Source organism: Zoogloea dura (assembly GCF_012927165.1).
Taxonomy (GTDB): Bacteria; Pseudomonadota; Gammaproteobacteria; order Burkholderiales; family Rhodocyclaceae; genus Zoogloea; species Zoogloea dura.
This window is the reverse complement of record NZ_JABBGA010000008.1, coordinates 56,096-113,449: the sequence shown is the minus strand read 5'-3', so window position 1 is coordinate 113,449 and position 57,354 is coordinate 56,096. Positions and strand designations below refer to the sequence as shown.

The following is a 57,354-nucleotide window of genomic DNA, read 5'->3' as shown; positions in this document are numbered from 1 at the left end:
TTGCCGTTGTTGTCCCGCCCGGCAGCCTGCAGGGCACCGTCGCGCTTGCCACGATACAGCGTGAACACCGGGTTCTCGCTGACCGGCTGGGAGATCTCCAGGCGCATCAGGGGCGTGCCGGCCTCATCCCGGAGGGTCAGCGCCTCGAGGTGGAAGGCCGGGATGCCAGCAATCAGCCCGGTGTCCATCGGGTGGATGATGCGCAGGCGGACCCGGCCGGACATCGGCCCTTCGCTCCAGGCACGCGCCGTGACTTCGTTGAGGCGTCTCTGCCATTCGGTCGAGGTCGACCCGACAGAGGGCGCGGTGCAGCCGCCGCCGGCGGTATTCACCAGCGTGCCGCCCACATGCCACACGCCGTCGGCGGTTCTCGCCGCGGCCCGCAAGGGCGAGGACTGCTGCAGCTTGACCCGGAAGCCGAGGTAGGCGCTGGTGGCCTCCGGGTGGAAGCGCAGGATCTCGAGGATGGGGTTGAAGTCCGCAAAGACCAGCACCTCCTTCACATCGGGCAAGGCCGTGGCATCGACCGTGACCGGGACGAGCATGGGGTTTTCTGCGAGGTCGGGCGCCTCAACCTTCACCCGCGCATCGAACACATAAGCCTCGCCGGACAACAGGCTGCGCGCCATGTCCTCCCAGCGCGGCGAGCCCAGGGGGTCGGCGCCGCGCTCGGCGGCCCTGCCGGCCGGCACGGCCAGCACCGTCGCAGCGAGCACCGCCGCCATCATTGCTGCGACTCTCATCGCATCTCCTCCTTGGTCGTGGTAACGCCCCGCTATGGGTCTGGGGCCGGCGAAGAAATCGTCCGGCTTGCCGGGGCTGTCCTGACGCAGGAATATTATCTACTAGTTGGTAGGTTTGCAATGAAGCGAGGATGCGCAAGCGGTACGCAGAAAAGGCAGAAGCCCGGCGAAGTGCCGGGCTTCCGATATCGCGGGGGCTGCGCCGGGACGGGGAAAACCGCGCCCGGAGGCTTGGCTCAGGCCATCCCGCCCGAGGGCCCGAACATGGCCATCAGGGTCAGGTCTTCCTTGATGTCGAAGAAGGAATGCTCGGTGGTCGCGCTCACGAACAGCACCATGCCCGGCCCCACATCCTGTTCCTGGCCGTCGACGCGCAGGCGGGCGTGGCCTTCCAGGACCATGTAGAGCTCATCCTCGAAATGCGGCGCCTGCATGTCCCGGGCCCCGGCCGGCAGGCGGTAGAGTGCACAGGACATCTGCGAACTGCGCAGGAATTCGAAAATCGCCGGCTGACTGCCTGCGACCCGGTGCTTTAGCTCACTGAGGTTGAATACTTTCCACACGCTGAATGACCCCAAGGAGAATAGGTTTATCGGTTCCCCCGATAGTGCCAGAGGCGGAACTGCCGTCAAGCCTTTCCTGCCGCATTGCGTGCGAGGCTTTCCTACCTCGCACCCAGGCCGATCAACACGGCACAGTCCGATTTGCGGTATACCCCCTGTCGGCGTGGCGGGCGGCCACACTGGATCGGGAGACGAAATGCTTTCTGCAGTACTCAACGGCAAGCGCCGAGGCACCGGCCTTGCAGGCAAGCAACTGGTGCTCGGTGAGGCCGGCGGCGCCGAAGACGTGCTCACCGCCACCGTATTCGAGCGCCTGGCCTACCTGCCCGACCCGCTGCTCGAGACCTTCCTTGACCAGTTGCTGAACCTCGACGAGCCCCCCGGCCCACTGACGGAGATCCAGTTCTGGCCATCCTGGTACATGGCCGGCACACGTGTGGAACCGGACGTAGTGCTCCATGGCTGCGAACGCTGCCTGCTGGTGGAGGCCAAGCGCCACGATCACGGCCTGCAGCAGTACGCACAACAATTGGCCCGGGAGCTCATCGCCGGCACCTGCAGCGGGGAACTGCACCGCCCCGTGCTGCTCACCCTGGGCGGCCTGTCGGAGTACACCGAAGCCGCCGCAGGGCAACTGGGCGCGCAGATCGAAGCCGCGCTGGGCGACGCTGTCGTGGATTACGAACTGGTATGCCGCAGCTGGAACCAACTCTACCTGGCGCTCGAATCCACCATCTCCACCGCCCCGGCAGACAGCCAGCCCGGACTGCACCGCCTGCTCGAAGACATCGCCGCCACCTACGCCTGGCACGGGCTGCGCACCCACGCCCCGCGCTGGCTGGCCCAGCTTGGCGCGGCCGACATCCGGGTCACCACCTGCCCCCTCGGCAGCGTCTTCAGCGCCGCAGCCCCGAGCCCCCCGGTACTGAACCATTCCCTTGCTGGACTACCCGCCCCCGGCCTTGCCCGTGCCAGCTTTCCGCCCACCATCTGGAGCCTCCGCCCATGACAACCCCGCTCGACGCGGCCCTGCTCGATGTCCGCAAGGCCTATCGCCTGCTGGCCGACTACCAGCAGCGCATCCTCGAACTGCTCGCCTTCATCCGCACCGAGCTGGGTGCCGTCCACTATCACCAGCACTTCCGCAACAAACCACCACGCAGCCTGAACGGCCTGGAGCTGGACAATTCCGGGGGTGCGCGTCTGCTGCCCTTCAATGACGTATCGGTACTGTGGCTGCGTTACAACGGCCAGGACGACCCGGCCAACCAGCACCGCGCAGGCGACCTGCTCATCGACGTCTGGGTGTGCAGCGACAGCGGCAATGGCGTGGATGAGAAACCGATACTCAGCCCCGAGCAAAGCCACAGCGAATTACGCATCTATTTCTTCCTGTGCGACGGGGACGCGCAGGAAAACACCAACTGGTACTACCAGGTGTGGAATGGAACAGGCTATCCCCCCTTCGGATCCGTGGCGCCATGCGACAGCAACCCGGGCTACCGGGTCTACGGGGAAGCGCTGGAGCTGACGGATCTGTCCGGCGAAACAGCCGCGCGCGAAGCCATCAAGGCGCTGCGAGCCCGCGCATCCGCACAACTGGGGTACACGATCTGAGCCGACCTCCTGGAAAGGCACTCCGGAGTGCCGATGGCAACACTCCACCCGGCCCTCCGGAACACCTCGTCCAGGATTACTTCAGATCAAAACGATCCAGGTTCATGACCTTGTTCCAGGCTGCCACAAAGTCACGTACGAACTTCTCCTTGGCGTCGTCCTGGGCATAGACCTCGGCCAGGGCACGCAACTGGGAGTTGGAACCAAAGATCAGATCGACCCGGGAAGCGGTCCAGCGGACTTCACCGGTCTTGCGATCGCGCCCTTCGAAGCTGTCCCCGACCTCCGAGGTTGGCACCCAGCTCGTCCCCATGTCGATCAGGTTCACGAAGAAGTCATTGCTCAAAGTCTGGGGCCGCGAGGTAAACACACCCTTCGGCGAGCCACCCGCATTGGCGCCGAGCACGCGCAGACCACCGACGAGCACCGTCATCTCGGGAGCGCTGAGGGTCAGGAGCTGGGCCTTGTCCACCAGCATTTCCTCTGCCGACACGGAGTAAGCCTGCTTCTGGTAGTTGCGGAAGCCATCTGCCTCGGGCTCCAGCGCCGCGAACGATTCAACGTCGGTCTGCGCCTCGGTGGCATCACCACGACCCGGAGCGAAAGGCACGTCGACCGCGTGGCCTGCCGCCTTGGCTGCAGCCTCCACCGCGGCACAGCCGCCCAGCACGATCAGGTCGGCCATCGAGACCTTCTTGCCCCCCGTCTGTGCCGCGTTGAAGGACTGCCGGATGCCCTCCAGCGTGGCCAGAACCCTGGCCAGCTGCGCCGGCTGGTTGGCCTCCCAATCCTTCTGCGGGGCCAGCCGGATGCGGGCGCCATTGGCACCACCCCGCTTGTCGGAGCCCCGGAAGGTTGAGGCCGAAGCCCAGGCGGTGGACACCAGCTCTGCAATCGACAGGCCCGCGGTGAGCACCCTGGTCTTGAGATCGGCGATGTCCCGGGCATCGATCAGCAGATGATCGACCGCAGGAATCGGATCCTGCCAGATCAGGTCTTCAGCCGGCACTTCGGGGCCGAGGTAGAGGATCTTGGGCCCCATGTCCCGGTGGGTCAGTTTGAACCAGGCGCGGGCGAAGGCGTCGGCGAAGGCCTGCGGATCCTGGTGGAAGCGGCGCGCGATCGGCTCGTAGATCGGATCGAAGCGCAGCGACAGGTCGGCCGTGGTCATCATCGGCGGGTGCTTCTTCGACGGATCGTGGGCGTCAGGGATCAGGTGTTCCGGCTTGACGTCCTTCGCCACCCACTGCTTGGCCCCGGCAGGGCTCCTGGTGAGCTCCCATTCATAGCCGAACAGGGTGTCGAAATAGCCGTTGTCCCAGGTCGTGGGATTCGGCTTCCAGGCGCCTTCGATGCCGCTGGTGGTGGTGTGCACGCCCTTGCCGGAGCCGAGCTGGTTGATCCAGCCCAGGCCCTGCGTCTCGATCGGCGCGGCTTCCGGCTCGGGCCCCACCAGGGCCGGGTCGCCCGCCCCGTGAGCCTTGCCGAAGGTGTGGCCGCCAGCGACGAGTGCGACGGTCTCTTCGTCGTCCATGGCCATGCGGGCAAAGGTTTCGCGCACATCACGGCCCGAGGCCACCGGATCGGGATTGCCATCCGGACCTTCCGGATTGACGTAGATCAGCCCCATCTGCACGGCGGCCAGGGGATTCGCAAGCTGCCGGTCGCCGGAATAGCGGCTCATCGGCTTGTCGCTGGTGGCCAGCCATTCGGCCTCGCCCCCCCAGTAGACGTCCTCCTCGGGTTGCCAGATGTCGGCGCGGCCGCCACCAAAGCCGAAGGTCTTGAAGCCCATCGACTCCATCGCCACGTTGCCGGCCAGGATCATCAGGTCAGCCCAGGAGATCTGGTTGCCGTATTTCTGCTTGATCGGCCAAAGCAGGCGGCGGGCCTTGTCCAGGTTGCCGTTGTCGGGCCAGCTGTTGATGGGCGCAAAGCGCTGGTTGCCAGTGCCGGCACCACCCCGGCCGTCAGCGGTACGGTAAGTCCCGGCGCTGTGCCAGGCCATGCGGATGAACAAACCGCCATAGTGCCCCCAGTCGGCGGGCCACCAGTCCTGCGAAACGGTCATCAGGGCCTGCAGGTCCTTCTTCAGCGCGGCGAAGTCCAGCCGCTTGAAAGCCTCTGCATAATCGAAGCCCGGATCCATCGGGCTGGAAGCGGGCGCATGCTGGTGCAGGATGGCCAGGTTCAACTGCTTGGGCCACCAGTCGCGGTTCGACCGGACTCCCACGGTGGAACGGGCACCCCCACTGAACGGGCATTTTCCTTCGTTGCTCATGACTGTCTCCCTCTGTATCCATGGTGATCGGCGTATTGCTCGATCCGAAGCTTAGCCATGCCCCATCCTTACTTCTATTGAATTCATCCAATGACGATGATGGGGCTCTGCTATCGCCACCGCGTGGAGCCTGCCCGGCCATGGTTGCCATACCGATCGAAACCATTCAGCATGATCAGCCCTCAAGACGAAAGGAAGCCCGATGAACCGCGCCCCGTCGATCACCCTTTATGGAACCCCACCTTCGGGCCATGCCCACCGGGTAGAGGTGCTGCTCAAACTGCTGGGCCTGCCCTACAACTACGTTACGGCCACGGTTGACGTGCGCCGGACACCCGAGTTCCTGGCCCTGAACCCCCTGGGGCAGATTCCGGTGCTGCAGGACGAAGACACGGTGATCTGCGACAGCACCGCAATCCTCATCTACCTGGTGGAAAAATACGCGCCGGACAGCCCCTGGCTGCCCCGCGATCCGAGGACCCGCGCGGAAGTACAGCGCTGGCTGTCGATCGCATCGGCGGAAGTGCGTTTCGGTCCGGCCACGGCCAGGGCGGTGAGCCAATGGAACATGGCCGGCAATCTGGACAGCGCCAAGGCCATTGCGGCCCGGCTGTTCAATTTCATGGAAGGCCATCTGGCCGGGCGCCTTTTCCTCGCGGCCCCCCACCCTACCCTGGCAGACCTGGCCTGCCATGCCTACATCGCCCATGCGCCAGAAGGAGGGATCGATCTCTCGCCCTATCCGCACATCCAGGCCTGGCTGGGTCGCGTGGCGGCAATCCCCGGCTTCACGGACATGGCCCCGCTGCCGCTGCCACAGCAGTGACCCACCCCGTCCCGATGCCCCTGCGTCTTGCCAGAAGAGACTGAAACATGCCGATGACACCTGAAGAGGTCGCCGCCTTCTGCCGGGCGCTGCCCGGCGCCTGCGAATCCATCAAATGGGGCAACAACCGGGTCTTCTCGATCGCCGGCAACAAGATGTTCGCCATCGTGGATTTGATCGACAAGGGAAAGAGCAAGCTGGCCTTCAAGGTCGACGACGACCTCTTCCTGGGCTTCACCGACCGGCCCGGCATCCGCCCTGCCCCGTACCTAGCCCGGGCCCGCTGGGTCGCCATGGAGGCCCCCTATCCCATGAGCGGCGAGGAACTCCGGGCCGCCCTGGCACGCTCCCATCAACTGGTTGCGTTGCGCCTGCCGAAGTACCGGCAGGGGGAGTTCCTGATCGTCGCGGAGTAGCAGCCCAATCGGACCGGTGGAGCTACCACATCATGTCGTCAGGAACCTGGAACGCGGCATAGGGATCGTCCTCGTCGGTCGCGGCGCTGGTCTTGGTGACCCGCACGACCAGGGAGGGATTGCGCTCGGCGATCTTGTCGGCGATCACGCTCGGCACCAATTCGGTGGTCTCCCCCTGGCAGACGATGACCAGGTGCCCGGCCGCGATGTGTGACTGCACCTGAGCAGACACATAGACCCGTTTGATCTTGTTGTCGTGGGTGAAGTTGTAGGCAATGTCGCCCGAGCCCTTGCTCTGACGGCTTTGCTTGACCATCTGGACGATCTGCGCCGCGATTGCCTTCTGGGCGGCGGCGGCATCGCGCTGGGCGTTGAGTTCGCGGGAGCGCTCCGCATCCTTGCGCTGCGCCTCGAGCACCGCAAGGCGTACCTCATCGACGCTCTCGGTGCCGGTCCGGCGCTCGATCTTTTTCTGCTTGGCCTTTTCCTGGTTGGTCTGCTTGACCTTGTTTTTATTGACCAGGCCGGCTTTCAAAAACTGTTCCTGCAAAGAGGCCATCTGCCACTCCGTAAATGAGATCCACCTGCCCGGCGGCGTGCATTGGCTGGGCAAAGGCAGCAGCATAGCAAAAAGCCTCTGGCGGACAGCGCCCCGGATCAGTCGCCCGACGACGACGGGCTGATCTTGTCCGCTACCTTGTGCAGGACCTCGCTGGTGGCTTCGGCACCGCGCCGGATGCCGCGGCCGGTGGCTTCCACGCCACGCTTGATCCCATGGGCAGCGGCTTCCGCGCCACGCTTGATGCCGTGTCCCGCCGCATCAACACCCCGTTCGATGCGCTGAACAGCCGATTCGCTGGCGGGCTCGCCGGTCGATTCAGGCTTGCTGGTGGCGGCCTCGTCGGCCAGCGCAACGCCAAGCAGGCAGAAACCACAAATGAGGGCAAAAAGTGAACGTTTCATCTCCAGACTCCTTCCGTTGATACCTGTTCAACAAATAGCACTGATGAGCCGGAAGGTCTGTGGCATCGGGTAACGCATTGTTTCGTGGCGGAGTGGAAGCCTGAAAATGACGACGCCCGGCAAGCCGGGCGTCGATCTGGTGCATGCGTGTTGTGGACCGCAACAGGCCCACCAGCCCGCCTACTCCACCGTCACGCTCTTTGCCAGGTTCCGCGGCTTGTCCACGTCGGTGCCCTTGACCAGGGCGGCGTGGTAGCTGAGCAGCTGCAGCGGGATGACGTGGAGCACCGGGGACAGCAGCCCGTAGTGTTCGGGCATGTGCAGGATGTGCACGCCTTCCGTTTCGGGCATCTCGCTGCCGGCGTCGGCAAAGACGTAAAGCTCACCGCCGCGGGCGCGGACTTCCTGGAGGTTGCTCTTGAGCTTTTCGAGGAGTTCGTCGGCCGGCGCCACGGCGATGACCGGCATGTCCTTGTCCACCAGGGCCAGGGGGCCGTGCTTGAGCTCGCCGGCAGCGTAGCTTTCGGCGTGGATGTAGGAGATCTCCTTGAGCTTGAGGGCCCCTTCCATGGCGATGGGCCAGTGGCTGCCACGGCCCAGGAAGAGCGCGTGCTGCTTGCTGGCGAAGCGCTGGGCCCAGCGTTCGATCTCGGGTTCGAGGTCGAGAACCTTGCCCACCGCCACCGGCAGGTGGCGCAGCTGGGTGAGGTAGCCGCTTTCCTGCTCCGCGGAGAGGCGGCCATTGACCTTGGCCAGGGCCAGGGTCAGCAGGGCCAGGGCGGCGAGCTGGGTGGTGAAGGCCTTGGTCGAGGCAACGCCGATCTCGGGGCCGGCGCGGGTGATGAAGCGCAGGGCCGCTTCACGGACGATGGCGGACTCGGGCACGTTGCAGATGGCCAGGGTCTTGGTCATGCCCAGGCTCTTGGCGTGCTTGAGGGCGGCCAGGGTGTCGGCGGTTTCGCCGGACTGGGAGATGACCACGACCAGGGTGTCGGTCTCGGGTACGGACTCGCGGTAACGGTATTCGGAGGCGATCTCCACCGTGCATGGGATCTTCGCCACGGACTCGAGCCAGTAGCGGGCGGTGAAACCGGAGTGGTAGCTGGTGCCGCAGGCCAGGATGAGCACGCGCCGGGTGGCCTTGAGCACGTCCACGGCCTCGGCGCCGAAGATCTGCGGGCTGATGATGCCGGCGCCGGCGATGGGCTCGAGGGTGTTGGCCAGGGCCTGGGGCTGCTCGAAGATCTCCTTCTGCATGTAGTGGCGGTACTTGCCCAGCTCGACCGCATCGGCGGACAGGCTGGAGATGCTCACCGGACGGTCGACCGGGGTGCCGTCCTGCAGGGTGACGCGGTAGCTGTCGAGGCGCAGCTCGGCTACATCGCCGTCTTCGAGATAGACCACCTTGCGGGTGACCTGCAGCAGCGCGGCGGTGTCGGAGGCGGCGTAGTGGCCATCCTCGCCGATGCCGAGGAGCAGGGGCGAGCCCTTGCGGGCGACGATGGCGCGGCTGGGGTCGACCTCGGCGATCACGCCGATGGCGTAGGCGCCGACCAGCTCGGCGAGGGTGGCGCGCACCGCGTCGAAGAGGTCGGGGATGGTCTTGAGCTTGTCGTGCAGCAGGTGGGCGATGGCTTCGGTGTCGGTCTCGGAGGAGAAGACGTAGCCCTTGGCCTGGAGCTGGCTGCGCAGGGCCTCGAAGTTTTCGATGATGCCGTTATGCACCACGGCGAGGCCGCCGGAGATGTGCGGATGGGCGTTGCGCTCGGAGGGCACGCCGTGGGTGGCCCAGCGGGTGTGGGCAATGCCCAGCTCGGCAGTGAGCTGCACTTCGTCGGCCTGGGCGGTGAGTTCGGCCACGCGACCCACGGCACGCAGGCGCTGCAGCTTAGGCGTGGCTTCCGGCTTGAGGACGGCGAGACCGGCGGAGTCGTAGCCCCGGTATTCGAGCTTGCGCAGGCCTTCGAGCAGCACGGGGACGATGTTGCGACGGGCAATGGCGGTAACGATGCCACACATGTTCGTAGACCTCTTGTTAGGGCCCGGCCACGCTGGCCAGGCCGGACACAACAACGGAAATCAGGCTTTCTTGACCTTCACGGGGCGCTTCCAGCCGGCCAGGCTGAGCTGGCGGGCGCGGGATACGGTGAGCTGCTCGGCCGGTGCATCCTTGGTGAGCGTGGTGCCGGCGCCCAGCGTGGCACCACGGCCGACACGGACCGGGGCGACCAGCTGGGTGTCGGAGCCGATGAAGACATCGTCCTCGATGATGGTGCGGAACTTGTTGGCACCGTCGTAGTTGCAGGTGATGGTGCCCGCGCCCACGTTGACCCGCTGGCCGATGTCGGCATCGCCCACGTAGGCCAGGTGGTTGGCCTTGGAGTGGTCGGCGATGACACTGTTCTTCACTTCGACGAAGTTGCCCAGGTGCACGTCGGTACCGAGCACGGTGCCCGGGCGGGTGCGGGCGTAGGGGCCGATCACGCAGGCCTCGCCCATCACCGTGTCTTCGATCTGCGAAAAGGCGGCGATGCGCGTGCCGGCGCCGATCTTCGCGTTGCGGATGATGCAGTTGGCGCCGATGCGCACGCCGTCGCCCAGCTCCACGTCACCTTCGAAGATGCAGTTGATGTCGATTTCCACGTCATGCCCACACACCAGATTGCCGCGCACGTCGAGGCGTGCCGGGTCGATCACGGTGACGCCCTCGTCGGTGAGGCGGCGGGCTGTGTTGCGCTGGTGGATGCGCTCCAGCTCGGCGAGCTGCGTCTTGTTATTGACGCCAAGGGTTTCCTCGAAGGCGTCGGGCCGGGTGGTGATGACTTCCAGGCCGTCAGCCACCGCCATGGCGATGATGTCGGTGAGGTAGTACTCGCCCTGGGCGTTGTTGTTCTTGAGATTGGCAAGCCACTGGCGCAGGCGCGCCACCGGGGCAGCCAGGATGCCGGTGTTCACCTCGGTGACGCGGCGCTCCTCGGGCGTGGCGTCCTTCTCCTCGACGATGCGGGTGACCTTGCCGGCCGCGTCGCGCAGGATGCGGCCATAGCCGGTGGGGTCGGCCATCTCGACGGTGAGGAGCGCCAGGCTGCGGTCGCTCGCGGCGGCGCTGAGGCGGCGCAGGCTGGCCTGACCGATCAGGGGCACGTCGCCGTAGAGGATGAGGGCGATGTCGCCATCCTCCACCAGGGGCATCGCCTGTTGCACCGCATGACCGGTGCCCTGCGGCGGATCCTGGCGGGCCCAGGCGAGATCGGGCGCGGCGAGGGCTTCACGCACCACCTCGCCACCATGGCCATACACCACCACGATGCGGCGGGCGTCCAGGGCCCGTGCGGTATCCAGCACATGGGCCAGCATGGGCCTGGCGGCCAGGGGTTGCAGGACCTTCGGCAACACCGAACGCATGCGCTTGCCTTGTCCGGCGGCGAGGACGATCACTTCCATAGGAGCCCTTGAATGCGGTTTGAATTTTGACCGGGCCGATTCTAGCATGGGCATTTTTAGCGACTTGCGGCGAAGTTCTCGGATTACATCCCGCCACATTGATGTGGGACTGACGCAGCGCAACACGCCTTTGATCTAATACTAAAGTTGCAGGTTGCGCTTTCCGTAGAATGACGCATGCTGCAATGCAACCTCAGGACCCGACATGACAACCGACACAATGGATTTCATCCAGAACCGAACGTTTGACGAGATCGCCATCGGCGACTCTGCCCAATTGGTGCGGACACTCCGACCCGAGGACATTCACCTCTTCGCCGTCATGTCCGGGGACGTCAACCCGACCCACGTAGACCCCGAGTTCGCCCGTTCGAGCCAGTTCCGCGAGGTGGTGGGGCACTCCATGTGGGGCAGCGTGCTGATCTCCTCGATTCTCGGCACCGAGTTTCCGGGGCCGGGCACCGTGTATGTGGGCCAGACGCTCAAGTTCTGGCGCCCTGTCACGATCGGCGACACGCTCACCGTCACCATCACCTGTACCAAACGCTTCGAACACAATCATCACCTGCTGCTCGACTGCCTGTGCGTCAACCAGGATGGCCTGAAGGTCATCGACGGGACTGCCGAGGTGATGGCGCCCACCGAGAAGATCAAGCGTCTGCGCATGGCCTTGCCTGGCATCACCATCTCCGACCGGCAGCAGCGCTACCTGCATGTACTCGAGATGACCCGCGGCATGGAGCCGATCCCCATTGCGGTGGCCCACCCCTGCGACACCGAGTCCCTGCGCGGCCCCATCCAGGCCCGCGATGCCGGCCTGGTGATCCCGGTGCTGGTCGGTCCGGAGAACAAGATCCGCGAGGTCGCCGAGCGCGAGCACATCGATCTGCGCGGCGTGCGCATCGTCGACGTGCCCCACAGCCACGCCTCGGCCGAGACCGCCGTGCGCCTGGCGCGCTGCGGCGAGGTGGAAGCCCTGATGAAGGGCTCCCTGCACACCGACGAGCTGATGAGCGAGGTGGTCGCCAAAGACACCGGCCTGCGTACCTCCCGGCGCCTGTCCCATGTGTTCATGGCCGACGTGCCGACCTACCCGCACCCGCTGTTGATCACCGACGCGGCCATCAACATCGAGCCAAGCCTGGCCGACAAGGTGCACATCATCCAGAACGCCATCGAGCTGGCGATCATGATGGGCGTGCGCGAACCCAAGGTCGCCATCCTGTCCGCCGTGGAGACGGTCAACGAGAAGATCCGCTCCACCCTTGATGCCGCCGCCCTGTGCAAGATGGCCGACCGCGGCCAGATCACCGGCGGCCTGCTCGACGGCCCGTTGGCCTTCGACAACGCCGTGTCGCTGGTCGCCGCCAAGACCAAGGGCATCCGCTCCGCGGTGGCCGGCCAGGCCGACATCCTGGTGGTGCCCGACCTCGAGTCCGGCAACATGATGGCCAAGCAGCTCGAATACCTCGCCGACGCCCTGATGGCCGGCGTGGTGCTGGGTGCCCGCGTGCCCATCGTGCTCACCAGCCGCGCCGACACCGCCGAAACCCGTACCGCCTCCTGCGCCATTGCCCAGCTCATGGCCCACAACCGTCGTCTGGTGACCCGTCAATGAAAGCCGTCCTCATCCTCAACGCTGGCTCTTCCAGCCTCAAGTTCGCCCTCTTCCCCATGACCCCGCGGCTGGCCGACACGCCGCGCCTGTCCGGCCAGGTCGAAGGCATCGGCGCCGAGCCGCTGATGCACGCCAAGGACACCAACACCGGCGAGCGCTTCACCGAAGCCCTGAGCGTGCCCGAGGGCACCGACCAGAACGGCCAGCATCGGGTGGCCCTGGAGTTCATCTTCGAGTGGATCAACCGCCATAGCCCGGGCGTGGACATCGTCGCCGCCGGCCATCGCATCGTGCACGGCGGCGACCACTACGGCGCCCCGGTGGTGCTGACCCCGGAAGTGGTCGCCGAGCTGGAAACCCTGATCCCCCTGGCGCCCCTGCACCAGCCGCACAACCTGCGCGCCATCAAGCTGCTCTTCGGCCTGATGCCCGATGTGCGCCAGGTGGGATGCTTCGACACCGCCTTCCACCGCACCCGTCTGCCGGTGGCGCGCCACTTCCCGATCCCCCGCGCGCTGACCAACGAGGGCATCAAGCGCTACGGCTTCCACGGCCTGTCCTACGAGTTCGTGGCGCGCCAGTTGCCCGACCTGCTGGGCGAAGAGAAATCCCACGGGCCCATCGTCGTCGCCCACCTGGGCAACGGCGCCAGCATGTGTGCCCTGCGCGACGGCCAGTCCCGCGATACCAGCATGGGCTTTACTGCGGTGGATGGCCTGATGATGGGCACCCGCACCGGCAGCCTGGACCCCGGCGTGATCCTGCACCTGGTCGAACAGAAGGGCATGGACGCCAAGGCCCTGAGCAACCTGCTCTACAAGCAGTCGGGCCTGCTCGGCGTGTCCGGCATCAGCCAGGACATGCGCGCCCTGCTGGAATCCGACGAGGAGTCCGCAAAGGAAGCCATCGAACTGTTCTGCTACCGGGCGGCCTGCATGATCGGCCAGCTCAGCATGGCGGCCGGCGGTCTCGACGCACTGGTGTTCACCGGCGGCATCGGCGAGCACGCCGCGGCCGTGCGCGCCCGCATCGCCGAATGGCTGGCCTGGACCGGCCTGTCACTCTACCCCGCCGCCAACGAACGCCACGCCACCCGCATCCACGCCCGGGACAGCAAGATCGAAGTCTTGGTGGTCCCGACCAACGAGGAATGGATGATCGGCCACCACACGGTGAACCTGCTGGGGCTGTAAGGATAGAGGGCAGGGCGCGTGTAGGGGCGGCTTCAGCCGCCCACGCCCGTCCCCTCCTCTCCGAAAAACAAAAAAGCCCGCAATTGCGGGCTTCTTTGTGGAGCGGAGGAGGCTTCAGCGGGGCAGGACGGTGCTGCCCATCAGGAAGTTGTCCACCTCGCGGGCGGCCTGACGGCCTTCGCGGATGGCCCACACCACCAGGGACTGGCCGCGGCGGACGTCACCGGCGGCAAAGACCTTGGCCACGTTGGTGGCGTAGCAGCCTTCACCATCGGTAGTGGCCTTGGCATTGCCGCGACCATCCTTGTCGACGCCGAAGGCTTCGAGCAGGGACGCCACCGGGTTGGTGAAGCCCATCGCGAACAGGACCAGATCGGCCGGCAGCTCGCGCTCGGAACCGGCGACCTCGCTCGGCTTGCCGTCCTTCCATTCGAGCTCGACGGTGCGCAGGGCCTTGACCTTGCCGTTCTCGCCGATGAACTCCTTGGTGGACACCGCGAATTCGCGGCTGCAGCCTTCCTCGTGGGAGGACGAGGTGCGCATCTTGATCGGCCAGTAAGGCCAGGTCAGCGGACGATTCTCTTCCTTCGGCGGCTCGGGCATCACTTCGAACTGGGTCACGGACTTGGCGCCGTGACGGTTGGAGGTGCCCACGCAGTCGGAACCGGTGTCGCCGCCGCCGATCACGATGACGTGCTTGCCGGTGGCGGAGATGGGGTTCTTGTCGTCGCCGGCCACTTCCTTGTTCTGCGGAACCAGCAGCTCCAGCGCGAAGTGGATACCCGACAGTTCGCGGCCCGGGACGGGCAGGTCACGCGGCACTTCGGAACCGGCGGCGAGGATCACCGCGTCGAACTCGGACTTGAGCTGCTCGGCGGAGATCACCTCGACCGCATCGTCGTTGATGCCGGTGGCTGCCGGCTTGGCACCCACACACACCTTGGTGCGGAAGCTGACGCCTTCGGCCTGCATCTGCTCGACGCGACGATCGATGTGGGACTTCTCCATCTTGAAGTCGGGGATGCCATAGCGCAGCAGGCCGCCGATGCGGGAGCTCTTCTCGAACACCGTCACGTCGTGGCCGACGCGGGCCAGCTGCTGGGCAGCGGCCAGGCCGGCGGGGCCGGAACCGACCACGGCCACCTTCTTGCCGGTCTTGACGGCGGCGGGCTGGGGCTTGACCCAGCCGTTCTCCCAGGCCTTGTCGATGATGGCGTGCTCGATGGACTTGATGCCCACGGCTTCGGTGTTGATGTTGAGCGTGCACGCGGCTTCACAGGGGGCCGGGCAGATGCGGCCGGTGAAGTCAGGGAAGTTGTTGGTCGAGTGCAGAACCTCGATCGCTTCCTTCCAGGCGCCGCGATACACCAGGTCATTCCAGTCGGGAATGATGTTGTTCACCGGGCAGCCGCTGTTGCAGAAAGGCACGCCGCAATCCATGCAACGGGCGCCCTGCTTGGCCGCCTCGTCGTCGCTCAGGTGATCGACGAACTCCTTGTAGTGCTTGAGACGCTGTTCGACCGGGGCATAGGCCTCGGAGAGACGCTGGTACTCGAGAAATCCAGTTGGCTTGCCCATGTTACGCGGCCTCCAGTTCTTTCTGTTGTTGCGCGGCCATTTCGGCCAGCGCGCGACGGTATTCGTGCGGCATCACCTTGACGAACTTGGCGCGGTAGGTCGGCCAGTCGGCGAGGATGGCCTTGGCGCGTTCGCTGCCGGTGTAGTTGGCGTGACGTTCGACCAGCATCTTGAGCAGGGCTTCGTCGGCCATGCCCAGGTGACGAACGTCGACGCGGCCGTGGGACTCGAGCTCATCGCCCGACTCGGAACCCTTGCGGGCTTCGAGTTCGTCCTCGACCGGCTCCAGGGCCACCTGGGCCATGTTGCAGCGGCCTTCGAAGCTGCCGTCTTCGTCGAACACGTAGGCCACGCCACCGGACATGCCCGCGGCGAAGTTGCGGCCGGTCATGCCCAGCACAACCACGGTGCCGCCGGTCATGTACTCGCAACCGTGGTCGCCCACGCCTTCCACCACGGTGGTGGCGCCGGAGTTACGCACCGCGAAACGCTCGCCGCCCACGCCGGCGAAGTAGGCTTCGCCTTCGGTGGCGCCGTAGAGCACGGTGTTGCCGATGATGATGTTGCTCGGGGTGTCGCACTTGAAGCCGGGCGCCGGGCGCACGATGATGCGGCCACCGGAGAGGCCCTTGCCGACGTAGTCGTTGCCTTCACCCACCAGCTCGAGGGTCAGGCCGCGGGACAGGAAGGCCCCGAAGCTCTGGCCGGCGGTGCCGTTGAGCTTGATATGCACGGTGTCGTCGGGCAGGCCGGCGTGACCGTACTTGGCGGCAAACTGGCCGGACACCATGGCACCGACAGTACGGTTGATGTTGCGCACCGGCAGCTCGATGTTGACCTTGGCACCCGTCTCGAGGGCCGGTTTGGCCAGCTCGATGAGCTTGTTGTCGAGGGCCTTGGACAGGTTGTGATCCTGGATTTCGGTGTGCAGGCGCGGCACTTCGGCGGGGACGTTGGGCTGGTGGAAGATGCGGCTGTAGTCCAGGCCGCTGGCCTTCCAGTGCTCAATGCCGGCACGCATGTCGAGCAGGTCGGCACGGCCGATCAGCTCGTCGAACTTGCGGATACCCATCTGGGCCATCAGCTCGCGCACTTCCTCGGCAACGAAGAAGAAGAAGTTCACCACGTGCTCGGGTTGGCCGGAGAAGCGCTTGCGCAGGGTCGGATCCTGCGTGGCCACGCCCACCGGGCAGGTGTTGAGGTGGCACTTGCGCATCATGATGCAGCCTTCGACCACCAGCGGGGCGGTGGCGAAACCGAACTCGTCGGCACCCAGCAGGGCGCCGATGACCACATCGCGACCGGTCTTGATCTGGCCGTCAACCTGCACGCGAATACGGCTGCGCAGACGGTTCAGGACGAGGGTCTGCTGGGTTTCGGCCAGGCCGAGCTCCCACGGCGAACCTGCGTACTTGATGGAGGACCAGGGCGAGGCGCCGGTGCCGCCGTCATGGCCGGCGATCACCACGTGGTCGGCCTTGGCCTTGGCCACGCCGGCTGCGACGGTACCCACACCGACTTCGGACACCAGCTTGACGGAGATGTCGGCCACCGGGTTGGTGTTCTTCAGATCGTGGATCAGCTGGGCCAGATCCTCGATGGAGTAGATGTCGTGGTGCGGCGGGGGCGAGATCAGGCCGACGCCGGGCACGGAGTGGCGCAGGAAGCCGATGTACTCGGACACCTTGTGGCCGGGCAGCTGACCGCCTTCACCGGGCTTGGCGCCCTGGGCCATCTTGATCTGGATCTGGTCGGCATTGACCAGGTACTCGGTGGTCACGCCAAAGCGGCCGGAGGCGACCTGCTTGATCGAGGAACGCAGGCTGTCGCCGGCCTTCAGCTCGATGTCGCGCTCGATGCGGCTGGCACCGATGATCTCGGACAGCTTGGTGGGCTTGGCGATGGGAATGAAGCGCTTCGGATCCTCGCCGCCTTCGCCGGTGTTCGACTTGCCGCCGATCCGGTTCATGGCGATGGCCAGGGTGGTGTGGGCTTCGGTGGAGATGGAGCCCAGGGACATGGCGCCGGTGGCGAAGCGCTTGACGATCTCCTTGGCGGGCTCGACCTCTTCCAGCGGCACCGGAGCACCGACGGACTTGAGCTCGAACAGGCCGCGCAGGGTCATGTGACGCTTGCTCTGATCGTTGATGATCCGGGCGTATTCCTTGTAGGTGTCGAACTTGCCGGAGCGGGTGGAGTGCTGCAGCTTGGCAATCGCGTCCGGGGTCCACATGTGCTCGTCGCCGCGGATCCGGTAGGCGTACTCGCCGCCGGCGTCCAGGGCGTTGGCCAGCACCGGGTCGGCGCTGAAGGCGGCCTGGTGCAGGCGGATCGCCTCTTCCATGACCTCGAACACACCGATGCCCTCGACCTGGGAGGCCGTACCGGTGAAGTACTTTTCCACCAGGGTCTTCTTGAGACCGATGGCTTCGAAGATCTGCGCGCCGGTGTAGGACATGAAGGTGGAGATGCCCATCTTGGACATGACCTTCATGAGGCCCTTGCCGACCGCCTTGATGAAGTGCTTGACGTACTTGTCGGCGGTTTCCGCGTCGCCCTTGGCCAGTTCGGTCAGGGTCTCGAGGGCCAGGTAGGGGTGCACCGCCTCAGCGCCATAGCCGGCCAGCACGGCGAAGTGGTGGGTCTCACGGGCGGAGCCGGTTTCGACCACCAGGCCGGTGCGGGTGCGCAGGCCCTTGGTGACAAGGTGCTGGTGGATGGCCGAGGTGGCGAGCAGGGCCGGGATGGCAACCTGTTCGGCGCTGACCTTGCGGTCGGAGACGATCAGGATGTTGGAGCCGTCCAGCACTGCGTTCTCGGCTTCGGCACAGAGGGAGGCCAGGCGCGCTTCGACACCTTCCTTGCCCCAGGCCAGCGGGTAGCAGATGTCGAGTTCGGCGGAGCGGAACTTGTTCTCGGTGTAACGGGCGATCTCGCGCAGCTTCGCCATGTCGGCGAAGGTCAGCACCGGCTGGGTGACTTCCAGGCGGTACGGCGGGTTGATCTCGTTGATGCCGAGCAGGTTGGGGCGCGGACCGACGAAGGACACCAGGGACATGACCAGCTGTTCGCGGATCGGATCGATCGGCGGGTTGGTCACCTGGGCGAAGAGCTGCCGGAAGTAGGCGTAGATCGGCTTGGCGCGGGCGGACAGCACGGCCAGCGGGCTGTCGTTGCCCATGGAGCCGGTGCCTTCCTCGCCGCTCTTGGCCATCGGCTCGAGGATGAACTTGATGTCTTCCTGGGTGTAGCCGAAGGCCTGCTGACGATCGAGCACGGAGGCGGCGCACTCGGGCGCGGCCACGGACTCGGGCTCGGCACAGGTGTCGAGCTTGATGTTGATGCGGCGCAGCCATTCCTGATAGGGCTTGGCCGACGCGAGGGACTCCTTGAGTTCCTTGTCGTCGATGATGCGGCCCTGCTCCATGTCGATCAGGAACATCTTGCCCGGCTGCAGGCGCCACTTCTTGACGATCTTCTCGTCGGGGATGGGCAGCACGCCGGACTCGGAGGCCATGACGACGTAGTCGTCATCGGTGACCAGGTAGCGGGCGGGGCGCAGGCCGTTGCGGTCGAGGGTGGCGCCGATCTGGCGACCATCGGTGAAAGCCACCGCGGCGGGGCCGTCCCACGGCTCCATCATGGCTGCGTGGTATTCGTAGAAGGCGCGGCGCTTCTGGTCCATGAGAGTGTGGGATTCCCAGGCTTCGGGAATCATCATCATCATGGCGTGGGCCAGCGAGTAGCCGCTCATGACAAGCAGCTCGAGGGCGTTGTCGAAGGAGGCGGAGTCGGACTGGCCCGGGTAGATCAGCGGCCACAGCTTCTGCAGGTCATCGCCCAGCAGCGGAGAGTGGGTGCCCTTTTCGCGGGCACGCATCCAGTTGTAGTTGCCGCGGACGGTGTTGATCTCGCCGTTGTGGGCGATGTAGCGGAACGGGTGGGCGAGGTGCCAGGTCGGGAAGGTATTGGTCGAGAAGCGCTGGTGCACGAGGGCCAGCGCGGACACGCAACGGGGATCCTGGAGGTCGAGGTAATACTGACCCACCTGGTCGGCCAGCAGCAGACCCTTGTAGTTCACGGTCCGTGCCGACATGGACGGGGTGTAGAACTCCTTGGAGTGCTTCAGCTTGAGGCTGCCGATGGCGTTGGCGGCACGGCGGCGGATCACGTAAAGCTTGCGCTCGAGGGCATCGGTGACCATCACGTCGGGACCGCGACCGATGAAGATCTGGCGGATCACCGGCTCCTTGGCCTTGACGGTGGGCGACATCGGCATTGCCGGGTCGGTCGGCACGTCGCGCCAGCCGAGCACGACCTGGCCTTCGGAACGCACCGCGCGCTCGATCTCTTCCTCACAGGCGAGACGGGAGGCGTGCTCCTTCGGCAGGAAGACGATGCCCACGCCGTAGTCGCCGGCCTGCGGCAGGGTGACGCCCTGCTTGGCCATCTCTTCGCGATAAAGGGTGTCCGGAATCTGGATCAGGATGCCCGCACCGTCACCTTGCAGCGGATCGGCACCGACGGCGCCCCGGTGATCCAGGTTCTTCAGGATCTCAAGGCCCTGAAGAACCACATTGTGAGTTCGGTTGCCCTTGATATGTGCAATGAAGCCGACACCACAGGCGTCATGTTCGTTGGCGGGGTCGTAGAGACCCTGCTGCAGGGGAAGATCCATCTTGTTTTTCCTCGACACAACACAAACCCGGCACCTACATTCCTGTAGCACCGGACCTTCAAACTGCGGAAATCGCCCCGTCCGAACCGTGAAAAAGCCGGCGGCTTCCGGCCAGCCGGCTACCTTCGATCCCGACGAGGAGACCGTTCAAACACATTGGGCGAGGGTCGAATATACCGCTCCAGGCCTTGGTTCTTCAAGGTTTTTTTGCGCCGCCGCATGGAAGCGGGGCCCGTGGAGACCTGCAGGGAAACGGCAGGCAGGGGTTCAGTGGATCTCGCCGACGGCAAAAAGGCGGCGATGTTCCCGCATGGCGTACCGATCGGTCATCCCGGCGATGTAGTCGGCAATGGCCCGAGGGGTGTCAGACCTGGCCATGAGCTGGTACTGCGGTGGCAGCAGACGCGGGTCGTTCATGAAGGCCCCGAAGAGGTCGTGGATGATGCGCCGGGCCTTGTCGGTCATGCGCAGCACCTGGTAATGGTGATACAGGCTCTCCCGAAGAAAGACCTTGAGCGTTCTCAGCTCGGGGAGCATGGCTTCGCTGTAGGCCACCAGCCGGGGAGCCCGGTGCACGTCATCCAGGCTGTCGATCCCGCTGGCAGCGATGTTGCTGCGGGTCTGCTCGATCAGGTCCACGGCCATCAGGTTGATCATGCGCCTGATGGTCTCGTGGATGAGCTTGCGCCCCGAAATCCCGGGGTAGGCCGCCTCCACGACCCGCCGCTGGCGGGCGAAGACCGGCACCTCCTGCAACTGCTCAAGCGTGATGAGCCCGGAGCGCAGGCCGTCATCCACGTCATGGTTGTTGTAGGCGATCTCGTCAGCCAGGTTGGCCAGCTGGGCTTCCACGGAGGGCTGCCGGCCCTGCAGGAAGCGCTCGCCGACATCACCGAGAAGCTGCGCGTTCTTGGGCGAACAATGCTTGAGGATACCTTCGCGGGTCTCGTGCATCAGGTTGAGGCCGTTGAACTCGGCGTAACTCTCTTCCAGCAGGTCGACGATGCGCAGGGACTGCAGGTTGTGCTCGAAGCCCCCCAGATCCTTCATGCAGGCATTCAGGGCGTCCTGGCCTGCGTGGCCGAACGGGGTGTGCCCAAGGTCGTGGGCAAGAGCCACGGCCTCGGCCAGGTCCTCATTGAGGCGCAGGGCCCGCGCGATGGTGCGGGTGATCTGGGCCACTTCGATGCTGTGGGTCAGGCGGGTCCGGAAAAGGTCGCCTTCGTGGTTCACGAAGACCTGGGTCTTGTATTCAAGACGGCGAAACGCCGTGCAATGGACAATCCGGTCCCGGTCCCGCTGGAATTCGCCCCGGGCGGTGGGGGCTGCTTCGGAAATCCGGCGCCCGCGGGAATTGGCCTCGGTGACTGCGTAGGGCGCCAGAACGTACATGGGCACGGCGCTAGGCGCAGCAGGCGTTTATGGTCGCGCGCATCTGCTCGGGCGCGGCCTCGGCACTGATCACCGCCTTGCCAACGGCCTTGAGCAGCACCAGGCGCAAGGTACCGTCGGACACCTTCTTGTCGTGGGACATCAGCTCCAGGTAGCGCTCGGCACCGAGCACCGGCCCGGCTACGGGCAGGCCAGCCCGCTCGTGGATGCGCCGGACACGATTAACGTCGGCATCGGACAGCCAGCCCAGGCGGCGCGACAGATCGGCCGCCATGATGGTGCCCGCCGCCACCGCCTCGCCGTGCAGCCAGGCACCGTAGCCCATGCCTGTCTCGATGGCATGCCCGAAGGTATGCCCCAGGTTGAGCGTGGCCCGCTCGCCCTGCTCGGTCTCGTCGGCAGCCACCACCTCGGCCTTGTTGCGGCAGGAACGCTCGACCGCCTCGGCTAGGGCCTCCGGCTCGCGGGCCAGCAGGCGCTCCAGATGGGCTTCAATCCATTCCAAGAAGGGCAGATCGCGGATCAGGCCGTACTTGATGACTTCCGCCAGGCCGGCCTTCAACTCCCGGTCGGGCAGGGTGTCGAGCACCTTGGTATCGGCCAGGACCAGGCGCGGCTGGTAGAAGGCACCGATCATGTTCTTGCCCAGCGGGTGGTTGATGGCGGTCTTGCCCCCCACGGAGGAATCCACCTGGGACAGCAAGGTGGTGGGTACCTGGATGAAGGGGACGCCCCGCTGGTAGGTGGCCGCGGCAAAGCCGACCATGTCGCCCACCACCCCGCCCCCCAGGGCGATCAGGGTGGTGCTGCGATCACAGCGCTCGGCAAGCAGGCGATCGAAGATCAGGTTGAGGGTCGGCCAGTCCTTGTGGGCTTCACCATCAGGCAGGACGATACGGGTCACCCGGATGCCAGCATCCTCCAAGCCTGCCGCGAAGGCATCCAGATACAGCGGACCGACCACCTCGTTGGTGATCACGGCCGCCCGTTTGGTCTTCAGGTAGGGCAGGATCAGCCGGGCATCGCCCAGCAGACCGCTTCCGATACGGATGGAATAGCTGCGCTCGGCAAGCTCGACGTTCAGTGTTCGCATAGGGTTTGCAGCTCTTTCTCGATCATCCTCACCATGGCATGGGGCGTACCCCGCCCACCCTCGACGATGACATGGGCAGCCTCCCGGTAGAGCGGGTCGCGAGCCACGAACAACTGTTGGAGACGCCCCCGGGGATCGGGCACCTGCAGCAAGGGCCGGCTTCGGTCATGACGGGTCCGCTCCCACAGCACATGGGGCGGCACATTGAGATAGATGACCACACCCCGGCTGGACAGCAGGGCACGGTTCTCGGGTTTGATGACTGCGCCACCACCGGTCGCCAGCACCATGCCGGATTCGTGGGTCAGTTCGTCAAGGGTGTGGGTTTCCCGCTTGCGAAAACCCTCTTCACCCTCGATCTCGAAGATGGTCGGAATCTTGACCCCGGTCCGGACCTCGATCTCGTGATCGCTGTCCATGAACCGGAGTCCGAGGCGCTTGGCCAGCTCGCGCCCCACGGTCGTCTTGCCCGACCCGGGCATGCCGACCAGTACGATACATCTCGGGTGATTCATGCTCCGCCCCCTGCTGCCGGGGCACCGTCGCTGATCCCCGAAGCAGTCGTCAATTGATCGTGATGGTCCTGGCGCTGGCATCACCGCTCGGAGAGGTCACGTTGATGGTGACTGAACCAACCGGCTTGGTGGTGCACTTGGTGCCTTCGACCACGATGGTGTGGAAGGTACCACCCGGCGCATTCGTGTTGGGCACAGTTTCGTTGCCCTGGGGAATGGAGACGCTCGCCTTCACGGTTTCACCGGTGTCGTTCTGATAGGTCACACCCGACACGGCGGAAAGACTTGCGCCCGCCGGCATCGGGTTGTTGTTCACATCGGACAGACGGAAGGTGAAGCTGCCCGTGCAGGCCGGCAGGGCGGGCATGGAGAAGACGGAAGGCGTCAAGGTTCCAATCGCAAAACTCGACAGCGTGATGACGATGTTGCGACGGACATGGGCAGCACCCCAGACACCATCGCAGGTACTGGCCTTGTAAGGGGCGTTGTAATAGCGGCCGTCGGACGGATAGGACGGGCAGGCGGCAGTGTTCGCCGAGCTGAACTGGATCTCGCGCTCACCTGAAGACCACCCCTTGTTTTCGTTGTTATCCACAAAGGCATCGCCCAAGTCGCGGAAGGTTTCGCCCGCATCGAAAACGTTGTTCGTGTTCGCGTCGTCAAAGCTCTCCTCGCCCTGGGCGTAGGCCAGGATGGTCACCCGACCGGCGGTTACACCGAAAGACGACGGCTCGCTATCGACACGGGGACGCAGCTCTCCGCTGGTGATGTTCACCGAGCAGGAACCGGCCGCAGTCGTGCAGGAGGGGTCGATGCCCGCGCCTTCGCTGATGAAGTTGACCACCGTGCCGTCGGCCACCGGGTTACCGAGGCGGTCAAAGGCGTAGACCGTGGCCGTGGTGCGGGTGCCATCACGGTTCCAGCCTTCGATGTTGAAGGTGCCGACAGACAGGGAGAAGCGGTCCTGGGTCGGGCGGCCAGTGGAAATGGTGAGGTTGGTGGACTGGGTCTTGATCGTCGGGTCTTCAACCAGCGTCGCAGTCACCCAGACCGGGGTCGGCACGGAGCCGGCGGACACGGTCACGCTGACCAGGCCCGACGAATCGGAGGTTGCCTGGACAGTGCCGGAGGTCTGCCCATTGAGCTTGATACCCCCTACCCGGGTGGACAAATCGAAGCTGACCGACTTGGATGCCACAGGCGTATTGGTGCTATCAACCACCTTGAAGGTGACGACGGAATCCGAGCTCAAACCTCCGCCGCCGGTACCTGCCAGCACGATGGACGACGGCGCGGCGGAGACATAGCCGATGTTGGATGCCTTGGGGGCGGCCACGGCAATGGTCGTCTGGGCACTGGCCCCCTGCACCGTCGCCGTGATGGTGTCCGTGCCCGCGCAACCCTTGTCGGTGTACGTGGCCGTGGCAATGCCATTCACCGTGGAAACACTGCTGGTAAGGTTGGCCTTGCCGTTGCTGGCACAGCCGGAAGCGAAATTGACGGTGAGCGGCGTCGGACTCAGGCTGCCGTTGAAATAAACCTGCACGGACACCGAAGTACTTCCGTACGCGCTCAGGGAAGTGGTGTTGGCAGCAAGCCCGGAAAGGGTCACGACGCCAGGGCTGACGCTGTAGGCCACTTTCTGGGTTACCGCGGTACCGCTCACATCGACTGTTGCACTGACTTCCGCTGCCCCGCTTGAGGACAGGTCGGCAGCCAGCAGGGTGATCGTGGTATAGCCGTTGGCGTCGGTCAGGCGCGTACCGGAGGCGGGATCGAATGTGGCCAGAGCGCTATTGGTCGTGAAGGTCACGACCTTGTTGGCAAGCGGCGCCCCCGCTGCAGTCAGCAGCAAGGCCCTGACGGTCAGGGGTTTTCCGGAAGTCAGATTGTTGCTGACCGCCCCCGTCCCCGCATCCACGAGGGCCAGGGTGAACTTGGGCGCCTGGGCAGTCGTGTCGGTGCCCGACCCGCTACAGGTCAGGAAGCCGCCAGGGCAGCCCGTATTGCTGCTGCCTCCGCCTCCACCGCCACCACAGCTGGCAAGCGCAAGGGCGGCAAAGGCCGGTACGAGAAGGCGGGCATGCGAGCGCACGCCCGCGGTAAGGAAGTCAAGCATGGGTTATTCCATTCAGGCCGGTGTATCAGCGCAATCCCAACTGTTCGTTGATGATGCGGGGCGTAATGAAGACGAGCAACTCGGTTTTGTTGTCGGTTCTCTCATTGCTTCGGAACAGATAGCCAAGCACCGGCAGATCGCCGAGGACCGGAATCTTAACCGTATTGTTGGAAACATCCTGTGTGTAGATGCCACCAATGACGATCGTGCCGCCATTTTCAACCACGACTTCGGTCTTTACATGCTTGGTATCAATGGGCACGTTGCCGTTCGCAACGGGACGGTCATAACGCGGCTGGTCCTTGTTTACCTCGATGCTCATCATCACCTTGCCGTCCGGAGTGATCTGCGGCTTCACTTTGAGGGCGAGGTTGGCTTTCTTGAACGACACCGTAGGTGCGGTCGTTCCACCACCCTGGGTCTGGAACGGCACCTCGGTCCCTTGTTCGATGAGTGCTTCAACCTTGTCTGCCGTCATGACGCGGGGTCTGGACACCACCTTGCCCCGACCATCCGCTTCCAGCGCCGAGACCTCCATATCAATGAAACGGGTTGCCGCGCTGTTCCACAAGGCCAGGGAAAAAGCTCCTGCCTGCTTGCCGTTGATCGTGGAGGCCGGCAGGTTGACGCCCAGAGACTCATTGAAATTGGGCATGGTAATGATTTGCCCGGCCTGGTAGCCCGTCGAATTAAGCGTGCCTGATCCGAAGGTATTCCGGTACACCGAAACACCATCCTCGGTCTTGCCCAACAGCCCGCCTGTCTTCCCCCCAAAACCAAGGCGCACGCCGAGGTTACGGGTGAAGGTATCGGTGGCTTCGACAATCTGGGCTTCGATCAGGACCTGACGTACTTCCACGTCGATTTCGGCGATCAGGCGACGCAACTCTTCCAACCGCGAAGCCACGTCGTTGACGAAGAGCTTGTTGCTGCGCTCATCCGGCACCACGCTTCCACGTTTGGAGAGCACGCTTTGATCCTTGCTCTTGAGAAACTCCGCAACACTCTTGGCCTTGTGATAGTTGATCTGGAAACTCTCAGTACGCAGGGGCTCAAGATCACCAATCTGCGCCTTGGATTCGAGATCGAGCTTCTCACGCGCAGCAAGCTCATCCCTCGGCGCGATCCAGATCACGTTGCCGTTCTTGCGCATGTCCAGTCCACGAGCCTGCAGAATGATGTCGAGCGCCTGATCCCAGGGCACATCCTTGAGACGGAGGGTCAGGTTGCCCTGCACCGAATCACTGGTGATGATGTTGAAATTGGTGAAGTCGGCAATCACCTGCAGCACCGAACGCACATCAATATTCTGGAAGTTGAGAGAGAGCTTCTCTCCTCCGAAGCGCAGCTTGCCCGTACCCTGCACCAGCTTGTTCGGATCTTCCCTGACCGGCTTCACCTCGAGCACGAACTGGTTGTCGCTCTGGTAGGCGTTGTGCTCCCAGAGGCCGCGGGGCGTCACCGTCATGCGCGTGTTGCCGCCCTGCGCCTGGGTCACCACCGACGACACCGGCGTACCGAAATCGACAACGTCGAGCTTGCGACGGAGCTGCTCCGGAACATCGGTCTTGAGGAAATCGACAATCAGGCTGCTGCCCTGCTGACGGATATCGATCCCAGCGTTCGGATCGGACAGGTCCACCACCAGGCGCCCCTCACCATCCTTGCCACGCCGGAAGTTGATGTCCCGGACGGCGTGCCGCTCACCCACGGCTGCGGGCGGGGCAAACTGGGCCGACTGGGTTGCCGCGGCGGAGACATCCCTCAACTGACTGGTCGCCAGCGTGATGTAGACATCCCGACCTTCCAGGCGTGTTTCATAGGGGTAGATCTTGGACAGGTTCAGGACCAGCCGGGTGCGATCCGCCACCTGCACGACATTCACGCTGCGCAGATCACCCGTATTGAGCGCCTGACTGTTCCGCCCCAGGCCATTGCCCGTATCGGGAAAGTCGAACGCGATGCGTGCCGGACTGGCAACACTGAAGCTACCCGGCGGTGCAGCCAGCGGCTGCGCCATGGTGAGCTTCAGGACAATGTTCCCGCCTTGCTCTGCCGCAATGATCTTTTCAATCCGGTTGCCCGTGACTGCCTCTGCCTGCGGTGCCTGTGCAAGCAAGGGGGCGACGGGAAAAACAGCACCCAGCACGGCAACCACGACCCATGCGCCAAATCTGACGCTACAACGTCCCATTTTCATTTCTTCGCCTCCTGAGGCGCCTGCTCCTGCAGTTGCAGCGTACTGATGCGCTCGGTCCATTCGCCACCGGCGTCCTCGACGAGCTCTTTCAGAGTGATTTCGGATTCGGCAATCGCGGTAATGCGACCATAGTTCTGCCCGAGGTAGTTACCGACCCGGACCTGGTGCAAGGTCTTGTCCACGACAACGATCGCGTGGGCCTGACCACCCTTCATCAGGACTCCGACCATCTTCAGGGACTCCAGCGGATAGGACTCAAGCGGCTCACGCCGCCGGTTTGCATCGGGAGCAAACTGCCCCCCTTTCTTGTCGGGTTCCAGCTTGGCAGGACGGAAAGGGTCCACCAGCGAAGCCCCTTCGTAGCTCACCTCAACCGCTTTCTGGATCGGGGGAAGGGGCTTGAGATTGGGCTTGAGATCCCTGGAGGCTTCCGCCATCCAGGTCCGGAGATCATCCTGCTGGTCCGAACATCCGGCCAAGGCCAGCATGACCATGGCCGGAACCACCAGCGTCAGTCGCATCATCCTCACTTCTTGCCCGCCTTTTCCTTGGCTTTTTCCCTGCGGATCCTGGCAACTTCCTCATCGTCCAGGTACCGGTAGGTCACCGCCGTGGCATCGAACTTGAGGTTACCGTCCTTGCCTGTTTCGATGGCAATGTCGTTGAGGGTCACGATGCGCGGCATCTTGGCGACATCACTGACGAACTCACCAAGATCATGGTAATTGCCGGTGACCCGCACGGCGATGGGCAACTCCGCATAGAAATCCTTTGAACCCTCCGAGCCCGGCTTGAACAGCTCGAACTGAAGCCCCCGGCCCAACCCCGCCTGGTTGATGTCAGCAAGCAGGGATTCTATTTCGGAGCGGTTGGGCAACTGCTTGAGCAAGGCGCCGAACTGACGGTCGATCTCACTGAGCTGACGACGATACTCAGCCAGATTGACGGCCTGCCGCTTCTTGGTCAGCCAGTCTTCCTTGAGCGTGAGCTCCTCCTTCTCCTTGGCCTCGAGCCCGGCAAGCTGATCGCTCCAGTCAAACCACCAGCCACCGGCGACAATGGCGGCGAAAAGGGCGACCAGGGTTGCGATCCGCGGCAACAACGGCCACTGGCCTGGATCATTGGGGTCCAGGCCCTGGAAATCCCTGAGCAGCGCCTGCATGTCCAGCGAACGCAGATTTTCGAGCGAATCCTTGAAGCCCATTACGGCTTACCTCCCGGACCGGCGGCACCTTTGGCCTCGATCCCGTCCTGTGCCTTGGCACGCTCCACGCTCACATTGAGGCTGAACTCGCTGACCCTGCGAGTATTCAACACCGCAGCCTTCACCTCGACGAGATCGGCGCTCTGGAGATGAGGCGAGGCTTCAAGGTTGCGCATCAGGTTGGAGACACGGGCATTGGACTGGGCATAACCAACCAGATTGATGCGCGGCCCCGTCTGCTTGAGCGCCTTGAGATAGACACCCTCGGGAAGCTGGCGGGCCAGTTCATTGAAGACCAGCACGGTCTCGGTACGGTTGGTCTGCAACGACTCGATGACCTGTTTGCGCGACAACAGGGCCTCCGCCTGCTCCCTCAAGCCCTTGATCTCCACGATGTCCTTGTCGAGAGCGGCAATTTCCTGTTTCAGGAAGGCATTCTTGGCATCCTGACCATCCACATAACCCGCGATGAGGGTATGCCCGATGAACCACACCACCAGGCCGGCGAGCGCCATCAACGCAGACAACAGGATGAACTGCTGGCGCCGGGCCTTGCGCTTTTCTTCCCGGTGGGGAAGGAGGTTGATGCGGATCACAAGTCAAACCTCCGCAGGGCAAGGCCACAGGCCACCAGCAAGGCGGGCGCATCTGCAGCCAGATTCTTGGGACGGATCTTGGAGCTCAGGCTCATTCCGGAGAAGGGATTCGCAATGTGGGTATCGACCTGGGTACGCCCGGCCACGGTCTCGGCGAGACCCGGGATGACCGCACAGCCGCCCGCCAGAACGATGTGATCAACCTGATTGAACTGGGTTGAGGTAAAGAAGAACTGCAGGGCCCGCGACACCTCGAGGGCCAGCGCATCCATGAAGGGACGGAGCAATTCGGTCTCGTAACTCTCAGGCAGGGAACCGGTGCGCTTGCCGCTCTCGGCCTCTTCGAGGGACATACCGAAGTGGCGCATGACATCCTGGGTGAGCAGGAAGCCCCCGAAAGCCTGCTCCCGGGCGTAAACCTGCACACCATTGCGCAGCACCGAGACATTCATGACATTGGCACCCGCATCGACCAACGCGATGATCTTGTCCTGGCCCCCTTCGGGAAGATCCGCCTGGACCAGCTCGAAGGCCGACAAGGACGCGTAGGACTCCACATCCATGACCAGCGCCTTCAGGCCCGCGGCCTCGGCAGCAGCCACCCGATCCTCGACCTTTTCCTTGCGGGATGCCGCGATCAGCACCTCATCCTCGTCGGCACCCGACGCGGCCGGCCCGATGACCTGAAAATCCAGATTGACTTCATCGAGGGCAAACGGAATGTACTGATTGGCCTCGGATTCGACCTGCACCTCGAGTTCCTGATCACGCAGACCCGCGGGCAGGATGATCTTCTTGGTGATCACAGCCGATGCAGGCAGGGCCAGAGCAACGAACTTGGTGCTGGTCCCGAGGCGCCGCCACCCCCGGCGGATCGCTTCGGAGACCGCATCGAGGTTGGCAATGTTTCCGTCGGAAACCGCCTCGCGGGGCAGCGACTCGACCGCGTAGCGCTCGACCCGGTACCCCCCCCCGGATGCGGCGGACAACTCGACCATCTTGACCGATGACGACGAAATGTCGACGCCGATCAAAGGACGTGCCCTGGGGCTGAGAAAGGAGAGGTCGATCACAAAAAATCCTGAAAATTCTTTACGTTAGACGCAATTACAACAATCTACTTGAAATCCTAACAACAACAATGACAGGTGTAAAGCAAGCACCGGAAAAAGCACCCGGTCATGCACAGAGCCGCAAAACGCCCGGGCTCGTATAATGCAGGACTTTTCTCCGCTTACCGCCTCCCGATATGCGCTGGGTACTCTACCCTTTCATTGCACTTCTCGGCCTGATCGCCATCGGCGCCGCCATTCTGGCTCTGGCCGTGGCGTTCGCCTGGCCGACACTCCCGTCCCTGGAGTCACTGACCGACTATCACCCCAAGATCCCGCTGCGCGTATACACGGCGGACGGTGAGCTCATCGGCGAATATGGCGAGGAGCGGCGTGCCTTCATCCGCATCCAGGAGGTCCCCGAGGTGCTCAAGCACGCCATCCTGGCCGCCGAGGATGATCGCTTCTACCAGCACTCCGGCGTGGACTTCCTCGGCATCCTCCGCGCAGCAGGCGCCAACCTCGCCACCGGTGGCAAGCGCCAGGGCGCATCGACGATCACCATGCAGGTCGCCCGCAACTTCTTCCTGACCCGTGAGAAGACGATCTCCCGCAAGCTCTACGAGATCCTGCTGGCCTTCAAGATCGAACAGAACCTCACCAAGGACCAGATCCTCGAGGTCTACATCAACCAGATATTCCTGGGCCGTCGGGCCTATGGCTTTGCCGTCGCATCCCATACCTATTTCGGCAAATCCATCCGCGACCTGAGCATTCCGGAAGCCGCCATGCTAGCCGGCCTGCCCAAGGCCCCCTCGGCCTACAACCCGGTGGTCAACCCCAAGCGCGCCGCCCTGCGCCAGCAATATGTGCTGCGCCGGATGACCGAACTGGGCTTCATCACCGAAGAGCAACAGCACAAGGCCATGGAGACCCCGCTCAAGGTGGCCAGCAGCTCAGCCGACTTCGGCGGCAGTGCCGACTACGTGGCCGAAATGGCGCGCCAGATCGCCTACGAGCAGTACAAGGAAGAGACCTACACCCGTGGCATCAAGGTCATCACCACCATCATCAAGACCGAGCAGGAGGCAGCCCACCGGGCCCTGCGGCGCGGCATCATGGACTACGATCGCCGTCACGGTTATCGAGGCGCCGAGAGCTATGCCGACCCGGCGCGCCTGAACACCCAGCAAACCGAGTCGATGGACGAGATTCTCTCCGAGACGCCCGACTATGACGACATGCTGGCTGCCATCGTAATCCAGGCCGGCGGCGGAGCCGTCACCGTATATCGCTACGGCGAGAGCATCCGCCTGAGCGGCGACGGCCTGCGTTTCGCGGCCTCCATGCTCAGCGACAAGGCGCCCCCCAACAAGCGCATCCGGGTCGGCGCCATCGTCCGCATCAACCGCCAGGACAATCGCTGGGAGATCACCCAGCTGCCCGATGTCGAAGGCGCGCTGGTCGCCGCCGACCCGCGCACGGGGGCCATACGCGCCCTGGCCGGCGGCTTCGACTTCAACCGCAACAAGTTCAACCACGCCACCCAGGCATGGCGCCAGCCCGGCTCGAGCTTCAAGCCCTTCATCTACTCGGCCGCCTTCGAGAAGGGCTATGGCCCAAGCAGCATCGTGGACGACTCCCCTCTCTCCTTTCCGGCTGGAGAAACAGGCAGCCAAGCCTGGGAACCGAAAAACTACGACGGGAAATATGATGGACCGATGTCCATCCGCTCGGCCCTGGCCCGCTCCAAGAACATGGTGTCGATCCGCCTGCTCAAGTCCATCGGCCCGCGCTACGCCCAGGACTACATCACCAAGTTCGGCTTTGATGCGGAACGTCACCCGGCCTACCTGACCATGGCGCTAGGTGCCGGCTCGGTGACGCCTTGGCAGATGCTGCGCGGCTACTCTGTCTTCGCCAACGGCGGCTACCGGGTGGAGCCCTACCTGGTGAAGGAGATCCGCGACGAGGCCGGGAATGTGCTGGCCCGGGTGGACCCGCCGGTAGCCGGTGAAACCGCAGAACGGGCCATCGACGAACGCAACGCTTACCTGATGGACTCGGTAATGAAGGATGTGGTGCGCCGGGGCACAGCCACCAAGGCGCTGGTGCTCAAGCGTGGCGACCTGGCCGGCAAGACCGGCACCACCAACGAGTACGTGGACGCCTGGTTCTGCGGCTACCAGCCCACCGTGGCCGCCGTGGCCTGGATCGGTTTCGACCAGCCGCGCAAGCTGGGCAGCGGCGAGACCGGCGGCGCAGCAGCGCTCCCTATGTGGATCAACTACATGCGCAAGGCGCTGGAGGGCGTGCCGGAAACCTACCCGACACCGCCGGGCGGCCTGATCCGCATCCAGCCTGCGGGTGGCGGCAACGACGAAATGATCTACCAGGAAAACCTGCCGGCAGCTCCGCCGGAAGCGCCTCCCGAGCCCGCCAGCGCCCCCTCCGAGGAAGCGGCGCCGCCCAGCAAGCCGGTCAGCCCGCCAGCGTAACCGACTCGCCGGCCTGCTCCGACATGCAGCGGGACAGTACGGCATAGAAATCCGCCCCATCCCGGGTGCCGACCCAGCGGCCGGCCTCGGGACGGAAGTGGAAGCCACCGGACTTGGCCGCCAGCCAGATCTCGCGGGCCGCGCTGTGGCGGTTGACGATGATCTTGGTGCCGCTTTCGAACTCCACCTCGATGATGCCGCCGGGCTTCACCTCGTAATCGATCTCTGCCGTACAGGCGTCGAGCAAACCCTCCAGGCGATCCAGTTCTGCATCCGCCAGGGCATTGAAATCCGCTTCATTCATCGTCTGAACCCTTGTTCTGTTAACATTTGCGTTTTTGCGCGAAACCCATGCGAACCCTCGCCCTCACTTTCGCCGCGTGCGGCGCACTCCTGCTGGCTGGCTGTGGCATCAAGGGTCCGCTCTACTATCCGCAGATTCCCAAGCCCGCGGCCAAACCGGCCGAAACCGCACCGGCTCCTGCCCGGTCGGCCCAGGCAGATCATAACAAACCCGCATCCCAGGACCCCGCCCAATGACCACCGCCCTGCCCGTGCCGACGCTGCAAGCCGGCCCCGCCGGCCTGACCCTTGAAGGTGTCGCGCTGGCCGATATCGCTGCCCGCTTCGGCACCCCGACCTACGTCTACTCCCGCGCCGCCCTCACCGCAGCCTACGAGAGCTATCAACAGGCCCTGGGGCAGCGCAAAGCGCTGGTCTGCTACGCCGTCAAGGCCAACTCCAACCTCGGCATCCTGTCCGTCTTCGCCAGGCTCGGCGCCGGTTTCGACATCGTCTCGGGCGGCGAGCTGGCCCGCGTGCTGGCAGCCGGTGGCGACCCGGGCAAGGTCATCTTCTCGGGCGTCGGCAAGAGCGTCGACGAGATGCGCTACGCCCTCGAGACCGGCATCGGCTGCTTCAACGTGGAATCCGCCGCCGAACTCGACCGCCTCAACGAAGTCGCCAGCAGCCTGGGCAAGCGCGCGCCGATCGCCTTCCGGGTCAATCCGGACGTCAATCCCAACACCCACCCCTATATCTCCACCGGCCTGCGCGGCAACAAGTTCGGCGTGGCCTTCACCGAAGCCCTAGACCTCTACCGCAAGGCAGCCTCCCTGCCGCACATCGAGATCAGCGGCATCGACTGCCACATCGGCTCCCAGCTCCTCGACCCGGCCCCCATGACCGAAGCCGCCGAGAAGATCCTCGGCCTGGTTGACCAGCTGGCCAGCGAAGGCATCAAGCTCGACCACATCGACCTGGGCGGCGGCCTCGGCATCCGCTACCGGGACGAGGAGCCGCCCACCCCCACCGACTACCTCAAGCCGCTGCTGGCCTGCTTCGCCGGTCGCGAAGAAGCCCTGTGCTTCGAACCGGGCCGCTCGCTGGTGGGTAATGCGGGGCTGCTGCTGACCCGCATCGAATACCTCAAGCCCGGCGTCGAGAAGAACTTCGCCATCATCGACGCGGCCATGAACGACCTGGCCCGCCCGGCCCTCTACGACGCCTACCACGAGATCGTCGCCGTCGCCCCCCGGGACCTGCCCGCGACCCGCTACGAGGTGGTCGGCCCCATCTGCGAGAGCGGCGACTTCCTGGGCCACGACCGGGACCTGTCGGTGGCCACCGGCGACCTGCTTGCCCTGCTGTCGGCCGGCGCCTACGGCATGACCATGAGCTCCAACTACAACACCCGGCCGCGGGCCGCCGAGGTGCTGGTGGACGGTGACACGGTCCACCTGATCCGTGAGCGCGAGACGCTCGAACATCTGCTGAAGGGCGAACGCCCCCTGCCCTGACCTCACTGCCGACATGCCGATGGCCAAGATCAAGCGTTTCACCCCCCGGGTTGCCCTTATTCTTGCCATCGGCCTGGCGGGCTGCTCCAGCAAGCCCGACACCCCGTCCGCCTCCAAACCTGCCAGTCCGCCTCCCACCCTGATCACCACCACCAGTGCCCGCAGCATGGCGCTGGACGTCACCGAGGACACCCTCGGCACACTCGAGGCGCTGATCGACCCGAAGATCGGCGCCGAAGTGGCCGGCCGCGTGACCCACGTGCTGGCCCACAGCGGCGAGCGGGTCCGCAAGGGGCAGCGCCTGGCCGAGCTGGACGCCAGCGATTTCGAGATCCAGGGTGGCGCCGACGCCGCCGAAATTGCCCGCCTGGAGGCCCTCGTCGCCCAGGCCGAGCGGTTTGCCGCACGCCAGCAGGACCTCGTCGCAAAGGGCTTCATCGCCCGCAATGGAGCGGAAGACAGCCTGGCCCAGCGCGACGCGCTGCGCGCCCAGTTGGGCAACGCACGGGCGCGCAGCCAGGCCACCCGCAACAACCTCGGCCGCACCCGGGTGGTCGCGCCAGCAGATGGCGTGATCGAAACCCAGATTGTGTCGGTCGGGGATTACGTCAAGGTCGGCGACCCGCTGTTCCGCCTCGTCTCGAACCGCATCCTGCGCGCCCACCTGCCCTTTCCCGAATCGGCTGCCGGCCGCATCCGTGCAGGGCAACCGGTACGCCTGAGCCTGCCTCACACCCCCGGGCGGGTCATCCGCGGCCGCGTCGAGGACGTGAAGCCGACCATCAATGACAGCAGCCGGGCCCTGGACGTGCTGGTCCGGGTGGACAACGAGGATGCGCTGCTGTCGGGCGGCACCGTGAATGCGTCGGTGATCACCGGCAGCAAGCCGGCTGCCGTGGTGGTCCCTGAACAGAGCGTGGTGCTGCGCCCGGCAGGCAAGGTGGTGTACGTCATCGCCGACGGCAAGGCCAGCCAGCGCGTTGTCGAAGCCGGGGTCAAGCGTGACGGCCTGGTGGAGATCGTCAAGGGCCTGAGCGCCGGTGAAACCCTGGCCGAGGACGGCGCGGGTTTCCTGACCGATGCCGCCGCCGTCACCGTGAAGGGCGCAGCACCCCGCACTCCGGCGCCAGCCAGGCCATGACCCTGCCCGAACTGTCCATCAAACGCCATGTGCTGGCGTGGATGATGAGCGCCGTGCTGGTGCTGGTCGGGGTGATCGGCTACCAGCGGATCGGCATGGACCGCTTTCCTTACATCGAATTCCCGGTGATCTCGATCACCACCACCCTGAAGGGTGCCAACCCGGACATCGTCGACTCGAGCATCACCAACGTCATCGAGTCGGCCATCAACAGCACGCCGGGCATCGAGCACGTGCAATCCACCTCGTCGCCGGGTGTGTCGGTGGTCAACATCACCTTCAACCTCGAGAAGAAGGTGGACGTGGCCTTCAACGAAGTCCAGTCCAAGGTCAACCAGGTATTGCGGCGCCTGCCCAAGGACGTCGATCCTCCCGTAGTGGCCAAGGTGGAAACCAACGCCCAGCCGGTGATGTGGCTGGCCCTGCAGGGCGACCGCACCCAGCAGCAGCTCAATCAGTACGCCATCAACGTGCTCAAGAAGCGCCTCGAGACCATCGACGGCGTCGGCGAGGTGCGCCTCGGCGGGCGCCGCGACCGGACCATCCGGGTGAACCTGCTGCCCGACCGCATGGCCGCCCATACCGTCACGGCGCAAGACATCAGCGACGCCTTCGCCAAGGAGCACGTGCAACTGGCCGGCGGCTTCGTGGTCGGCCAGAAGACCGAAAGCCTGGTCAAGCTGGACCTGGAATTCCACCAGGTGGACGCGCTCCGGCAGATGGTGATCGCCTGGCGCGACAAGGCCCCGATCCGCCTCGGCGACGTGGCCGAGGTGGAGGACGGCCTCACCGACAACCGCCAGCTGGCCCGCTTCAACGGCAAGACCACCGTCGGCCTGGGCATGGTCAAGATCGCCAACGCCAACACCGTAGCCATCACCGAACGCATCCAGGAACGCCTGGACCGGGATCTCCGCCCCGCTCTGCCGCCGGGCATGAGCCTCTCGGTGGTGTCCAACGACGCCGTGTTCATCCTCGAGATTGTGGACTCCCTCAAGGAGCACCTCATCGAAGGCACCCTGCTGGCCTCGCTGGTGGTGTGGTTCTTCCTGCGCTCGGTACGCTCCACCCTGATCATCGCGCTGGCCATCCCGGTCTCGCTGATGGGCGCCATCGCGGTGATCTACTTCGCGGGCTTCACCCTCAACTCCCTCACCATGCTGGCCCTGCTGCTGCTCATCGGGGTGGTGGTGGACGACGCCATCGTGGTGCTGGAGAACATCTTCCGCCATCGGGAAGAGCTCGATCCGGACCCCGTCTCGGCAGCCATCAACGGCAGCAACGAGGTGGTCTTCGCGGTGATGGCGGCCACCCTCTCGCTGGTCTGCATCTTTGCGCCGGTGGCCTTCATCTCCGGCATCATCGGCCAGTTCTTCCGCAGCTTCGCGCTGGTGGTGACCTTCGGAGTGCTGGTGTCCCTCTTCGTGTCCCTCACCCTCACGCCCATGCTGTGCTCGCGCTACCTGCGGGTGGAGAAGCAGCATGGGCCGGTCTACCGCGCCTTCGACCGGTTCTTCGAGGCCATGGATGCGCTCTATGTGCGCCTGCTCGAAGGCGCTCTGACCCACCGTATATGGGTGCTGCTGGCGACCCTCGCCGTGGTGGGCTCCAGCGCCTTCTTTTTCGCCAATGTGGGCAAGGCCTTCACGCCGGAGCAGGACGAGGGCCGCTTCCTGGTCTCCCTGCGCACGCCGTTGGGCTCCAGCATCGACTACACCGACAGCAAGCTGCGTGAAGTGGAGGCGATCCTCGACCGCCATCCGGAAATCCGCTCCGAGTTCGCCCTGATCGGCCTGGGCAGCGCCGGGCAGGTGAACCAGGGCACGGTGGTGGTTCGCATGCTGCCGCGGGAAGAACGCACGCTGAAGCAGCAGGACATCATCCCGCTGCTGCGCAAGGAGTTCGCCCAGATCGCCGGCGCGCGGGTCTTTGCGGCGCCCTACCCGATGGTCCAGGGCCAGCGCGGCGAGCCCCTGCAGTTCGTGCTGACCGGCGACAACCTTCAGGAGCTGGGCCGCCATGCGGTCGCCCTGCAGCGCAAGCTGGCCACGGTACCCGGCCTCGGCCGCATGGACAGCGATCTGCAGCTCGACCTGCCGCAGCTGGTCTTCGCCCCGGATCGCCTGCGCATCGCCGACGCAGGGCTGACCACCCAGGACGTGGCCCTCGCCATCAACATGCTGACCGGCGGAGTGGACATCGCCAAGTTCAACGACGAGCCAGGCGACGGCCAGCGCTACGACATCCGCGTCAAGGCCCGGGAAGGCAGCTTCACCCAGCCTTCCGACCTGTCGAAGATCTTCCTGCGCAACAAGACCGGCCAGTTGGTCCGCCTGGACAGCGTCGCCGGCTTCAAGGAGGCCCTCGGGCCGGCGGTGGTGGGGCGTTTCGACCTGCAGTACGCTGCCACCTTCTATGCCACGCCGACCCTGCCGCTGGGCGAGGCCGTGGAGGTGGTCAAGGCGGCCGCCACCGAACTGCTGCCCACCGGCTACCAGATCAAGCTGATCGGCCAGGCGGAGGAGTTCGGCAAGACTCAGAAATACATGAGTTTCACCTTCGCCCTGGCCCTCACCCTGCTCTACATGGTGCTGGCCAGCCAGTTCAACAGCTTCCTGCAGCCGGCAATCGTGATGCTGGCCCAGCCCCTCGCGATCGTCGGTGGCGTGGCGGCCCTGTGGGCCACAGGCCAGACCCTCAACATCTACTCGATGATCGGCCTGGTGCTGCTGATCGGCCTGGTCGCAAAAAACTCCATCCTGCTGGTGGACCTCACCAACCAGCGCCGCGCCGAAGGCCTGCAGGTCGATGCGGCCCTGCGCAACGCCTGCCCGATCCGCATGCGGCCGGTGCTGATGACCTCCGCCACGGTGATCCTGGCCCTGGCCCCCGCGGCGCTGGGATTCGGTGCCGGCAACGAGACCAACCAGCCCCTCGCCATCGCAGTGATCGGCGGCATGGTCAGCTCGACCCTGCTCACCCTGGTGGTGGTGCCGGCGGTGTATTCGCTGGTGGAGGGGTGGCGGGAACGGCGGCGCAGCGGGGCGCTGGCCCGCTCGGCAGACTAAATCGGCTCCAGCGGCTCAAGTGGCGTAATGGCGGCCTTGCCGGCCGGCGTGTCGAACCAGCGCAGCAGGATGCGGTAGGTGTCGAGATCAAAGCGGGCGGCAGGTTGCACCGCCCGCAAGGTCTGCAGTGCGGCCTCGTCGTCCACAGTGCCGAGCAGGCACCAGCGGTCGAGGAGATGCCAGGCCTCCCGGCCGGTGTCCGGATGCCGCTCATGCACCGCGACCGGCCCGGCCCAGGGCCAGCGTTTGAGACGCAGGCTTTCCAGCACCTTGAGCAGGCGCTGGTCGTGTTCGGCGGCGCTTTCCTTGCCGGCACAGACTCCAGCGCAACGCTTCGCCGCATGGGCCAGGCAGGGGCCTTCGGCCCAGGCTTCGGTACCGATGCGGCGGGGGCACAGCTTGTAGAGGGTAGCCAGCTCGCGCAGCGCGTTGTCGGCTTCCTTGCGCGCCCGGAAGGCGCCATACACCTCGCCCCAGGCCTGCGGATCGGCCCCGTTGAGCGGCTCCCGCGACAGCACGGCGCCGCGCTGGCGGCCGGCATCGTAGCGCAGACCAAAGACTGCCTCGGTCTCGCTTGGCTGACGATTCTCGGCGGGCTTGAGCTGCCGGAGCAGCTGCGACTCGAGGAGCAGGGCGCCCAGCTCGCCTGCCGTGACACGCCAATCCACCCGGCGCACCTGCTGGGCGATCTTGGCCTCCTTGCCCTTGCGCGCTTCGCCGGAGAAATGGCTCATCACCCGGGAACGCAGGCTGACGCTGCGACCGACGTACAGGGGCAGATCGTTCTCACCATAGAACAGGTAGACACCCGGCCCTTCGGGCATGCCTTCGAGCACGCCTTCCGGCAGCCCCGCGGGCCGGTTGGGTGCCTTCATGGCCTTGACGATGGCCATGTCGAGCACGTCGCGCTCGAACTGACCCGCCACCATGCCGGCGAACTGGTGCAGCGCCTCGGTATCCCCCATCGCCCGGTGACGGGCTGTACAGGTGAGGCCATGCCGCTCGATGAGGGCGTCGAGGCCATGCCGGTGATGTTGGGGAAACAGGGCGCGCGACAGCTTGACGGTGCACAGCACCGGCGCGTCGAATTCCTGGCCGATGCGCTGGAATTCGTTCTTGAGGAAACCGTAGTCGAAGCGGGCGTTGTGGGCGGCAAACACACAGTCTGCGAGCAGGGCCCGCACCTGGTCTGCCACCGCCGCGTAGGGCGGCGCATCCGCCACCATGGCATCGGTGATGCCGGTGAATGCCTGGATGTTGGCCGGAATGGGGATGCCTGGATTGACCAGGCTGGACCAGCGTTCGACCAGCTCGCCGTTCTCGACCCTCAGGATCGCGATTTCGGTGACCCGGTCGATGACCGGGTTGGCGCCGGTGGTCTCGACGTCGATGAAGGCGAGCTTGGGGGCGAGCAAGACGGTGGATCAGCTCTCGGTGGCGTAGGGATAGGCCTTGGCGGGCACCTTGCCGGCGGCGTATTCGCGCTGGGTCTCGGCGTCCTGGGGCTTATCCCACCACAGGGCCCGGCCCTTCTTCTGCTCTTCGCGCTCTTCGGGATGCTTGTCCATCCATTCGCGCATGAACTTGGTGTGGTCGGATTCGTAGATTGCCATTGTGATCTCCCTTTTAGCGGCGTGGATTCTATCAGCCTCAGCCGGCTTTCTGGTCACCCTTCAGGCGGTTGATGCGCACCACCTCGGGGATGTTGCGCATGCCGCGGATGACCTTGGCCAGATGCAGGCGGTGTGTCACCTGCAGCGTGATGTAGATGGTGGAATAGGCGCCCTGGTCGCCATCGGTGCTGACGTTCTGGATGTTGCAGTCCTGCTCGGAGATGGCATTGGCCACCTTGGCCAGCACCCCGCGCACATTCTGGGTGAGCAGCTTGAGGGTCACGTCGAAGAGGCGGTCGGTGGACGCCTCCCATTCCACGTCGATCCAGCGGTCACGCTCGCTGCGCAGCTTGCGGGCCTGCGGACAGTCGTGCATGTGCACTTCCAGGCCCTGCCCCTTGCGGATGATGCCGACGATCGGATCGCCCGGGATCGGCCGGCAGCAGCGGGCCAGCTGCACCGCCACACCCTCGGTGCCACGGATCAGGATGGCGCCGGCGGGCTTGGGCTTGACCACGTCGGCCCGGCCGGACTCCACGTCCTGGATCTCGGCCAGGCGCCGCGCCACGATGGCCGGCAGACGACGCCCGAGGCCGATGTCGGTCATCAGCTCACGGCGGTTGTTGAGGGTGAATTCCTTCAGGAAGCGGTCCCAGGCAAACATGCTGACCTGCCCCAGGGTCAGGCCGTGAGGCCGCAGCGCCTGGTTGAGCAGGCGCTCGCCGAGGGTCGAGGCTTCCTCCTGCTGGGCGTTCTTTAGAAAATGACGGATCTGCGCACGGGCCTTGCCGGTACGCACGTAGCTGAGCCAGGCCGGATTGGGGCTGGCATGGGCCGCGGTGATGATCTCGATCTGATCGCCGTTGTGCAGCTCTGTGCGCAGGGGCATCAACTCGCCGTTGATGCGCCCGGCCACGCAGCGATTGCCCACGTCGGTATGCACCGCGTAGGCGAAGTCCACCACCGTGGCGCCCCGCGGCAGGGCGAAGATCTTGCCCTTGGGGGTGAAGGCATACACCTCGCCGGGGAAGAGATCGACCTTGACGTGCTCCAGGAACTCGCTGGAGTCACCCGAGGTGGATTGCAGTTCGAGCAGGGACTGCAGCCAGCTGTGGGTCTTGTGCTGCAGCTCGGTCAGGGTCTTTTCGTCTTCCTTGTACAGCCAGTGGGATGCCACGCCGCTCTCGGCAATGTGGTTCATCTCGTGGGTGCGGATCTGTACCTCCACCGGCGTACCGAAGGGGCCGATCAGGGTGGTATGCAGGGACTGGTAGCCATTGGCCTTGGGAATGGCGATGTAGTCCTTGAACTTGCCCGGCACCGGCTTGTAGAGGGCGTGCAGCGCCCCGAGCGCCCGGTAGCAGGTCTGCACGTCGGGGACGATGACCCGGAAGCCGTAGATGTCCAGCACTTGGGAGAAGCTCAGGCGCTTCTCGGACATCTTGCGGTAGATGCTGTAGAGGTGCTTCTCGCGGCCCCGTACCTCGGCCTCGATGTTCCATTGGGGCAGGCGCTCCTCGATGGCCAGCAGGATCTTGCCGACCACCTCGCGACGGTTGCCCCGGGCGGCCAGGATGGCCTTGGAGAGCACCCCGAAACGCATCGGGTAGCGGTGCTTGAAGGCCAGTTCCTGCAGCTCGCGGTAGAGGCTGTTGAGCCCCAGCCGGTTGGCGATGGGGGCGTGGATTTCCTGGGTTTCCCGGGCGATCCGGCGGCGCTTGTCGGGCCGCATGTGGTCAAGGGTCCGCATGTTGTGCAGACGGTCGGCCAGCTTGATGAGGATCACCCGCAGGTCGCTGGCCATGGCCAGCAGCATCTTGCGGAAGTTCTCGGCCTGGGCCTCTTCCTGGGACTGGAATTCGATCTTGTCGAGCTTGGACACCCCATCCACCAGCTCCGCCGTGGTGCGCCCGAAGCGCTCGGCGATCTCGGCCTTGGTGATGTGGGTGTCTTCCATCACATCGTGCAGCAGTGCCGCACACAGGGCCTGGGAGTCCAGGTGCCAGCCGGCGAGGATCTCGGCGACGGCGACGGGATGGGAAATGTAGGGTTCGCCGCTCTTGCGGAGCTGCCCCTGATGGGCGTCGGCGGAGAAATGGTAGGCGGCTTCGATGCGGCCGATATCCTCGGGCCGCAGATAGGCCGCTACCTGGGCACGCAGGCGCCCGAAATCGAGAGGCAGCACACAGGAAGGGGGAGGCTGGAAAACGCCGCTACCACTGACCGGGATCGGCGCGGCGGATTCCATGTCATCACTCTCTCGCGGGGCGGCCGTCAGGCCTGACCGCGGTTGAGGACTTCGGCGCCCACCTTGCCGGCAGCAATCTCGCGCAGGGCGATCACGGTGGGCTTGTCCTTGTCGTGGCGGTCCAGGTCAACCTGGGGGGTGGCGCCGGCGGTCAGCTGGCGGGCACGATAGGTCGCCGCCAGGGTCAGCTGGAAGCGGTTGGGGATTCGTTTGAGACAGTCGTCGACAGTAACGCGGGCCATATCAGTCCTGTTCCAGGTAATGGAAAAACTCCGGCTTGCGTGCCTCCTGGTTGGCGTAGCGGAGCCGGGACGCCCGTACCACAGCCACCAGATCATCAAGGGCCGCGGACAGGTCTTCGTTGATTATAACGTAGTCGAACTCCGCCACATGGCGCATCTCTCCCCGGGCCCCCAGCACCCGGCGGGCGATCACCTCCTCACTGTCGGTTCCGCGGCCGCGCAGACGGCGCTCCAGCTCCTCGACCGAGGGCGGCAGGATGAACACGCCGACAGCCTGGGGAAAGACCTTGCGCACCTGCTGGGCCCCCTGCCAGTCGATCTCGAGCAGGATGTCCCTGCCCGAGCTGATCTGGGATTCCAGCCAGGTCTTGGAGGTGGCGTAATAGTTGTTATGGACCTCGGCCCACTCGAGGAATTCACCCTTGTCGCGCAAGGCGCGGAAGGTCGGCACATCCACGAAGTGGTAGTGCTGGCCGTCGACCTCCCCGGGCCGCGGCGCACGGGTGGCGTAAGACACGGACAGGCTGACCAGCGGATCGCGGGTCAGCAGGCCGCTGACGAGGGTGGTCTTGCCGGCGCCCGACGGCGCGGTGACGATGAAGAGGGTACCTGGCATGGAATGGCGCTTTCTATCTCGCGGCGGACACCCGTGATGGTCCGCCCGGCGGTGCTCGGTTCGAAGCCCCGCATTGTGCCAGCGACGCCCCCCGGCGCACCAGACCGGGGCTGTCAGGGCGCGCCGAAGGCCAGCCGGAAATCATAGTGGGGTCGGGTGGTCAATGCGCCGAGCGGCCGTGGCGGCGTGGAGTCCACCCGCCGGAGTGTGGCACCGGAGACAATCTCCTCCACGATGGCCTGCATCTCGATCCCGGCGAAGTGCTTGCCCGGGCACAGGCGACTGCCCCCACCAAAGGGCACGAAGGTGTTCCTGTCGTGGGTGGCGGCGCCCTCCTTGCGCAGCCAACGTGCCGGGCAGAAGCGCTCGGCATCCTGCCACAGGCCCTTGTGGCGCTGCAGTGTCCACGGGGAGACGAGGATGGCACTGCCCGCAGCCAGTGTCTTTCCGCGGAACTCCGTCACCGCCTCCACATCGCGCAGGAAGAAGGCGATCGGCGGATAGAGGCGCAGGGACTCCTGGATCAGGGCATCGACGGACTCCGCCTGCGGACGGTCGCCATCCGGCAGCGCACCACCCGACAGCTCCCACAGCAACCAGCTGAGCACGGAGGCTGTCGTCTCGTGCCCGGCGAGGATCATCACCGCCACCTCGTCGAGCAGGCGCGCCTCCAGCACTGCCCGATCGGCGACCTCGCCGGAGGTGCGACGCAGGGTATCCAGCACCTGCCGATGGAAAGGTGGCCAGGCAGCCTCGGGCCGATCCAGCCAGGGCGTAACGAAACGCTCCTGAATCATCTCCCGCAGGCTCAGCCCCACCGGCTCCAGCTCCATGCGACCGAGCAGTGCCGGCGTGTCCCGCAGCGCGTTCCCGGAGCACATCAGCAGGAAGGCGCTGGCCCGTCGGTGGTAGGTAAAGAAAGCATCCACGAAGGCTTCGCTCTGGGCCGGCGTGAAACGACCGCCGAGCAAACACTCGGTAACGATGTCGATGGTCAGCCTGGATAGCTCCCGCGGCACTGCGACACCGGACGGCGCCGCCTGCCAGCGCGCCAGGTATTCCCGGCTGAGCCGGCGTGAGACACGCTCCACCTCCTCACCCGGGACTCCCGCCAGGGCCAGGAAATAGGCTTTACGCATGTCCTTCACAGCCTCGCCACCACCCTGGCCGAACACCCCTTCACCAATCAGGGGGCGCAGGATGGCCGTGAGGTGGGAGCTCTTGGGAAACACACCGTCCCGGTTCCGCAACACCGCCTCGACGATGGCCGGATCATTGGCCAGTGCCAATCCCCCCACGGGCAGGCGGAGCGTGAGCAACCACCGCTCATAGGCCTTCCACCCCAGCAGACGCAGTGGATTGCGCAGGATCACGACGGCCAGCCGGCAGACCAGGGACGACCAGCCGGACAGGCGGGCCAAGGCTTTCAACAGGACGAGCATCTTCGACCTCGGAGCGGGTGAGGGATGGGCAGGCAGCCGGGGTATATACCACGTGCACCGGCACTGGCGCAGACGCGCTCAGCCCCTTCTGGCGCCCGCCTCCGGTGCACCCACCCGTTCCGCCAGCTCCCGGCGCCGGGCCGCCAGCCAGGCCGGTGATGCCGCAGCGTATTCGTCGAGGCGCTGCCGCAGGGCAGGGACATCGCGGGCCAGCTCAGGAGGCTCACTGCCGGCAAAGAAGGCCCGCGAGACCAGGGCTCCGCCCGCCCGGAGACGGGGATACTGAGCCAGGACCAGGTCGGCGGGGATGGGCAGATGCCTGTCGCCGGCCCGGCCGACACCGCCCACGGCCAGATCCAGGCCCGCCCCCAGTATGGTGTCAGCCAACGCTTCGAGCAGGCCGGACACCAGCACATGGAAGTGCGTCGGCCACCCCAGGGAAAGGCGCAGATCGTTCAGCCCGACGTGGATCTCCGACAGCCCCGGAATGCGGCAGATCGCCCCCGCCACCGCGGCCGCCTCGGCGGTTTCCAGCAAGGGCACGGGGTGGGCCCGCCCCGCCACCAGGTCCACGAAGCGGGCGACTTCATCGACGCTGCGGAAGAAGGGCAGCATCAGCGTCCGGGCGCCCAGGGCGAGAAGACGCTCTATCTCGTCAGCCGATCCTGCATGAATCGGATTGCAGCGGGCGAACAGCCGCGCCGGGGAGACCTGCCCGGCGAGGGTGGCTAGGTCGGTCTCGGCGTGATCGGAGATCCAGGTAGCCAGTCCGCCCTGGCGCTCATCCTTGTTCAGGCGCTCCAGGTCCACACCGATCCGGTCGATGCCCGCCCGGTCAGCCGCAAGCGCCACGGCCCCATCCCGGGTGAACAGGGTCAGCACGAAGGCATCACCGTAGCTCATGGCGCCACCTCGGCGACCAGCCGATCTCCCTGCAGGTAGCGCGCGAGCTGGCCCTCCATGAACACCTCGAAGTCCTGCTGCATGTCCGGGTGGTAGGCCGCCACCTTGGGCGTGATGATCAGGCCCGGTACGCGCCAGAGGGCATCGTCCACGGGGGGCACCGGGTCCAGCACATCCAGGGCAGCCCCACCCAGCCGACCACTCCCGAGGGCGGACAACAGATCGGCCTGCACGACCAGACCAGCCCGGGCCACATTGACCAGTAGCGCACCAGGCGCCAGGCGCGCCAGTACCGCGGCATCCACCAGGCCGACGGAAGCAGGCGCAAGAGGCAGGGCAAGGACCAGCCCATCACATTCCGCCAGCACGTCCCGCCAGGCGTCCGCACCCACGAAGGCGTCGCAGGCGGCCAGCCGTTCCGGCGTGGCCCGCCGGGCACAGCCAAGCACCCGGATGCCCAGCGCGCGCAAGCGCGGCGCAAGGGCCAGGCCGATGGCCCCCATCCCCAGCAGCAGCACCTGACGGGGCAGGCGTTGCATCACCATGGGCGCCGCCCATTGCCCTCGCCCTTGGGCGGCGAAGGCCTCGGGCAGGCGGCGCACAAGGGCCAGCAGCAGGGCCAGTGCATGAAGGGCTATCGCTTCGGCATTCATGGGATTGCGGGTCAGGCGAACCCCGCGCACGGCAAGCTCGGCAACGGGCAGCTGATCGATTCCCGCGGCGGTGGTCTGCACCCAGGCCAGGTGCGGCGCATGGGGCAACACCTGACGCAGATAGCGATGACCGACGATGATCTCGGCAGAACCGGCCGCCCCCAGGGCTTCCGCCTCACTCAAGGCCTGCACCACCCGGCCCGCGCCTACCAAGGCCTCGAGGCGCTGCACATGCGCCGGGCTCGGCTGCCAGTTACCCGGCATCAACAGGATCATTCCACCTCCTCCGACGGAGCCGCACAGAACGCTGTCCAGGCCTCCCTCAGCACGCCTTCGAGGGCTCGCGTCAGTTCAGCGGGCTGGCGTTCGGCCTGGACAGTCATGCGCTCGCGCAGGCTGTCACGCAGGGCCGCCAGTTCGGCGGGGTGAGCAGCCCAATGGCAGGCCCTGGCCACGAACTCCTCATCGCTCCAGGCGATGAAACCAGGCAGGCCAGCAGCCGCCAGACGGCTGGCGCACAGACGCTGGACAAAACGCTCGCCACTCAGTGTGAGGGTCGGCACGCCCATCCACAGGGCGAAATTGGCCGTGGTGCCACTCGAAAACGGCTGGGTATCCAAGGCGATATCCACCTCGGCATGCAAGGCGAGGTAGTCCGGCAGGCTGAGGCGTCCGGCGAAACGCAGACGCTCCGGCAGAACGCCCTCCGCCGCAAGACGCTGGCGGATCCCGTCCGCAGCTCCTTCATCGGTCACTGCGGCGATCAGCAGGCGGGCATCCGGCAGGCTGCTCAGCACCTGGCCCCACAGGGCAAGCGTGGCATCGGTGAGCTTGCCCGCCCGGTTGAAGCTGCCAAATGTAATGTGGCCCCGGGCCATGCACGGCGCAGGCGCCACGGGCGACAAGCCGGCCGGCGGCTCAAAGGCGGTGGCCTGGGGCAGATGACACAACCGCTCGGCAAAGGCTGCATCGAAACGCCCCGGCGGAGCCAGGGTCGCATCCACCAGCCGGATATCCATACTCGACAGGCCGGTCGTGCCGGGATAGCCCAGCCAGGTCACCTGCAGCGGTGCCGGCTTCCTGGCGAACACGGCCAGCCGGTTGCCCGCTGTATGACCCGACAGGTCGAACAGGATGTCCACCCGGCGCTCGCGGACCAGTGCATCCAGTGCGGTGTCGGACAGGCGGGACACCTCGTGCCATTCGTCACTCAGCCCGCGGAGTTCGACCGCCACCGCATCGTCCGCCGCAGTACCCGAGAAGGCCAGGATGGCGAAGCCCTCCCGATCGAGATGGCGCCAGACCGGCAGCAGAAAGCGGGCCACCGGATGATCGCGCAGATCCGCGGAAACGAACCCCACACGCAGGCGTCGCCCCGGCTCCCGGCTCACCCGCCAGCCGCCTTTTGGCAGTCCGAAACATGCCTCGGCCATGCGCCCGAAGTCCCGGTGGGCGGCATCAATCACGGCCGCGCCGCTGGCCTCGTCGTGCACCAGAGCGTAAAGAAGGTTGCTCCATGCAGCAAAAGCGGTCAGGTCATGATCCAGCACGAGCCGGGCCTCCCGGATCGCTCCGGCGGTATCGCCGAGGACGCAGAGGAGCGCAGACAGATTGATCCGGGCCGGCTGCAACGTCGGGTCGAACTGCAGCGCCTGCCGCTGGCACTCGGCAGCTTCCCGATGCCGGCCCAGCGCCGCCAGCACATTACCCCGGCTCTGGTGGGCGATCGCCAGGCCCGGCTGGAGACTCAGCGCCGCGGCCAGCGCCACCAGCGCCTCCTCGCTCCGGCCAACGGCATGCAAGGCATTGCCCCGCGCAAACTGGGCCAGGGGCAAGCCGGGCGCCAGGCCGGTCGCGCGCTCGGCAAAGCGCAGAGCGTCGCCCGGCTCCCCACCGGCCAGTGCATTCTGGGACGCGTTCACCCACACCGCGGCCACCCCCGCCGCCAGTTGCAGACTGCGCCGGAAGGCACGGGCTGCCTCAGCATGATGCCCGGCGCGCATGCGCACCACGCCCAGGGCGTCCCACAGGGCGGCATCGCTCCGGTCGAGACGGCAGGCCGCCTCAAGGCAGCCTTCGGCCTCGCCCGCCTCGCCTGCAAACCCCAGGGCCAATCCCAGCAACTGCCAGGCCCGCGCATCCCGCGGACAGCTCGAGACCAGCCGGCGTGCCCGCTCCACGGCAGACATGAATCGACCCGCCTCGAAATCGGCCTGCCAGGCCAGGACATCCCCCGCCGACACGCCCATCCCGCCGGCCCCGGCGAAATGACTTATGGACACACCCACACCATCCCAGCAGATGCCCTGAGCCGGCAACAGGAAAACATGGCCAACAGCATCCCGGAATCAATCACTCGATGTTTTGCACCTGCTCGCGCATCTGCTCGATGGCCAGCTTCAGCTCGACGGCCACTGCCGTCATGTCTGCCGCCATGGCCTTGGAGCCGAGGGTGTTGGCCTCGCGGTTGAGCTCCTGCATCAGGAAGTCGAGCCGCTTGCCGGCCGAGCCACCGGCCTTCAGGATGCGCTCCACCTCATCGAGGTGGGTGCTCAGGCGGGACAATTCTTCGGCCACGTCCACCCGCTGGGCGAACAGGCCCACTTCGAGGCGGATGCGGTCTTCGTCCAGGGTGGCCGCCGCGTCCCGCAGGCGGGTGGCGAGCTTCTCCTGATATTCGGTCACCAGCGCCGGCACGCGGGGTTGCACGGTCGCCACCAGCTCGCGCATGCGCAGGATGCGGCCTCGGATCATCTCGGCGAGTTTCTCGCCCTCCCGGCGGCGGCTGGCAACCAACTCGTCGAGGGCGACGCGGATCAGGGGGCCGATCTCGGGCTGCAAGGCATCGAAGCCCAGGCTGTCGTCGGCCAGAATCCCCGGCCAGCGCAGCACTTCGCCGACACTGAGCGGCGCCGCGGCCGGCAGGGCCGCCTGGATCGCAGACTGGGCCGTGCGCAGCTGCTCCAGCAAGGCTGCATTGATCGACAGGTCGCGAGGTGCGCTATCCTTCGTCTGCAGATTGAAGCGAATCTCCACCTTGCCGCGGCTGAGCCGGCCGGTGATGGCTTCCCGCAGGGCCGGTTCGGCCTGGCGCAGGTCATCATTGATGCGGAAGGCGAGGTCGAGGTAGCGGGAATTGACGCTCCGCAGTTCGAGGTGCAAGGCTACGCGGCCCAGATCGCGAGTCTGGACGGCAAAACCCGTCATGCTGTGAATCATCCTGTTTTTCCCGAGATAGCGCGGCGATCCAAGGGTAAACTAGCCCCCCCGAACACCACCAAAAGTCGAAGTGTAGCGCTCCGCCCGATGGCCACTCAACAAAACTGCGCCCTTCCTTCCGGATTCCAGCTCGACCATTACCGGGTCGAGCGACAGTTGTCGCTGGGCGGTTTTTCCATCGTCTACCTGGCCTACGACCAGGACGGCACGCCGGTCGCCATCAAGGAATACCTGCCCAACTCCCTGGCCCTGCGCGGTGAGGGCGAGGTGACGCCGCACGTCACCGAGGCTCACCAGGGCGCATTCCGCTACGGCATGAAGTGTTTCTTCGAAGAAGGCCGGGCGCTCGCCAAGCTGGTGCATCCCAACGTGGTGCGGGTGCTCAACTTCTTCCGCGCCAACGGCACCGTCTATATGGTGATGCAGTTCGAACGGGGCCGGACGCTGCACGACTACATCCAGAAGAACAAGGGCAAGAAGGGCGGGGTCAGCGAGCGCTTCATCCGCGGCGTGTTCACCCGCATGCTCAACGGCCTGCGGGAAGTCCATTCCCACAAGCTGCTGCACCTCGACATCAAGCCGTCGAACATCTACCTGCGCAACGATGGCACGCCGGTCCTGCTGGACTTCGGCGCCGCCCGCCAGACCCTGATGTCCGACACCCCCATCCTGAAGCCGATGTACACACCCGGTTTCGCCTCGCCGGAGCAATTCGGCAACCGCGAGTCCCTTGGCCCCTGGAGCGACATCTACAGCGTCGGAGCCAGCATGTATGCCTGCCTGGCCGGCACCTCGCCGCAGCGCTCGGACGAACGCATCAAACATGACACGGTCGAACCCGCCGTCAAGGCCTGGGCGGGCGAGTACTCCCCCCATTTCCTGGCGACCATCGACTGGTGCCTCCAGCTGGATCCGCTGAAGCGCCCGCAAAGCTGTTTTGCCTTGCAGAAGGTCCTCGCCCAGCGCCATCGGGAAGCCCCGCCCCAGCAGAAGAGCTGGCTGGAGGGACTGGGCTCCCGCATCAAAACCATGATGGGTCGTACATGAGATTCACCATTTTCCAGGAAAGCCGGATCGGCAAACGACGCACCAACCAGGATCGCGTGGCCTACTCCTACACGCGGGACGCCCTGCTGCTGGTGCTGGCCGACGGCATGGGCGGCCACCTCTATGGCGAGATCGCAGCCCAGATCTCGGTACAGTTCATCGCCCAGTCCTTTCAGCAGGAAGCCCGCCCCAAGGTGGCCGACCCGGTGCTCTTCCTGTCGCGGGTGCTGAGCAATGCTCACCACGCGATCCTCGACTACGCCTTCGACAAGAACCTCTCGGACATCCCGCGCACCACCATCGTGGCCTGTCTGATCCAGGATGGCATCGCCCACTGGGCCCACGCCGGCGATTCACGCCTGTACCTGATCCGGCGCGGTCGCCTGCTGGCCCAGACACGCGACCACTCCCGAGTGCAACTGATGCTCGACCAGGGCCTGCTCGACGCCGAGTCCGCAGCCTCGCACCCGGGACGCAACCGGATCTTCAGCTGCCTGGGCGGCAGCCATCCGCCCCAGATCGAGTTCTCCCGGGGCACCGCACTCATGAACGGCGACGTCCTAGCCATCTGCTCGGATGGCGTCTGGGGCCCCCTCGAGACCGATGACCTGGTACGCACCCTGGCCGACGGCCGGGTCATGGACGCCGTCCCGGCGCTGATGAACGAGGCCGAGACCCTCGGCGGCGCCCAGTGCGACAACATGTCCCTGATCGCCATGACCTGGCACGACGATCACCAGGAAGACACCCCCGACACCGTGTCGACCCGCACCATGCCCGCCGACGCCTTCACCACCCAGATGGAAGGCTTCGGACGCAACAAGCGGGGCGATCAGGAAGACCTCAGCGAAGACGAGATCGAACGGGCCATCCGGGAAATCAACGCCGCCATCCACAAGTTCAAGTAAGCCCCCGGCCTGCCGGCCGGGGAGATGCCCCGCACAATGCCCGCGCCCCGCACTCGCCGGGCTGCCCCCCTACCGCAACGATCCGCCCTCAACCGCCATGACCCAATCCGCCTCCTTCCAGGCCCGCCCCAGCGGCCGTACGCCCGATCAACTCCGCAGCATCCGCATCACCCGCGGCTTCACCCGGCATGCCGAAGGATCGGTCCTGATCGAATTCGGCGACACCCGCGTGCTGTGCACCGCCAGCGTGGAAGAGGGCGTGCCCCCCTTCCTGCGGGGCAAGGGCCAAGGCTGGCTGACCGCCGAGTATGGCATGCTGCCGCGCTCCACCCACACCCGCAGCCCGCGGGAGGCCGCCAAGGGCAAGCAGAGCGGGCGCACCCAGGAGATCCAGCGCCTGATCGGCCGCAGCCTGCGCGCCGTGGTGGACATGGAAGCCCTCGGCGAGCGCCAGATCACCATCGACTGCGACGTTCTGCAGGCTGACGGCGGCACCCGCACCGCCTCCATCACCGGCGCCTGCATCGCCGTGCATGAAGCCCTCGACGGCCTGGTCAAGGCTGGCAAGCTGGCTGCCAACCCGATGCGCGACTTCGTCGCCGCCATCTCGGTGGGCATCTACAAGGGCACCCCGGTGCTGGACCTCGACTATCCTGAAGACTCGGACTGCGAAACTGACATGAACGTGGTGATGACCGGCAGCGGCGGCTTCGTCGAAGTGCAGGGCACGGCCGAAGGAGGCCCCTTCTCCCGCGCCGAACTCGACAGCCTGCTGGAACTTGCCGGCGCCGGCATCGCCCAACTCGTCGTTGAACAGAAAAAGGCGCTCGGCATCCCTGCCTGAGCCATCTGCACAGCGAGGCCCGCCATGAAACAACTCGTTCTCGCCAGCGGCAACGCCGGCAAGCTCAAGGAACTCTCCGCCCTGCTCGCCCCCCTGGGCATCGAGGTGCTGCCCCAGTCGGCCTTCAATGTCAGCGAAGCCGAGGAACCCCACCCCAGCTTCGTCGAAAACGCCATCGCCAAGGCCCGCCACGCCGCCCGGGCGACCGGCCTGCCGGCCCTGGCGGACGACTCCGGGCTGTGCGTCGAAGTGCTGGGCGGCGCGCCGGGCGTGCTGTCGGCCCGCTTTGCCGGCGAACCCAAGTCCGACCAGCGCAACAACACCCTGCTGCTCGAGAAGCTGGCCGGACAAGCCGACCGGCGGGCCCGCTTCTACTGCGTGCTGGCCCTCCTGCGCCACGCGGAAGACCCGCAGCCCCTGATCGCCTGCGGCGAGTGGCACGGCGAGATCCTCGACGCGCCGCGGGGCGCTGCCGGCTTCGGCTACGACCCGCTGTTCTTCGTGCCCGAGCTGGAACAGACCGCGGCGGAGATTCCCGCCGAGCTCAAAAACATGCTGTCCCACCGGGGCAACGCCTTCCGCCAGCTGCTCGACCGCCTCCGCGCCGAGCCCACCTGAGCGCCTCCGCCCCATGCCCGAACCCCGGATCATTCCGATCACGCCCAAGGCCGCCGCCCCCAAGGCCGGCGGCTGGCAGCCCAGCCTCAGTGCCTCGCCGCCGCTGTCGCTGTACATCCACTTCCCGTGGTGCGTGCGCAAGTGCCCCTACTGCGACTTCAATTCCCACTCCGTCAAGGACGAGGGCATCCCCGAAGCCGCCTATATCGCCGCCCTGATCGCCGACCTGGAAAGCGCGCTGCCGCAGATCTGGGGGCGACGGGTTCACAGCATCTTCATCGGCGGCGGCACCCCCAGCCTGATCAGCCCGGACGGACTCGACGAACTGCTCACTGCCGTACGCATGCGGATCCTCCTCGACCCGATGGCCGAGATCACCCTCGAGGCCAACCCCGGCACGGTGGACGCAGGCCGCTTCGCAGCCTTCCGCCAGGCCGGCATCAACCGCCTGTCGGTGGGCATCCAGAGTTTCCATGAAGGACACCTCCAGGCCCTCGGCCGCATCCACGGGCGTCACGACGCCATCGCCGCAGCCGAAGCGGCGCTCAAGCATTTCGAGGCGGTCAACCTCGACCTGATGTACGCCCTGCCCGGCCAGAGCCTGATGGAGGCGGAGGCTGACCTCGCCACCGCCCTGGCCCTAGGCCCCCAGCACCTGTCCTGCTACCACCTCACCCTGGAGCCGAACACCGCCTTCGCCGCCAATCCACCCGAAGTCCCCGACCCGGACGCCTCGGCCGACATGCAGGAACGCATCGAAGCGCGGCTTGGCGAAGCGGGCTACACGCACTACGAGACCTCGGCCTTCGCACGCCCAAACCGGGAATGCCGCCACAACCTCAACTACTGGACCTTCGGCGACTACCTGGGGATAGGCGCCGGTGCCCACGGCAAGCTCTCTTCCCACGAGGGCATCGTCCGGGAGACCCGCCCCCGCCACCCCACCGCCTATCTGGCAGCCAAGGACAGCGGCGCATTCGTGCAGGACAGGCGCAGCCTGGGTGCCCAGGACCTGCCCTTCGAGTTCATGATGAATGCCCTGCGGCTGAACGGCGGATTCCCCTTGCGGCTGTTTGCCGAACGTACCGGCCTGCCGCTGGAAGCCGCCGAGGCCGGCCTGGTCCAGGCCCGGCGCCAGGGGCTGGTCGAGACCGATGGAGACACCCTGCGCCCGACCCTCAAGGGCCGGCGCTTCCTCAACGAACTGCTGATGCTGTTTCTCGCCGACTGAAGCCCCGGCAACCACTCAACCGGTGCCGGACAAGGCCCCGCGCAGCGCCAGCTGCCCGGACTCGGCCAGCGCGGCAAGGCTCCCGCCCCGGGGCACAGCCGCTCGCCGGTTGGCCACGAAGGCCGCCAGCCAGGCCCGGTTCAACAGGGTCGGCCGGAGGTTGAGCAGCACGGCGCTGCGCAAGGCGCCATTGGCAAACTGGCGCTTGACCTCGCTGTCGCCCGGGCGGAAGTCGAGATAGCGGCATTCCCCGTCCTGGAACAGGCGCCGGATCACCTGCAGGTGCAGCAGGCTCCCCGCCGACCTGCTGCGATAATCGTCCCGCTCGCCGGCCCCCAGATACCACAGGATGTCGTCCAGGCGGCCGAGGCGCAGGTAGGCGACCGGCTCATCCGCCGCAAACAGCACATAGCCGCGCCCATCCCTCGCCGGCCTCCGCCGGTCCTTCTCCGGCAAGGCTGGTGGCGGGGTTGCACACACGGCGCGGATGCGCTCGACCGCGCGGACAAAATCCGCCGTGGCGCCCGCCGCATCCCGGTATTCACGCAGCACCAGCTCTCCACCGCAGCGGGCCATGAGCCGGCCCTCTTCACGCTCGAAGGACTCGCGGCTCTTCTCCGAATAACGGTTGGCCATGAAGCCATCGAAGCTCCCGGCCAGCGAAAGGTAATGCCAGGTGTCCCGCGACAGCACGCAGGCAACCCTGTCGTCATACACCGTATGGGTGCGCCAGCCAGGATCGGGGATGTTGCAGAGCAGGCTGCCGGCGCACGGGGCCGGCACGGCGGACAGGGAGAGAATGTCGCCATCGGCACCACCCAGCGCCTCGGCGAGGGTGATCTCCCGGACCGTCAGGGGCAGCTTTTTTGCCAGGACCTGCCTGCCTCCCAGCACAAAGGGCAGGGAGAAAATACGCTCAAATTGTTGGGGGACCATGATTGACGTCTGAGGCCCGGTCGCATTGCGCCGGGCTTGAATTTTCTTACGGCATAATAAATTATCACAAATGAATTACCCCAAAAAGCGCGCAAAACCTTGATTTACGAGCGTCTCCATGCTTTCGCGGTTTGCCCGGCCAGGCAGATCGTCGCCCCCCGGCGGCGGGGGCTACCCGCCCGCAACGACTTCCTGCACAATGCCGCAGCTTCCGTCCCGTCCACCCTGATGCCCGCAGCTCCCATTCCAGCGCCCCCTGCCGCGTTCGACGTCGCGGCCTCTGCCCTCGGCCAGGTCTTCACCCCCGAACGCATCGTGCGCAGCATGCTGCGCCTGCGCAGGAATGCCGGCCGGGTGCTGGAGCCCTCCTGTGGCGACGGGGCCTTCCTGCGCCACCTCCACCATGCGGTAGGCATCGAGCTCGACCCCCGGCAGTGCCCGGCCGGCGCGCTCAACATGGATTTCTTCGCCTACCCGGAGAGCGAGAAATTCGACACCGTGATCGGCAACCCGCCCTACGTGCGCTACCAGGACATCTCCCCGGCCACCCGGGCGCTGCTGCGGCGGGACGGTTTCGACGGGCGCAGCAACCTGTACCTGTTCTTCATCGAGAAATGCCTGCGCCACCTGGCTCCCGGCGGCGAGCTGATCTTCATCACCCCGCGGGACTTCCTGAAGTCCACCAGCGCGCGCAACCTCAACCGGCGCCTGCACGCCAGCGGCACCATCACCCACGCCATCGACCTGGGCGACGCGCGGGTCTTTGCCGACGCGGTGCCCAATTGCCTGATCTGGCGTTTTGAACTGGGCAACACCTGCCATCACACCGCCTGCGCGCACCTCGGCCAGAGTGACGACCTGGCCCACAGCCTTGAGCACCCGCCCTGGGTGTATCGCCACTTCTCAGAATGCGCGGGGCACCTGCTTTTCTCCAAGGGCGAATACGGCCTGGCCCTGGCCGATGTGGCCAGCGTGAGGGTCGGTGCCGTCTCCGGGGCCGACCCGGTGTTCGCCAGCACCACGGCGGGGACCCGGGATTTCGTCAATTCCGCCACCGTGCGCAACGGGCAGACCCGGCGGATGATCTGGGTCGCCCCCACGGACCCGCCGCCCGCCGCCCTGCTGCCGCACAAGACCCGCCTGCTGGCCCGGCGCATCCGCCGCTTCGACGAGAACAACTGGTGGCACTGGGGGCGGGGCTATCCCCAGACCGACGCGCCGCGCATCTACGTCAATACCAAGACCCGCCGCAACCACCCCTTCTTCGTCCACGCCTGCACCCACTTCGACGGCGCGGTGCTGGGCATCTTTCCCCACGACCCGGCGATCGACCTGGAAGCCTTCCGCGACGCCCTCAACGAGGTGGACTGGAAGGACCTGGGCTTTGTCTGCGACGGACGCTATCTGTTCACCCAGCGCAGCCTCGAAAACGCCCCCCTGCCCGAGCGCTTCCGCAGCTTCCTGCCTCCTGCCCACCCCGCGTCGGGGAGCGCCGCCTGACGGGGCCTGCCGACGGATGGTGTAACATCCCGCGAACAAACACGGGCAGCGCAGGTCCACGACGCACTCCCTTCCGTCGGGCACCCCGACGCACCGCCCACCCGAGAACAGTTCGCGAGGTCCCATGGTTCCCCATCTCACCACCGCGCTCACCGGCCCCCTGCTGGAGCTGGAACGCCATTTCCTCGACAACGCCTGCGCCATCGAACGCTGGATGCGCACCCAGTGGCAGGAGCACCTGCCGCCCATCTACGGCTCGACCGACCTGCGCAACTCCGGCTTCAAGCTCGCCCCGGTCGACCTCAACCTGTTTCCGGGCGGCTTCAACAACCTCAACGATGCCTTCATGCCCCTGTGCGTGCAGGCTGCCCAGGCCGCCATCGAGCGCATCTGCGTCGGCGCCCGCTCCATCTTGTTGATCCCCGAAAACCACACACGCAACCAGTTCTATCTGCAGAACGTGGCCAAGCTGGTGTCCATCCTGCGCCTGACCGGCCTGGAGGTGCGCCTCGGCAGCCTGCTGCCGGAGATCACCGAGCCCACCGTGGTGGAGCTCGCCAACGGCAGCAGCCTGACCCTCGAGCCCCTCGAACGCCACGGCCGCCGCCTCGGCCTGAAGGACTTCGACCCCTGTGCCGTGCTGCTCAACAACGACCTCTCCGCCGGCATCCCGGCGCAGCTCCAGAACCTGCACGACCAGTGGGTCATCCCGCCGCTGCATGCCGGCTGGCACTCCC

At 65.7% G+C, this 57,354-nt stretch carries 48 protein-coding genes (2 of these 48 only partly in view); 18 read left to right on the top strand and 30 right to left on the bottom strand.

The genetic code is table 11. The annotated features are described in order from the left end of the window. On the bottom strand, positions 1-743 hold the 5' portion of the coding sequence (locus HHL15_RS11960) for a quinoprotein dehydrogenase-associated SoxYZ-like carrier (RefSeq protein WP_235943365.1). 28 nt of this gene lie to the left of the window's left edge; the window shows 743 of its 771 coding nt (coding positions 1-743); its start codon is at positions 741-743; the stop codon falls past the left edge of the window. A 236-nt stretch (positions 744-979) separates the two neighbouring features. Next, on the bottom strand, positions 980-1,219 hold the full coding sequence (locus tag HHL15_RS11955) for a cupin domain-containing protein (protein ID WP_169145995.1): 240 nt from the start codon (positions 1,217-1,219) through the stop codon (positions 980-982). A gap of 283 nt (positions 1,220-1,502) precedes the next feature. Between HHL15_RS11955 and HHL15_RS11950 the strand changes: the two genes are divergently transcribed. Continuing rightward, a complete protein-coding gene (locus tag HHL15_RS11950) occupies positions 1,503-2,315 on the top strand; it encodes a hypothetical protein (RefSeq protein ID WP_169145994.1) in 813 nt (270 codons plus the stop codon). Further along, on the top strand, positions 2,312-2,923 hold the full coding sequence (locus tag HHL15_RS11945; protein ID WP_169145993.1) for a hypothetical protein: 612 nt from the start codon (positions 2,312-2,314) through the stop codon (positions 2,921-2,923). The genes HHL15_RS11950 and HHL15_RS11945 overlap by 4 nt, the downstream gene beginning before the upstream one ends. Positions 2,924-2,999: 76 nt before the next feature. Here HHL15_RS11945 and katG read toward each other — a convergent pair whose 3' ends face one another. Next, entirely contained in the window at positions 3,000-5,204 is a 2,205-nt protein-coding gene (gene katG, locus HHL15_RS11940) for a catalase/peroxidase HPI (RefSeq protein ID WP_169145992.1), read from the bottom strand. 202 nt (positions 5,205-5,406) lie between these two features. Here katG and HHL15_RS11935 point away from each other — a divergent pair, with 202 nt between their 5' ends. Both HHL15_RS11935 and HHL15_RS11930 read left to right on the top strand, forming a co-directional pair. Beyond that, complete coding sequence (locus tag HHL15_RS11935) at positions 5,407-6,030, top strand: glutathione S-transferase family protein (RefSeq protein ID WP_169145991.1); 624 nt, start codon at positions 5,407-5,409, stop codon at positions 6,028-6,030. Positions 6,031-6,077: 47 nt separating this feature from the next. After that, on the top strand, positions 6,078-6,446 hold the full coding sequence (locus HHL15_RS11930; RefSeq protein WP_235943364.1) for an MmcQ/YjbR family DNA-binding protein: 369 nt from the start codon (positions 6,078-6,080) through the stop codon (positions 6,444-6,446). Positions 6,447-6,468: 22 nt separating this feature from the next. On the opposite strand, the gene HHL15_RS11925 is transcribed toward HHL15_RS11930, so the two are convergent. The 4 genes from HHL15_RS11925 to glmU all read right to left on the bottom strand — a co-directional run bounded on the left by HHL15_RS11925 (position 6,469) and on the right by glmU (position 10,853). Then, positions 6,469-7,071 carry a DUF2058 domain-containing protein gene (locus tag HHL15_RS11925; protein WP_235943363.1) on the bottom strand — a complete coding sequence of 201 codons (603 nt, stop codon included), beginning with the start codon at positions 7,069-7,071 and terminating at the stop codon, positions 6,469-6,471. Between the two features lie 32 nt (positions 7,072-7,103). Next, positions 7,104-7,409: a hypothetical protein gene (locus HHL15_RS11920; protein ID WP_169145990.1), complete on the bottom strand. Its 306-nt coding sequence runs from the start codon at positions 7,407-7,409 to the stop codon at positions 7,104-7,106. Positions 7,410-7,589: 180 nt separating this feature from the next. Further along, complete coding sequence (gene glmS, locus HHL15_RS11915; protein ID WP_169145989.1) at positions 7,590-9,428, bottom strand: glutamine--fructose-6-phosphate transaminase (isomerizing); 1,839 nt, start codon at positions 9,426-9,428, stop codon at positions 7,590-7,592. 60 nt (positions 9,429-9,488) lie between these two features. Further along, positions 9,489-10,853 carry a bifunctional UDP-N-acetylglucosamine diphosphorylase/glucosamine-1-phosphate N-acetyltransferase GlmU gene (gene glmU, locus HHL15_RS11910; protein ID WP_169145988.1) on the bottom strand — a complete coding sequence of 455 codons (1,365 nt, stop codon included), beginning with the start codon at positions 10,851-10,853 and terminating at the stop codon, positions 9,489-9,491. 205 nt (positions 10,854-11,058) lie between these two features. On the opposite strand from glmU, the gene HHL15_RS11905 reads away from it, so the two are divergent. Together HHL15_RS11905 and HHL15_RS11900 are read left to right on the top strand one after the other, a co-directional pair. Beyond that, positions 11,059-12,471 (top strand): bifunctional enoyl-CoA hydratase/phosphate acetyltransferase, encoded by a 1,413-nt coding sequence (locus HHL15_RS11905; RefSeq protein WP_169145987.1) that lies wholly within the window; start codon positions 11,059-11,061, stop codon positions 12,469-12,471. Continuing rightward, positions 12,468-13,664 (top strand): acetate/propionate family kinase, encoded by a 1,197-nt coding sequence (locus HHL15_RS11900; RefSeq protein ID WP_169145986.1) that lies wholly within the window; start codon positions 12,468-12,470, stop codon positions 13,662-13,664. The genes HHL15_RS11905 and HHL15_RS11900 overlap by 4 nt, the downstream gene beginning before the upstream one ends. A gap of 114 nt (positions 13,665-13,778) precedes the next feature. Here the strand turns inward: HHL15_RS11900 and HHL15_RS11895 are convergent, their stop codons facing one another. The 11 genes from HHL15_RS11895 to HHL15_RS11845 form a co-directional block, all read right to left on the bottom strand. Continuing rightward, positions 13,779-15,242, bottom strand: coding sequence for a glutamate synthase subunit beta (locus tag HHL15_RS11895; RefSeq protein WP_169145985.1), 1,464 nt, complete (start codon positions 15,240-15,242; stop codon positions 13,779-13,781). Between the two features lies 1 nt (position 15,243). Further along, the gene (locus HHL15_RS11890; protein ID WP_169145984.1) at positions 15,244-19,920 is read right to left on the bottom strand and encodes a glutamate synthase-related protein; all 4,677 of its coding nucleotides are present in this window, start codon (positions 19,918-19,920) and stop codon (positions 15,244-15,246) included. Between the two features lie 267 nt (positions 19,921-20,187). Beyond that, a complete protein-coding gene (locus HHL15_RS11885; RefSeq protein ID WP_169146116.1) occupies positions 20,188-21,312 on the bottom strand; it encodes a deoxyguanosinetriphosphate triphosphohydrolase in 1,125 nt (374 codons plus the stop codon). A gap of 10 nt (positions 21,313-21,322) precedes the next feature. Further along, a complete protein-coding gene (aroB, locus tag HHL15_RS11880) occupies positions 21,323-22,405 on the bottom strand; it encodes a 3-dehydroquinate synthase (RefSeq protein WP_169145983.1) in 1,083 nt (360 codons plus the stop codon). Then, positions 22,393-22,920: a shikimate kinase gene (locus tag HHL15_RS11875; RefSeq protein ID WP_169145982.1), complete on the bottom strand. Its 528-nt coding sequence runs from the start codon at positions 22,918-22,920 to the stop codon at positions 22,393-22,395. The genes aroB and HHL15_RS11875 overlap by 13 nt, the downstream gene beginning before the upstream one ends. A gap of 49 nt (positions 22,921-22,969) precedes the next feature. After that, entirely contained in the window at positions 22,970-25,039 is a 2,070-nt protein-coding gene (locus tag HHL15_RS11870; protein ID WP_169145981.1) for an Ig-like domain-containing protein, read from the bottom strand. A 25-nt stretch (positions 25,040-25,064) separates the two neighbouring features. Beyond that, the gene (pilQ, locus tag HHL15_RS11865; protein WP_169146115.1) at positions 25,065-27,233 is read right to left on the bottom strand and encodes a type IV pilus secretin PilQ; all 2,169 of its coding nucleotides are present in this window, start codon (positions 27,231-27,233) and stop codon (positions 25,065-25,067) included. Positions 27,234-27,235: 2 nt separating this feature from the next. Next, complete coding sequence (locus tag HHL15_RS11860) at positions 27,236-27,763, bottom strand: pilus assembly protein PilP (protein WP_169145980.1); 528 nt, start codon at positions 27,761-27,763, stop codon at positions 27,236-27,238. A gap of 2 nt (positions 27,764-27,765) precedes the next feature. Next, positions 27,766-28,443, bottom strand: coding sequence for a type IV pilus inner membrane component PilO (locus HHL15_RS11855; protein WP_169145979.1), 678 nt, complete (start codon positions 28,441-28,443; stop codon positions 27,766-27,768). After that, positions 28,443-29,039, bottom strand: a complete 597-nt coding sequence (locus HHL15_RS11850; RefSeq protein ID WP_169145978.1) for a PilN domain-containing protein — start codon at positions 29,037-29,039, stop codon at positions 28,443-28,445. Before HHL15_RS11850 ends, HHL15_RS11855 begins: the two co-directional genes overlap by 1 nt. Continuing rightward, positions 29,036-30,112 carry a pilus assembly protein PilM gene (locus HHL15_RS11845; RefSeq protein WP_169145977.1) on the bottom strand — a complete coding sequence of 359 codons (1,077 nt, stop codon included), beginning with the start codon at positions 30,110-30,112 and terminating at the stop codon, positions 29,036-29,038. Before HHL15_RS11845 ends, HHL15_RS11850 begins: the two co-directional genes overlap by 4 nt. A 176-nt stretch (positions 30,113-30,288) precedes the next feature. Between HHL15_RS11845 and HHL15_RS11840 the strand changes: the two genes are divergently transcribed. Further along, entirely contained in the window at positions 30,289-32,589 is a 2,301-nt protein-coding gene (locus tag HHL15_RS11840; RefSeq protein ID WP_169145976.1) for a penicillin-binding protein 1A, read from the top strand. Here the strand turns inward: HHL15_RS11840 and cyaY are convergent. Further along, complete coding sequence (gene cyaY / locus HHL15_RS11835) at positions 32,573-32,893, bottom strand: iron donor protein CyaY (RefSeq protein ID WP_169145975.1); 321 nt, start codon at positions 32,891-32,893, stop codon at positions 32,573-32,575. The two genes, HHL15_RS11840 and cyaY, sit on opposite strands and share 17 nt — an antisense overlap. Before the next feature lie 47 nt (positions 32,894-32,940). On the opposite strand from cyaY, the gene lptM reads away from it, so the two are divergent. The 4 genes from lptM to HHL15_RS11820 are packed head-to-tail and all read left to right on the top strand — an operon-like array spanning position 32,941 to position 38,597. Further along, positions 32,941-33,129 carry an LPS translocon maturation chaperone LptM gene (gene lptM / locus HHL15_RS27010; protein WP_408065727.1) on the top strand — a complete coding sequence of 63 codons (189 nt, stop codon included), beginning with the start codon at positions 32,941-32,943 and terminating at the stop codon, positions 33,127-33,129. Beyond that, positions 33,126-34,388 carry a diaminopimelate decarboxylase gene (gene lysA / locus HHL15_RS11830; RefSeq protein WP_169145974.1) on the top strand — a complete coding sequence of 421 codons (1,263 nt, stop codon included), beginning with the start codon at positions 33,126-33,128 and terminating at the stop codon, positions 34,386-34,388. Before lptM ends, lysA begins: the two co-directional genes overlap by 4 nt. Before the next feature lie 19 nt (positions 34,389-34,407). Further along, on the top strand, positions 34,408-35,529 hold the full coding sequence (locus HHL15_RS11825) for an efflux RND transporter periplasmic adaptor subunit (RefSeq protein WP_169145973.1): 1,122 nt from the start codon (positions 34,408-34,410) through the stop codon (positions 35,527-35,529). Then, positions 35,526-38,597: an efflux RND transporter permease subunit gene (locus HHL15_RS11820; RefSeq protein WP_169145972.1), complete on the top strand. Its 3,072-nt coding sequence runs from the start codon at positions 35,526-35,528 to the stop codon at positions 38,595-38,597. The genes HHL15_RS11825 and HHL15_RS11820 overlap by 4 nt, the downstream gene beginning before the upstream one ends. On the opposite strand, the gene HHL15_RS11815 is transcribed toward HHL15_RS11820, so the two are convergent. The 10 genes from HHL15_RS11815 to HHL15_RS11770 all read right to left on the bottom strand — a co-directional run bounded on the left by HHL15_RS11815 (position 38,594) and on the right by HHL15_RS11770 (position 49,533). Next, positions 38,594-40,012, bottom strand: coding sequence for an exonuclease domain-containing protein (locus tag HHL15_RS11815; protein WP_169145971.1), 1,419 nt, complete (start codon positions 40,010-40,012; stop codon positions 38,594-38,596). The two genes, HHL15_RS11820 and HHL15_RS11815, sit on opposite strands and share 4 nt — an antisense overlap. A gap of 9 nt (positions 40,013-40,021) precedes the next feature. Further along, on the bottom strand, positions 40,022-40,210 hold the full coding sequence (locus HHL15_RS11810) for a DUF3460 family protein (RefSeq protein WP_169145970.1): 189 nt from the start codon (positions 40,208-40,210) through the stop codon (positions 40,022-40,024). A 37-nt stretch (positions 40,211-40,247) separates the two neighbouring features. Continuing rightward, positions 40,248-42,458, bottom strand: a complete 2,211-nt coding sequence (locus HHL15_RS11805; protein WP_169145969.1) for a RelA/SpoT family protein — start codon at positions 42,456-42,458, stop codon at positions 40,248-40,250. 26 nt (positions 42,459-42,484) lie between these two features. Then, the gene (gene rpoZ, locus HHL15_RS11800; RefSeq protein ID WP_169145968.1) at positions 42,485-42,700 is read right to left on the bottom strand and encodes a DNA-directed RNA polymerase subunit omega; all 216 of its coding nucleotides are present in this window, start codon (positions 42,698-42,700) and stop codon (positions 42,485-42,487) included. A 1-nt stretch (position 42,701) separates the two neighbouring features. Continuing rightward, on the bottom strand, positions 42,702-43,316 hold the full coding sequence (gene gmk, locus HHL15_RS11795) for a guanylate kinase (protein ID WP_169145967.1): 615 nt from the start codon (positions 43,314-43,316) through the stop codon (positions 42,702-42,704). Between the two features lie 113 nt (positions 43,317-43,429). Further along, positions 43,430-44,758: a cytochrome P450 gene (locus tag HHL15_RS11790; protein WP_169145966.1), complete on the bottom strand. Its 1,329-nt coding sequence runs from the start codon at positions 44,756-44,758 to the stop codon at positions 43,430-43,432. Between the two features lie 78 nt (positions 44,759-44,836). Beyond that, entirely contained in the window at positions 44,837-45,661 is an 825-nt protein-coding gene (locus HHL15_RS11785; protein WP_169145965.1) for an HpcH/HpaI aldolase family protein, read from the bottom strand. Continuing rightward, positions 45,658-46,590 (bottom strand): NAD(P)-dependent oxidoreductase, encoded by a 933-nt coding sequence (locus HHL15_RS11780; protein ID WP_169145964.1) that lies wholly within the window; start codon positions 46,588-46,590, stop codon positions 45,658-45,660. The genes HHL15_RS11785 and HHL15_RS11780 overlap by 4 nt, the downstream gene beginning before the upstream one ends. Further along, positions 46,587-48,596: an O-linked N-acetylglucosamine transferase, SPINDLY family protein gene (locus tag HHL15_RS26920; RefSeq protein ID WP_169145963.1), complete on the bottom strand. Its 2,010-nt coding sequence runs from the start codon at positions 48,594-48,596 to the stop codon at positions 46,587-46,589. Before HHL15_RS26920 ends, HHL15_RS11780 begins: the two co-directional genes overlap by 4 nt. Positions 48,597-48,666: 70 nt before the next feature. Then, positions 48,667-49,533: a YicC/YloC family endoribonuclease gene (locus HHL15_RS11770; protein WP_169145962.1), complete on the bottom strand. Its 867-nt coding sequence runs from the start codon at positions 49,531-49,533 to the stop codon at positions 48,667-48,669. 87 nt (positions 49,534-49,620) lie between these two features. On the opposite strand from HHL15_RS11770, the gene HHL15_RS11765 reads away from it, so the two are divergent. The 5 genes from HHL15_RS11765 (at position 49,621) to hemW (ending at position 54,181) form a co-directional block, all read left to right on the top strand. Continuing rightward, the gene (locus HHL15_RS11765) at positions 49,621-50,580 is read left to right on the top strand and encodes a serine/threonine protein kinase (protein WP_169145961.1); all 960 of its coding nucleotides are present in this window, start codon (positions 49,621-49,623) and stop codon (positions 50,578-50,580) included. Then, complete coding sequence (locus HHL15_RS11760) at positions 50,577-51,488, top strand: PP2C family protein-serine/threonine phosphatase (RefSeq protein WP_169145960.1); 912 nt, start codon at positions 50,577-50,579, stop codon at positions 51,486-51,488. Before HHL15_RS11765 ends, HHL15_RS11760 begins: the two co-directional genes overlap by 4 nt. A 97-nt stretch (positions 51,489-51,585) precedes the next feature. Continuing rightward, on the top strand, positions 51,586-52,332 hold the full coding sequence (rph, locus tag HHL15_RS11755; protein ID WP_169145959.1) for a ribonuclease PH: 747 nt from the start codon (positions 51,586-51,588) through the stop codon (positions 52,330-52,332). Positions 52,333-52,356: 24 nt separating this feature from the next. Next, the gene (gene rdgB, locus HHL15_RS11750; RefSeq protein WP_169145958.1) at positions 52,357-52,950 is read left to right on the top strand and encodes an RdgB/HAM1 family non-canonical purine NTP pyrophosphatase; all 594 of its coding nucleotides are present in this window, start codon (positions 52,357-52,359) and stop codon (positions 52,948-52,950) included. Positions 52,951-52,963: 13 nt separating this feature from the next. Continuing rightward, a complete protein-coding gene (gene hemW, locus HHL15_RS11745; protein ID WP_169145957.1) occupies positions 52,964-54,181 on the top strand; it encodes a radical SAM family heme chaperone HemW in 1,218 nt (405 codons plus the stop codon). Positions 54,182-54,196: 15 nt separating this feature from the next. On the opposite strand, the gene HHL15_RS11740 is transcribed toward hemW, so the two are convergent. Further along, entirely contained in the window at positions 54,197-55,117 is a 921-nt protein-coding gene (locus tag HHL15_RS11740) for a GNAT family N-acetyltransferase (RefSeq protein WP_169145956.1), read from the bottom strand. 228 nt (positions 55,118-55,345) lie between these two features. On the opposite strand from HHL15_RS11740, the gene HHL15_RS11735 reads away from it, so the two are divergent. Together HHL15_RS11735 and gshA are read left to right on the top strand one after the other, a co-directional pair. Continuing rightward, on the top strand, positions 55,346-56,617 hold the full coding sequence (locus HHL15_RS11735) for an Eco57I restriction-modification methylase domain-containing protein (RefSeq protein ID WP_169145955.1): 1,272 nt from the start codon (positions 55,346-55,348) through the stop codon (positions 56,615-56,617). 124 nt (positions 56,618-56,741) lie between these two features. Continuing rightward, positions 56,742-57,354, top strand: the beginning of a protein-coding gene (gene gshA / locus HHL15_RS11730) for a glutamate--cysteine ligase (protein WP_169145954.1). Its footprint extends 686 nt past the window's final position; only the first 613 of its 1,299 coding nucleotides appear in the window; the start codon lies at positions 56,742-56,744; its stop codon lies off the right edge, out of view.

What these genes read in the sequence shown, in the direction of transcription:
- HHL15_RS11735 (WP_169145955.1), top strand. Translation starts at nt 55,346, where the DNA reads ATGCCCGCAGCTCCCATTCCAGCGCCCCCTGCCGCGTTCGACGTCGCG.
- HHL15_RS11945 (WP_169145993.1), top strand. Translation starts at nt 2,312, where the DNA reads ATGACAACCCCGCTCGACGCGGCCCTGCTCGATGTCCGCAAGGCCTAT.
- HHL15_RS11860 (WP_169145980.1), bottom strand. Translation starts at nt 27,763, where the DNA reads ATGATGCGACTGACGCTGGTGGTTCCGGCCATGGTCATGCTGGCCTTG.
- HHL15_RS11920 (WP_169145990.1), bottom strand. Translation starts at nt 7,409, where the DNA reads ATGAAACGTTCACTTTTTGCCCTCATTTGTGGTTTCTGCCTGCTTGGC.
- HHL15_RS11785 (WP_169145965.1), bottom strand. Translation starts at nt 45,661, where the DNA reads ATGAGCTACGGTGATGCCTTCGTGCTGACCCTGTTCACCCGGGATGGG.
- HHL15_RS11855 (WP_169145979.1), bottom strand. Translation starts at nt 28,443, where the DNA reads ATGGGCTTCAAGGATTCGCTCGAAAATCTGCGTTCGCTGGACATGCAG.
- pilQ (WP_169146115.1), bottom strand. Translation starts at nt 27,233, where the DNA reads ATGGGACGTTGTAGCGTCAGATTTGGCGCATGGGTCGTGGTTGCCGTG.
- HHL15_RS11925 (WP_235943363.1), bottom strand. Translation starts at nt 7,071, where the DNA reads ATGCTGCTGCCTTTGCCCAGCCAATGCACGCCGCCGGGCAGGTGGATC.
- HHL15_RS11760 (WP_169145960.1), top strand. Translation starts at nt 50,577, where the DNA reads ATGAGATTCACCATTTTCCAGGAAAGCCGGATCGGCAAACGACGCACC.
- katG (WP_169145992.1), bottom strand. Translation starts at nt 5,204, where the DNA reads ATGAGCAACGAAGGAAAATGCCCGTTCAGTGGGGGTGCCCGTTCCACC.
- HHL15_RS11955 (WP_169145995.1), bottom strand. Translation starts at nt 1,219, where the DNA reads ATGTCCTGTGCACTCTACCGCCTGCCGGCCGGGGCCCGGGACATGCAG.
- HHL15_RS11875 (WP_169145982.1), bottom strand. Translation starts at nt 22,920, where the DNA reads ATGAATCACCCGAGATGTATCGTACTGGTCGGCATGCCCGGGTCGGGC.
- HHL15_RS11930 (WP_235943364.1), top strand. Translation starts at nt 6,078, where the DNA reads ATGCCGATGACACCTGAAGAGGTCGCCGCCTTCTGCCGGGCGCTGCCC.
- HHL15_RS11740 (WP_169145956.1), bottom strand. Translation starts at nt 55,117, where the DNA reads ATGGTCCCCCAACAATTTGAGCGTATTTTCTCCCTGCCCTTTGTGCTG.
- HHL15_RS11805 (WP_169145969.1), bottom strand. Translation starts at nt 42,458, where the DNA reads ATGGAATCCGCCGCGCCGATCCCGGTCAGTGGTAGCGGCGTTTTCCAG.
- gmk (WP_169145967.1), bottom strand. Translation starts at nt 43,316, where the DNA reads ATGCCAGGTACCCTCTTCATCGTCACCGCGCCGTCGGGCGCCGGCAAG.
- HHL15_RS11900 (WP_169145986.1), top strand. Translation starts at nt 12,468, where the DNA reads ATGAAAGCCGTCCTCATCCTCAACGCTGGCTCTTCCAGCCTCAAGTTC.
- HHL15_RS11870 (WP_169145981.1), bottom strand. Translation starts at nt 25,039, where the DNA reads ATGCTTGACTTCCTTACCGCGGGCGTGCGCTCGCATGCCCGCCTTCTC.
- lptM (WP_408065727.1), top strand. Translation starts at nt 32,941, where the DNA reads ATGCGAACCCTCGCCCTCACTTTCGCCGCGTGCGGCGCACTCCTGCTG.
- lysA (WP_169145974.1), top strand. Translation starts at nt 33,126, where the DNA reads ATGACCACCGCCCTGCCCGTGCCGACGCTGCAAGCCGGCCCCGCCGGC.
- rdgB (WP_169145958.1), top strand. Translation starts at nt 52,357, where the DNA reads ATGAAACAACTCGTTCTCGCCAGCGGCAACGCCGGCAAGCTCAAGGAA.
- glmU (WP_169145988.1), bottom strand. Translation starts at nt 10,853, where the DNA reads ATGGAAGTGATCGTCCTCGCCGCCGGACAAGGCAAGCGCATGCGTTCG.
- HHL15_RS11780 (WP_169145964.1), bottom strand. Translation starts at nt 46,590, where the DNA reads ATGATCCTGTTGATGCCGGGTAACTGGCAGCCGAGCCCGGCGCATGTG.
- HHL15_RS11840 (WP_169145976.1), top strand. Translation starts at nt 30,289, where the DNA reads ATGCGCTGGGTACTCTACCCTTTCATTGCACTTCTCGGCCTGATCGCC.
- hemW (WP_169145957.1), top strand. Translation starts at nt 52,964, where the DNA reads ATGCCCGAACCCCGGATCATTCCGATCACGCCCAAGGCCGCCGCCCCC.
- HHL15_RS11935 (WP_169145991.1), top strand. Translation starts at nt 5,407, where the DNA reads ATGAACCGCGCCCCGTCGATCACCCTTTATGGAACCCCACCTTCGGGC.
- HHL15_RS11825 (WP_169145973.1), top strand. Translation starts at nt 34,408, where the DNA reads ATGGCCAAGATCAAGCGTTTCACCCCCCGGGTTGCCCTTATTCTTGCC.
- glmS (WP_169145989.1), bottom strand. Translation starts at nt 9,428, where the DNA reads ATGTGTGGCATCGTTACCGCCATTGCCCGTCGCAACATCGTCCCCGTG.
- HHL15_RS11890 (WP_169145984.1), bottom strand. Translation starts at nt 19,920, where the DNA reads ATGGATCTTCCCCTGCAGCAGGGTCTCTACGACCCCGCCAACGAACAT.
- rpoZ (WP_169145968.1), bottom strand. Translation starts at nt 42,700, where the DNA reads ATGGCCCGCGTTACTGTCGACGACTGTCTCAAACGAATCCCCAACCGC.
- HHL15_RS11905 (WP_169145987.1), top strand. Translation starts at nt 11,059, where the DNA reads ATGACAACCGACACAATGGATTTCATCCAGAACCGAACGTTTGACGAG.
- HHL15_RS11895 (WP_169145985.1), bottom strand. Translation starts at nt 15,242, where the DNA reads ATGGGCAAGCCAACTGGATTTCTCGAGTACCAGCGTCTCTCCGAGGCC.
- rph (WP_169145959.1), top strand. Translation starts at nt 51,586, where the DNA reads ATGACCCAATCCGCCTCCTTCCAGGCCCGCCCCAGCGGCCGTACGCCC.
- HHL15_RS11790 (WP_169145966.1), bottom strand. Translation starts at nt 44,758, where the DNA reads ATGCTCGTCCTGTTGAAAGCCTTGGCCCGCCTGTCCGGCTGGTCGTCC.
- aroB (WP_169145983.1), bottom strand. Translation starts at nt 22,405, where the DNA reads ATGCGAACACTGAACGTCGAGCTTGCCGAGCGCAGCTATTCCATCCGT.
- HHL15_RS11810 (WP_169145970.1), bottom strand. Translation starts at nt 40,210, where the DNA reads ATGGCAATCTACGAATCCGACCACACCAAGTTCATGCGCGAATGGATG.
- HHL15_RS11820 (WP_169145972.1), top strand. Translation starts at nt 35,526, where the DNA reads ATGACCCTGCCCGAACTGTCCATCAAACGCCATGTGCTGGCGTGGATG.
- HHL15_RS11950 (WP_169145994.1), top strand. Translation starts at nt 1,503, where the DNA reads ATGCTTTCTGCAGTACTCAACGGCAAGCGCCGAGGCACCGGCCTTGCA.
- HHL15_RS11765 (WP_169145961.1), top strand. Translation starts at nt 49,621, where the DNA reads ATGGCCACTCAACAAAACTGCGCCCTTCCTTCCGGATTCCAGCTCGAC.
- HHL15_RS11885 (WP_169146116.1), bottom strand. Translation starts at nt 21,312, where the DNA reads ATGTACGTTCTGGCGCCCTACGCAGTCACCGAGGCCAATTCCCGCGGG.
- HHL15_RS11770 (WP_169145962.1), bottom strand. Translation starts at nt 49,533, where the DNA reads ATGATTCACAGCATGACGGGTTTTGCCGTCCAGACTCGCGATCTGGGC.
- cyaY (WP_169145975.1), bottom strand. Translation starts at nt 32,893, where the DNA reads ATGAATGAAGCGGATTTCAATGCCCTGGCGGATGCAGAACTGGATCGC.